This window comes from Streptomyces sp. NPDC057136, assembly GCF_042670885.1.
Classification (GTDB): domain Bacteria; phylum Actinomycetota; class Actinomycetes; order Streptomycetales; family Streptomycetaceae; genus Streptomyces.
The window spans coordinates 1-55,447 of record NZ_JBHUUV010000019.1 but is presented as its reverse complement, the minus strand read 5'-3'; the positions used below and the strand labels follow the sequence as shown (position 1 = coordinate 55,447).

The window sequence follows — 55,447 nt, the reverse complement described above, 5'->3', positions numbered from 1 at the left end:
CCCAGGCGATGGCGACACCGATGACGAGCACCACCATGGTGGCGCCGGTGACGGTGGTCGCGCTGACCGGCGGGTGCCCGTGCTCGTGCTTGGTGACGGGCTCCAGCCAGAGCATGAAGCGGTCGCCGATGGAGAAGAACCCGCCCGCGAACACCGAGCCGAAGGCCAGCAGGATCATGGGGATCGTCATCGACTTCGGGGACTCGTGCGGGTGCGGCTCGTGGCCCTCGGCGTCCGGCTGCCAGCGCTTCTCGCCGAAGAAGGTCATCAGCATCACCCGCGTCATGTAGAACGCGGTGATCGCGGCGCCCAGCAGGGCGACGGAGCCGAGAATCCAGCCCTCGGTGCCGCCCTTGGCGAAGGCGGCCTCGATGATCTTGTCCTTGGAGAAGAAGCCGGACAGTCCGGGGAATCCGATGATGGCGAGATAGCCGAGGCCGAAGGTGACGAAGGTGACCGGCATGTGCTTGCGCAGGCCGCCGTACTTCCGCATGTCGACCTCGTCGTTCATGCCGTGCATGACCGAACCGGCACCGAGGAAGAGCCCGGCCTTGAAGAAGCCGTGCGTCACCAGGTGCATGATCGCGAAAACATAGCCGATGGGGCCGAGGCCCGCGGCAAGGATCATGTAGCCGATCTGCGACATCGTCGACCCGGCGAGGGCCTTCTTGATGTCGTCCTTGGCGCAACCGACGATCGCACCGAACAGGAGCGTGACCGCGCCGACGACGACCACGGCCAGCTGGGCATCGGGAGCGGCGTTGAAGATCGCGCCGGACCTGACGATCAGATAGACACCCGCGGTCACCATGGTGGCGGCGTGGATGAGGGCCGAGACCGGGGTCGGGCCCTCCATCGCGTCACCGAGCCAGGACTGCAGCGGCACCTGGGCCGACTTGCCGCAGGCCGCCAGGAGAAGCATCAGGCCGATCGCCGTCAGCTTGCCCTCGCTCGTCTCTCCGGTCGCCGCGAACACCGGACCGAAGGCGAAGGTGCCGAAGGTGGTGAACATCAGCATGATCGCGATCGACAGACCCATGTCGCCGACGCGGTTGACCAGGAACGCCTTCTTGGCGGCGGTCGCCGCGCTGGGCTTGTGCTGCCAGAAGCCGATGAGGAGGTACGACGCCAGACCGACGCCCTCCCACCCGACGTACAGCAGCAGGTAGTTGTCGGCGAGGACCAGCAGGAGCATCGCCGCGAGGAAGAGGTTCAGATAGCCGAAGAAGCGGCGACGGCGTTCGTCGTGCTCCATGTAGCCGATCGAGTAGATGTGGATCAGGGTGCCCACACCGGTGATCAGCAGCACGAACGTCATCGACAGCTGGTCGAGCTGGAAGGCGACGTCGGCCTGGAAGCCCTCGACCGGAATCCAGCTGTACAGATACTGACGCATCGTCCGCGCCTCGGTCTCGTACCCCAGCATGGCGCTGAAGAGCACGACACCGAGGACGAACGAGGCGGCGGCGAACAAGGTGCCGATCCAGTGGCCGGCCCGGTCGAGCCGACGGCCGCCGCACAGCAGCACCGCCGCTCCGAGCAGAGGCGCCGCGACCAGCAGCGCAATCAGATTCTCCACGATTCCGACCCCTTACAGCTTCATCAGGCTGGCGTCGTCGACCGAAGCCGAGTGGCGGGAGCGGAACAGCGACACGATGATCGCGAGCCCGACCACGACCTCCGCGGCGGCGACGACCATCGTGAAGAAAGCGATGATCTGGCCGTCGAGGTTGCCGTGCATCCGGGAGAACGTGACGAGCGTGAGGTTGCACGCGTTGAGCATCAGCTCCACGCACATGAACACCACGATCGCGTTCCGCCTGATCAGCACCCCGGAGGCGCCGATGGTGAACAAAAGGGCCGCGAGGTAGAGGTAGTTGACCGGGTTCACTTGGCGACCTCCTCTTCGTCGTTGTCACGGCCCAGCCGTGCCCCCGAGCGCTGTTCCAGCGCCTTGAGGTCGGCAAGTGCCTCGTTCGACACGTCACGCATCTGGCCGCGCTGGCGCAGCGTCTGCATGACCGTGAGCTCGGACGGGGTGCCGTCCGGGAGCAGACCCGCGATGTCCACCCCGTTGTGCCGGGCGTAGACACCCGGCGCGGGCAGCGGCGGAAGGTGGCTGCTGCGCACCCGGTCCTCGGACATCTCCCGCTGCGTCTTGGCCCGTTCGGTGCGCTCGCGGTGCGTGAGCACCATCGCGCCGACGGTCGCCGTGATCAGCAGGGCGCCGGTGATCTCGAAGGCGAAGACGTACTTGGTGAAGATGAGGCTGGCGAGCCCCTCGACGTTCCCACCGTGCGCAGCGTTGGCGGCGCCCAGCCCGTTGAAGTTGTTCAGCGAGGCGTTGCCGATGCCGGCGCAGAGCAGGATGCCGAAGCCGAGCCCGCAGCCGACGGCCAGCCAGCGCTGGCCCTTGAGCGTCTCCTTCAGCGAGTCCGCCGCCGTGACACCGACGAGCATGACCACGAAGAGGAACAGCATCATGATCGCGCCGGTGTAGACGACGATCTGGACGACACCGAGGAAGTACGCCCCGTTGGCGAGGTAGAAGACCGCGAGGATGATCATGGTCCCGGCGAGCGACAGCGCGCTGTGCACGGCCTTCTTCATCAGGACGGTGGAGAGTGCGCCGATCACGGCGACCGTGCCGAGAATCCAGAACTGGACGGCCTCGCCGGTCGAGGTGGTGGAGGCCGCAGCGGCCAGGCCGGTCATGCGTCCACCTCCTCGTCCGCGGTTGCCTTCTCGTTCTCGCCCTTGGAGACCGCCTGCTGACGTTCCGTACCCGGCGCGGCCTCGGTCACCAGGCCCCGGTAGTAGTCCTGTTCGTCCATGCCGGGGAAGATCGCGTGCGGACTGTCGACCATGCCTTCCTCCAGCCCGGCGAGCAGCTCGTCCTTGGTGTAGATGAGGCTCTCGCGGGTGGTGTTGGCGAGCTCGAACTCGTTCGTCATCGTCAGCGCCCGCGTGGGGCACGCCTCGATGCACAGTCCGCAGAGAATGCAGCGCGCATAGTTGATCTGGTAGACGCGGCCGTAGCGCTCACCCGGGGAGTAGCGCTCCTCCTCGGTGTTGTCCGCGCCCTCCACGTAGATCGCGTCGGCCGGACAGGCCCAGGCGCACAGCTCGCAGCCGATGCACTTCTCCAGGCCGTCCGGATGACGGTTGAGCTGATGCCGGCCGTGGAAGCGCGGCGCCGTCACCTTCTGCGTCTCCGGATACTGCTCCGTCAGCCGCTTCTTGAACATGGCCTTGAAGGTCACGCCGAAGCCGGCCACAGGATTCTGGAATTTCTCCCCTGAGGGCTCTGATGACTCAGACACCGTCATCCTCCTTTCCGTCACTCGAATTCTCGTCACTGTGAGTATCCGACCCGCCACTGACAACGAGCTCCCGCTCACGTCGCGATCTGCGCCGCGGCACGGGCGGCAGGGTCTGTCCGGGCAGTGGCGGCACCGGGAACCCGCCCGCCATCGGGTCGAACGCCGGCTCCGGTCCGGCCGCCGCGTCCGCCTCCTTGGCCTTGCGGTCGCGGAAGATGTCGACGACGAAGGAGATCAGCAGGATCGCGATCACGGCTCCGGCGACGTACAGGACGATCTTCGAGAAGTCGTAGCCCTCGTTGCGCAGCGCGCGGACGGTGGCTACCAGCATCAGCCAGACCACCGAGACCGGGATCAGGACCTTCCAGCCGAGCTTCATCAGCTGGTCGTAGCGCACGCGGGGCAGTGTGCCGCGCAGCCAGATGAAGAAGAACAGCAGCAGCTGGACCTTGATGACGAACCAGAGCATCGGCCACCAGCCGTGGTTCGCGCCCTCCCAGAAGGTGCTGATCGGGTACGGAGCCCGCCAGCCGCCCAGGAACAGGGTCACGGAGACCGCCGAGACGGTGACCATGTTGACGTACTCGGCGAGCATGAACATCGCGAACTTGATCGACGAGTACTCGGTGTTGAAGCCGCCGACGAGGTCGCCCTCGGACTCCGGCATGTCGAACGGGGCCCGGTTGGTCTCACCGACCATCGTGACGATGTAGATGATGAAGGAGACCGGCAGCAGGATGATGAACCAGCGGTCCTCCTGCGCCTCCACGATCTTCGAGGTCGACATCGACCCGGAGTAGAGGAAGACCGAGGCGAACGCGGCGCCCATGGCGATCTCGTAGCTGATCATCTGGGCGCAGGAACGCAATCCGCCCAGCAGCGGGTACGTCGATCCGGAGGACCAGCCCGCCAGCACGATGCCGTAGATACCGACCGAAGCGACCGCGAGGATGTACAGCATCGCGATCGGCAGGTCGGTCAGCTGCATCGCCGTACGGTGCCCGAAGATCGAGACCTCGTTGTCCGCGGGGCCGAACGGGATCACCGCGATCGCCATGAACGCGGGGATGGCGGCGATGATCGGCGCCAGGACGTAGACGACCTTGTCCGCCCGCTTGACGATGAGGTCTTCCTTCAGCATCAGCTTGATGCCGTCGGCGAGGGACTGGAGCAGGCCCCAGGGGCCGTGCCGGTTGGGTCCGATGCGCAGCTGCATCCAGGCGACGACCTTGCGCTCCCACACGATGGAGAAGAGCACGGTCACCATCAGGAACGCGAAGCAGAAGACCGCCTTGATGGCGACCAGCCACCAGGGGTCGGTGCCGAACATCGAGAGATCCTCGGCGGCGAGCACCGAACCCTGCGGTGCCGCGGCGAGTTGAGCGAGGCCAGTCACGCTCGCACCTCCGGTGAGTCTGCGGGGGCTCCGGCGGCGGGGCCGATCCGGACCAGTCCGCCGGGCTGCGCACCCGTGTCCGCGGGGACGCCCCTCCCGACGGAGTTCAACGGCACCCAGACCACCCGGTCCGGCATGACGGTGACGGCCAGCGGGAATTGGACGGTGCCGGTGGGGCCGGTGACGGCCAGCAGGTCGCCGTCCTTCACTCCGGTCTCCGCCGCGGTGGTCGCCGACAGCCGGGCGACGGCCGCGTGCCGGGTGCCGGCCAGCGCCTCGTCGCCCTCCTGGAGCCGGCCCAGGTCGAGCAGCATCCGGTGGCCCGCGAGGACCGCCTCGCCGTCGCCGGGCCGGGGCAGCGGCTGCGCCGGCTCCCTGGGGTCGTCGGCGTGGGACCCTGCCCAGCCGCCGAGCCGGTCCAGCTCACGGCGGGCCGCCTTCAGATCCGGCAGCGCAAGGCTCGCATCCAGTGCGTCGGCCAGCATGTGCAGCACCCGTGCGTCGCTCGGGGCGAGCGTCCGCGGCATCTGCTCGGGCTTCAGTGCCGCCTCGAACATCCGGGCCCTGCCCTCCCAGTTGAGGAAGGTCCCGGGCTTCTCGGCGACCGCCGCGACGGGGAAGACCACATCGGCCCGCTCGGTGACCTCGCTGGGCCGCAGCTCCAGCGAGACCAGGAAGCCGACCTGGTCCAGTGCCTCCAGGGCGCGGGCCGGGTCCGGCAGGTCCACGGTCCCGACCCCGGCGACGAGCAGCGCGCCCAGTTCGCCGGTGGCCGCGGCCTCGACGATCTGGCCGGTGTCGCGGCCGTATCGGGAGGGGAGTTGGGCGACGCCCCAGACGGACGCCACCTCGTCCCTGGCCCGCGGGTCGGTCGCCGGGCGTCCGCCGGGCAGCAGTGAGGGCAGTGCGCCCGCCTCCACCGCGCCCCGCTCGCCGGCCCGCCGCGGAATCCACACGAGCGTGGCGCCGGTGGCGGCGGCGGTCCGTACGACGGCGCTCAGCGCGCCCGGCACTCCGGCCAGCCGCTCGCCGACGACGATCACCGAGCCTGTGCCGCGCAGCGCCTCGGCCGCGACGGCTCCGTCACCGTCGAGGCCGACGCCGCCCGCGAGCGCGTCGAGCCACTCGGTTTCGGTGCCGGGGGCGGCGGGAAGCAGCGTGCCGCCCGCCTTCGTGAGACCGCGCGTGGCGTGCGTGGCGAGGGCGAAGGTCCGCTGACCGTGCTTCCGGTTGGCCTTGCGCAGCCGGAGGAAGACGCCGGGCGCCTCCTCCTCGGACTCGAAACCGACCAGCAGGACGGCCGGGGCCTTCTCCAGCGAGGTGTACGTGACACCGCTGCCGTCCAGGTCACGGCCGCGCCCGGCCACATGGGCGGCCAGGAAGTCGGCCTCCTCACTGCTGTGGACGCGGGCCCGGAAGTCGATGTCGTTCGTGTCGAGGGCGATCCGCGCGAACTTGCTGTACGCGTACGCGTCCTCGACGGTCAGCCGGCCGCCGGTGAGGACGCCGGTACGGCCCCGGGCGGCGGCGAACCCGCGGGCCGCCGTCTCCAGTGCCTCGGGCCAGCTCGCCGGTTCGAGTACGCCGTCCGCGTTGCGTACGAGCGGCGTGGTGAGCCGGTCGCGCTGCTGGGCGTAACGGAACCCGAAACGGCCCTTGTCGCAGAGCCACTCCTCGTTGACCTCGGGGTCGTTGGACGCCAGGCGCCGCATGACCTTGCCGCGCCGGTGATCCGTACGGGTGGCGCAGCCGCCCGCGCAGTGCTCGCACACCGAGGGCGACGACACCAGATCGAAGGGCCGGGAGCGGAATCGGTACGCCGCCGAGGTCAGCGCTCCGACCGGGCAGATCTGGATGGTGTTGCCGGAGAAGTACGACTCGAAGGGGTCGCCCTGTCCCGTACCGACCTGCTGGAGCGCGCCGCGCTCGAGCAGCTCGATCATCGGGTCGCCCGCCACCTGGTTGGAGAACCGGGTGCAGCGCGCGCAGAGCACGCACCGCTCACGGTCCAGCAGCACCTGGGTGGAGATCGGAACGGGCTTCTCGAACGTGCGCTTCTTCCCGTCGAACCGGGAGTCGGTGCCGCCGTGCGACATCGCCTGGTTCTGCAGGGGGCACTCGCCGCCCTTGTCGCAGACGGGGCAGTCCAGCGGGTGGTTGATGAGCAGCAGCTCCATCACACCCTTCTGGGCCTTCTCCGCGACGGGCGAGGTGAGCTGCGACTTCACGACCATGCCGTCGGTGCACGTGATGGTGCAGGACGCCATCGGCTTGCGCTGGCCCTCGACCTCGACGATGCACTGGCGGCAGGCGCCCACGGGGTCGAGGAGCGGGTGGTCGCAGAAGCGCGGGATCTCGATGCCGAGGAGCTCGGCGGCCCGGATGACGAGGGTGCCCTTGGGCACGCTGATCTCGATGCCGTCGATGGTCAGCGTGACAAGGTCCTCGGGCGGAACCGCCGCCTCGCCGCCCCCGGAGGGCGCACTCGTGGTGACTGTCATGCGTTCACCCCCCGGTGAGCGTTCTTGTCGTCGGCCCAGACGGTCGACTTGGCGGGATCGAAGGGGCAGCCCTTGCCCGTGATGTGCTGCTCGTACTCCTCGCGGAAGTACTTCAGCGAGGAGAAGATCGGCGAGGCGGCGCCGTCGCCGAGGGCGCAGAAGGACTTGCCGTTGATGTTGTCGGCGATGTCGTTGAGCTTGTCCAGGTCCGACATCCGGCCCTTGCCCGCTTCGATGTCGCGGAGCAACTGGACCAGCCAGTAGGTGCCTTCGCGGCAGGGCGTGCACTTGCCGCAGGACTCGTGGGCGTAGAACTCGGTCCAGCGGGTGACGGCCCTGACGACACAGGTGGTCTCGTCGAAGCACTGGAGCGCCTTGGTGCCGAGCATGGAACCGGCGGCGCCGACGCCCTCGTAGTCGAGCGGGACGTCGAGGTGTTCCTCGGTGAACATCGGGGTGGACGAGCCGCCTGGGGTCCAGAACTTCAGGCGGTGACCGGCCCGGATGCCGCCGCTCATGTCGAGGAGCTGGCGCAGGGTGATGCCGAGCGGGGCCTCGTACTGACCGGGGCTGGTGACGTGCCCGCTGAGCGAATACAGCGTGAAGCCCGGGGACTTCTCGCTGCCCATCGACTTGAACCAGTCCTTGCCCCGGTTCAGGATCGCGGGAACCGAGGCGATCGACTCGACGTTGTTCACCACAGTGGGGCAGGCGTACAGACCCGCGACCGCGGGGAAGGGGGGCCGCAGCCGGGGCTGGCCCCGCCGCCCTTCGAGCGAGTCGAGCAGTGCGGTTTCCTCACCACAGATGTACGCGCCGGCGCCGGCGTGCACGGTGAGTTCCAGGTCGAGCCCGGAGCCCAGGATGTTCTTCCCGAGGTATCCGGCCTCGTACGCCTCACGGACCGCCTCGTGCAGACGCCGTAGTACGGGGACGACTTCACCGCGCAGATAGATGAAGGCGTGCGAGGAGCGGATCGCGTAGCAGGCGATCACCATGCCCTCGATGAGGCTGTGCGGGTTGGCGAAGAGGAGAGGGATGTCCTTGCAGGTCCCGGGCTCCGACTCGTCGGCGTTGACGACCAGGTAGTGCGGCTTGCCGTCGCCCTGCGGGATGAACTGCCACTTCATCCCGGTGGGGAAGCCGGCGCCGCCTCGTCCGCGCAGACCGGAGTCCTTGACGTACGCGATGAGGTCGTCGGGCGACATGGCGAGGGCCTTGCGCAGGCCCTCGTATCCGTCGTGACGCCGGTAGGTCTCCAGGGTCCAGGATTCCGGCTGATCCCAGAAGGCGGACAGGACCGGTGCCAGAAGCTTCTCGGGACTGGTCCCGTTCTTGTCGATTTCGGCAGCCAACGTCATCACTCCCCCTCCTCGGCGACAGGACCGGCCGGGTGGTCCGGGTCGGAGGCCGAGGTCTGCTGCGGTGCGTCGTGGGAGCTGAGGTGCTCGCCGCCCTTGTGCGGTGCGTCCCGGGGGAACTCTCCGCGCGGGCCGACCACGCGCGCGTGCGGGGCCTCGCCCTTGGCGAGCCTCAGCCCGATCAGCGAGGCGGGGCCCGCCCCGCCGGTGGCCTCGACGGCGCCGGGGCGCTCGTCGGGGAAGCCGGCCAGGATGCGGGCCGTGTCCTTGTAGGTGCACAGCGGAGCGCCGCGGGTGGGCTCGACGGTCCGGCCCGCGATGAGGTCGTCGACGAGCTGCGTCGCGCTCTCGGGCGTCTGGTTGTCGAAGAACTCCCAGTTCACCATCACGACGGGAGCGAAGTCGCAGGCCGCGTTGCACTCGATGTGTTCGAGCGTGACCTTGCCGTCCTCGGTCGTCTCGTCGTTGCCGACGCCCAGGTGGTCCTTGAGCCGGTCGAAGATGGCGTCGCCGCCCATGACCGCGCACAGGGTGTTGGTGCAGACACCCACCTGGTAGTCGCCGCTCGGCCGGCGCCGGTACATCGTGTAGAAGGTCGCGACCGCGTTCACCTCGGCGGTGGTGAGGTCGAGCACTTCGGCGCAGAAGGCCATGCCCGTACGGGAGACGTACCCCTCCTCGGACTGCACGAGGTGGAGCAGCGGCAGCAGCGCGGAGCGGCTGCCGGGGTAGCGGGCGATCACCTCCTTCGCGTCCGCTTCGAGCCGGGCGCGCACCTCGGCCGGGTAGCCGGGGGCGGGGAGCTGCGGCATCCCCAGACTGACCTCTTGATTGATTCCGGTCACCGGTCGACGCCTCCCATCACGGGGTCGATGGACGCGACGGCGACGATGACGTCGGCGACCTGGCCGCCCTCGCACATCGCTGCCATGGCCTGGAGGTTGGTGAAGGACGGGTCACGGAAGTGGACCCGGTAGGGGCGGGTGCCGCCGTCCGAGACGACATGCACGCCGAGCTCGCCCTTGGGCGACTCGATCGCGGTGTACGTCTGTCCGGCCGGAACCCGGAAGCCCTCGGTCACCAGCTTGAAGTGGTGGATCAGGGCCTCCATGGAGGTGCCCATGATCTTCTTGATGTGGTCGAGCGAGTTGCCGAGTCCGTCGGGCCCGAGCGCGAGCTGCGCGGGCCAGGCGATCTTCTTGTCGGCGACCATGACCGGGCCCGGCGCCAGCCGGTCCAGGCACTGCTCGACGATCCGCAGCGACTGGCGCATCTCTTCCAGGCGGATGAGGAAGCGGCCGTAGGCGTCGCAGGTGTCCGCGGTGGGCACGTCGAACTCGTAGTTCTCGTAGCCGCAGTACGGGTCGGTCTTGCGCAGGTCGTGCGGGAGTCCGGCCGAGCGCAGCATCGGGCCGGTGACGCCGAGCGCCACGCAGCCGGTCAGGTCGAGATAGCCGACGTCCTGCATGCGGGCCTTGAAGATGGGGTTGCCGGTGGCGAGCTTGTCGTACTCCGGCAGGTTCTTCTTCATGGTCTTGATGAACTCGCGCAGCTGGTCGACCGCGCCCGGGGGCAGGTCCGAGGCGAGTCCGCCGGGCCGGACGAACGCGTGGTTCATCCGGAGGCCGGTGATCAGCTCGAAGAGATCGAGAACGAGTTCACGATCCCGGAATCCGTAGATCATGATCGTCGTGGCGCCGAGTTCCATGCCACCGGTGGCGATGGCCACCAGGTGCGAGGAGATCCGGTTGAGCTCCATCAGCAGCACGCGCAGGACGGTGGCCCGGTCGGGGATCTGGTCCTCGATACCGAGGAGCTTCTCCACGCCCAGGCAGTACGCCGTCTCGTTGAAGAACGGCGTCAGATAGTCCATGCGCGTGACGAAGGTGGTGCCCTGGACCCAGTTCCGGAATTCGAGGTTCTTCTCGATGCCGGTGTGGAGGTAGCCGATGCCGCAGCGGGCCTCGGTGACGGTCTCGCCGTCGATCTCCAGGATGAGCCTGAGCACGCCGTGCGTGGACGGGTGCTGGGGTCCCATGTTGACGATGATGCGCTCGTCGTCGGCCTTGAGGGCCGACTCGACGACCTCGTCCCAGTCGCCGCCGGTGACTGTATATACAGTCCCCTCGGTCGTGGCCCTGGGTGTCGCGTGGGGAGTGGTCATCAGGAGTACGACCTCCGCTGGTCCGGAGCCGGGATCTGGGCGCCCTTGTACTCGACGGGGATGCCGCCGAGGGGGTAGTCCTTGCGCTGCGGGAAGCCCTGCCAGTCGTCCGGCATCATGATCCGGGTCAGGGCCGGATGCCCGTCGAAGACGAGCCCGAAGAAGTCGTACGTCTCGCGCTCGTGCCAGTCGTTGGTCGGGTAGACCGCGACGAGGGACGGGACGTGCGGATCACTGTCCGGGGCCGACACCTCCAGGCGGATCAGCCGGCCGTGGGTGAGCGAGCGCAGGTGGTAGACGGCGTGCAGCTCGCGACCCGCGTCTCCGAGGAAGTGGACGCCGCTCACGCCCGTACAGAGCTCGAAGCGCAGGGCCGGGTCGTCGCGCAGGGTCCTGGCGACCTGGACTAGGTGTTCCCGGGCGATGTGGAAGGTGAGTTCGCCCCGGTCGACGACGGTCTTCTCGATGGCGTCGGCGGGAAGCAGGTCCTGTTCCTCCAGGGCCCCTTCGAGCTCGTCGGCCACCTCGTCGAACCAGCCGCCGTACGGGCGGGTGGTGGCTCCCGGGAGAGTCACGGTACGGACGAGGCCGCCGTAGCCGGAGGTGTCGCCGCCGTTGTCGGCGCCGAACATCCCCTTGCGTACGCCGATGACCTCGCCGGAGTCGTCGCGCGGGGCGGGCACCTGACCACTGTTGGTGTTCAGCTCGTCGCTCATCGCAGCAGCCCCTTCATCTCGATGAGGGGGAGTGCCTTGAGGGCCGCCTCCTCCGCCTCGCGGGCGGCCTCCTCCGCGTTGACCCCGAGCTTGGTGCCCTGGATCTTCTGGTGGAGCTTGAGGATGGCGTCGATCAGCATCTCGGGACGCGGCGGGCATCCCGGCAAATAGATATCAACCGGCACAATATGATCAACACCCTGCACAATGGCGTAGTTGTTGAACATTCCGCCCGATGATGCGCAAACCCCCATGGAGATGACCCACTTGGGGTTCGGCATCTGGTCGTAGACCTGCCGCAGGACGGGCGCCATCTTCTGGCTGACCCGTCCCGCGACGATCATCAGATCCGCCTGTCGCGGCGAACCGCGGAAGACCTCCATACCGAAGCGGGCCAGGTCGTAGCGCCCGGCTCCGGTCGTCATCATCTCGATGGCGCAGCAGGCGAGGCCGAAGGTGGCGGGGAAGACGGAGGACTTCCGTACCCAGCCGGCGGCCTCTTCCACCGTTGTCAGCACAAAGCCGCTTGGCAGTTTCTCTTCGAGTCCCATGGTGCCCCTCAGCCCCTCAGTCCCATTCCAGGCCGCCGCGGCGCCATACATACGCGTAGGCGACGAAGACGGTGAGCACGAAGAGCAGCATCTCGACGAGCCCGAAGATCCCCAGGGCGTCGAAGGTGACCGCCCAGGGATAGAGGAAGACGATCTCGATGTCGAAGACGATGAAAAGCATCGCCGTCAGGTAGTACTTGATGGGGAAGCGGCCGCCTCCGGCCGGAGTGGGGGTGGGTTCGATACCGCACTCGTACGCTTCGAGCTTTGCCCGGTTGTAGCGCTTGGGGCCGATAAGCGTGGCCATGACCACGGAAAAGATCGCAAACCCTGCCCCGAGGGCGCCGAGCACGAGGATGGGCGCGTAGGCATTCACGCTCCTCGCTCCTTCCAGTCGTCCTTGACCGTTGGACCGCATCGGGCGACCGGCTCGCCACCTCACCAAGATCGTGCACATGTGAGGCAGTTCACAAGCCCGACTGCCCCGCATCCTATGCCTGCGGTCCTGTGATCTGCGACACGGGGTACTACTACGTCTTTGTGATCTCCGCCACCCGGCGAAGGATCATGAAGCGGGATGAGCAGTGATCTTCATACGCGAAGCAGTCGACTGATCACGAGACGTGACATCTGATGCGGTTACCGCTGGTCAGAGGCGTGCCGCAGTATCAATCGAGTGGTCGCTCAGGCAAATTGGAGATGGACGGCGCGGGGTGGTAAAGGACTCGGCGGCATCCCGCGCTCACCCGGAAGGGGAGCTCCCGGGGTGCGATGTGGACATGTGCATCCATTCACGAACTTCCGGACGCGTGAGCGACGCACACCCGGATGCATCGCGCGGAGGCGCGCGACCCGTTCGGCCGACCCGCGATCCACCCTCCGGCCGAGCCTCGGCCAACCCCCGACGCATCCCAACCTGACTTCCCGTCAGCCCGGACGCGGCGCCCCGGCCCCCGCACCCCCCACCCGCCCGCGCGGTTGCCCGTGATGGCCGACTCACGCTGTGACCTGCATCACTCCACGTAGGCTTCAACTAAAGCGGGCTTGGCCATCGGTGTGAACGGATGGTAAGCGCCGGGCAATCCGGACGTATTACTGAAAGCTGGTGATCACAGCAGGGATGACCCATGCCCGATTTGCCCGTTACGGCGTCAATAAGGGTCTCCAGAAAGCGGATTCACAGGTTCCGGACGTAACTGTGTCGCAACACACCTTTCTTGAAGGGACCCCGGATGCCCTGATAGCGCTAGTTCTCATGTCCCACACCGCTCACATACCCAGCCACCGGAAACCCCGCCAGAGTGCTTCGAAGACGGCACTGCGAGCCGGAGTTGCCGGTGGCGTCCTCAGCACCATCGCGGTCGCCGGTGCCGCCGGTCCGGCTCAGGCCGAGCCGGTGACCCAGACCATCGAGATGCCCACCATCACCTCCGGGCTCTCCCCCGCCGTCGCGGCGTCCGCCGAGGCCACGCAGCAGGTCGCCCTCGACCTGGAGACGCAGGCCCACGAGGACGCCGCAGCAGAGACCGCCGCCAAGAAGGCCAAGAAGGCCAAGGCGGAGGCAGTACGCAAGGCTGAGGCCAAGAAGAAGGCAGAGGCCGCCGCCAAGGCGAGGGCCGAGGCAGCCGAAGAGGCCGCCGAGCGCGCCTCCCGTACCGCCGAGCGCACGACGCTCAGCGCCTCCACGGGCTCCTCCGCGTCCTCCTCCTCGCCCTCGCAGTCCACGTCGAGCGCCACGGGCTCCGCCGCGTCCATCGTGGCCTTCGCCAAGGCGCAGGTCGGCGACGCGTACGTGCCCGGTGGCACCGGCCCCAACTCGTGGGACTGCTCCGGGCTCGTCCAGGCCGCGTACGGCTCGGTGGGCATCGACCTGCCGCGCGTCTCGCAGAGCCAGTCGACGTTCGGCACCCAGGTCTCGCTGAGCAACCTCCAGCCCGGCGACATCCTGTACTGGGGCAGCGCGGGCAGCGCGTACCACGTCGCGATCTACGTGGGCGGCGGCCAGTTCGTCGGCGCGCAGAACTCCAGCACGGGCACCGTGCAGCGCTCGCTGGACTACGACATGCCGACCGGCGCGGTCCGCGTTCTCTGATTCACAAGCGCACCCGCACGCCTGAACACCCAAAGGGCCGCCACTCCCCCGCTCGGGAGTGGCGGCCCTTCCGTGTGCGGTCACCAGCCGCCCGTCTCGCCCGCGTACTCGGCTTCCCGGCCTTTCCGCAGCTCAGCCGGGGTGGGATATCCCAGCATCCCAGAAGCCGTTCCGATCGTTGTCCGCCGTCCTCGCCTCGTGACATACCTGTCGCAGCTCGGAGCCAGAAGGGGAGGCTCCGATCGGCCTCACGCCGGCCAACCGGCGTGGGGACACGCGAAAGTCAGGGGAGAGACAGTGCAGAAGAAGCTCAAGGGACTTACCGTCGCCGCCAGTAGCGTCGCTCTGGCCTTCGGCGGATTCACGGGGGCCGCCAGCGCCGCACCGCAGGGCGACCTGGGCGTACAGGTCTCCTGCTACGACGGAGCGGGCTCCTACTCCAAGGCCGACGGCCGGCACACGACCAGCGTCTTCAAGACGTCGACCCGGTGCGCCGACATCAACATCAAGACGAGCACCAACCGTTACGTCATGGTGTGCTTCAAATTGAGCAGCGGCTCCTTCGACTGCCAGGATTCCTACAAGTACACAACGGGGGGCAGCTGGAAGGTCATCGCAACCGACGTCAGGGACAGCCAGGAGTTCGTCTTCTACTTCCAGACCACCGGCCTGGCCACCGGTTCGTACGCGGCCTGATCCGGTCGGCGCGGGAGAGCTCGCACGCCGGGCCGCGGCAGCACCTCGCCGTGGCCCGGCAGCGGTCCCTCACCTCGCAGGCAGGTCCCGCAGACGGGTGGTCAGTGCACGGCGCCCGGGGAAGGCGACTCGGGGCCCCGCTGCCCCATGCTCACCGCGCTGTCGCACCGCGCGGAGAGCAATAACCGGCCCTCGCCGCCCCCGGTTCCTGACCGGCGGAGAAGGCGGGCACCGCCTGGATAAGCAGCGGCGCCGTGCCCGCCAGCACCGCGAGGGACAGCACGATCAGCAGCACGCGACGGCCACGCCGCGAGTGCCACAGCCCGTACGGCCACGCCCTGCGAACCCCTCGCGCCCGTCCCGGCCCGGCAGGCGCCGAGGCGGCGACCGCAGCTGCCGGAGCCGCCTGTACGACCTGGACTGCCTGAGTTGCCTGAGCCGCATCCGAAGGTGGGCCGGTTACGGCGGTCGGGCCGCGCTCGGCGCGGCAGGCGTCGGCCAACGCCCACAGCTTGTGCAGCTCGCGCAGCTCCTGCGCCGAAGCGCCGCAGACCTTCGCGAGTTCGTGCGCCACCCCGAAACCGACCGGGACCGATGCACCCGCGCAGTAGCGGTGCAGGGTGGAACGGCCGATCCCCGCTCGGCCCGCCAGCCCTTCATAGCTCAGCCCCGAGCGCTCCTTGAGTGCTCTGAGTAACGCCGAGAATCGTTCGTTCCTCACCCGCTGTGTCACTTCGTGTCTCCCGTTCCCCCGTGAGCTCACACCAACGGCAGCGGCGAGCGACGCCGAATCGCGCAGGGCCCCTACGGCACGGACCTGCCCGCTGCTCCACGTCACTGACCATTGCCCAGCAGTGCCGAGCCGGGCCATGCTGTTGCTGCTGACCGCAAATGCTGAGCTCATCGGGGGGAACGAGATGCTCCGCGTCCACTTCAGCGACGCCGACCTGGCCAGAATCCAGGTGGCCGCCGCGCCCGATCCACTCTGGGAAATCGCTGCAAGCCTGCATCGCCTGCAGTCACGCAACGGCCGCTGGGCCCATGCCGAATGGCACCGGGCCGCGCGTGTCCGCATCCGGGCCGCCGGACTCGACCGTGCCGTACGGAACGTACTGTTCCCGCTCTTTCCGAGAGCCGCCTACTTCCCGGACTTCCTGACTCCGTTCCAGTCGTCCGGCGGGCTCGATGCCGGGATCGAAGCGATCCTGGCCACTCCGTCACGCCGGGTCCTGGACGAGGTGGCCATCCTCGACCGTGTCGTCGGGGCCCCCTCCTGGGCACCGCGATTAGCCGACGCCGGAACACGGGCGGAGTTCACGCGCGTGCTCCGGGCCTACTACGAGGCAGCCCTCGCCCCGCACGCGGAGCACATGCAGGCCCGCATCGACGCCGAACGGTCGGCGCGCTGCCGCGGTCTCCTGGACGGGGGCGTCGAGGCAATGCTGGAGGGCCTGAACCCCGGCATTCGCTGGAAGCGCCCCACGCTGCACGTCCGCTACCCCGTGGAGGGCCGGGTTCTGCACCTCAACGGCCGAGGGCTGAAGCTCCTCCCCTCGTACTTCCTGCGGCACAATCCGGTCACCCTCGCCGATCCCGAGCTGCCCCCGGTCCTGTGCTACCCCCTGCTGCACGAACCTGCGGCCCCACCGGCCGACGCCCTGGACGGCGCGCCCCGCTCGCTGACGGCTCTGCTCGGACGGGCCAGGGCCGCCGCGCTCTGCGCGGCCGCCACCGGGGCCACGACCGGTGAGATCGCCCGCGCGGCGGGGGTCTCCGCCTCATCGGCCAGCAGACACGCCACCGCACTGCGCGACGCGGGACTGATCACCAGCAGCCGGCACGCCTCGACCGTCCTGCACACCCTCACCCCGGCGGGCGCGTCCGTGCTCGGCGCGGTGACGCTGCGGGGTGGGGGACCAGGGACGGCCGGTGACGTACCGCTCAGACCGCCGCCCCCTCCAACGCCTTCCCGTCACCGGTCCGTACGCGCATCAGCAGCGCCGAAAGGGTAAGCGCCGCGGCAGTCAAAAAGGCGCTGACCCAGAGCGGTGCGCGGAAGCCGAGGCCCGATCCGAGGGCCAGGCCGCCGAGCCACGGGCCCAGCGCGGCGCCCACGTTGAACGCGGCGGTGGCGAACGAGCCGGCCAGCGTCGGGGCGTCGGGGGCCAGCTGGAGGACCCGGGTGATGAGCGCCGTCCCGGTCGCGAAGGCCAGCGCGCCCTGGAGGAGCACCAGGGCGAGGGCCGCGACCGGGTTGCCCGCCGTGAGCGCGAGGACCGCCCAGCCGAGGGCCAGCGCGGTCGTACCGGCCCCGATGAACGCGGCCGGCCGGGTTCCGGCGATACGGCCCGCGACGGTGACGCCGATGAACGAGCCCACGCCGAAGAGCGCGAGGACAGCGGGCACCCACCCGGTGCCGAACCCGGTGACCTGGGTGACCAGCGGTTCCAGATACGAGAACGCGCAGAAGGTCGCCCCTTGGACGAGCGCCATGACGAGCAGGGTCAGCAGGAGCCGCGGGCGGCTCAGGGAGCGCAGTTCACCGCGCGCGCCCGTCGCCCCGGTGCCGCGGCGGCCCGGCGGAATGGCCTTCGCGAGGGCGACGAGCGCCGGTACCGAGACGAGGGCCACCGCCCAGAACGCCGACCGCCAGCCCCACAGAGAACCGAGCGCCGCCCCGGCGGGCACCCCCACGACGCAGGCGACGGTGACCCCGCCCACCACGACGGCGGTGGCCCGCGCTTTGGCATGCGGCTCGACCAGCCCGATCGCGGTCGTCAGGGCGACGGCCCAGAACCCCGCGTTCGCGAGGGCCCCGACGACCCGGGTCGCGAGCAGCACCCCGTATCCCGGGGTGAGCGCCCCGATCACATGGACGGCGACGAAGACGGAGAGGAAGAGCAACAGGGCGCGGCGCGGCTGCCAGGTGCGGCTGAGCAGCGCGGTGAGCGGCGCCCCGATCACCATCCCGACGGCGAACGCCGAGGTGAGCAGCCCCGCCGCGGGCAGGGCCACCCCCAGGTCGGCGGCGATGCCTGAGACGAGACCGGACAGCATGAACTCGGACGTGCCCTGGGCGAAGACCGCCAGCCCGAGCACGTAGACAGCGAATGGCATGAGAAGGACCCCTTGGACGGAACCGTCGGTTGAACGACCGGTGTACGAGGGGGTGGGCCGCGCCCGCGAAGCCGACGGTGGTCGACAGCAGGCGGCAACGCGGTGGAATGTCCGGGCCGCCCGGGGCGGTCGGACATGACTCGGCCATGCGTACGGACGGCATGGCGAGGAGAAGGAGAAATGCGCGGCCCACACCGCGAGGGTCCGGCCGTGGGCGGGTGCCGTCGCCGAAGCCCGCGACCGCTCGGGTCGCTCGGTTCCGTTCAGTTCGGCAGAGGCCCGGCCACCGGCGGACCGGTGGCTACCGTCTGTCCGACTCGGGGGTGGACATGGGCCGGACGCTATCAGCGCGGTGCCCAGGCCTCCACTGCTTTCGGCCACGGACGGATCAGGCCACTGTCGGAAACCGGGGAGCTTGCGGTTGGCATGAGCAGGCAAACTGGGGCGCATGGCCGACAGTGCTCTCTGGATCGCCTCGCTCACCGCGGGCACCGCAGTCCTCGCGAGCTGGGTGACCAGCCGGGGTACGGCTCAGGCCGCCAGGACCCAGGCGGATGCCGCCGCGAACACGCAGCGGTCCGTCCGCATCCGGGAGACCCGCAGGGCCGCGTACGTGAATCTCATCGAGCAGGCCCACCGGATGGCCGACCTGTACTGGCGGGTGTCGGACATCCACGAGTCCGGGACCCCCGGGACCCGGGCCCCGGAGCTCCGGGAGGTCCGGCTGCGCCTGCGTGAGGAGTACAGCAAGCTGCGCCACGTCGTCTGGGTCGTGGCGCTCGAAGGCCCCGACCACGTAGCGGAGGCGGCGGAGCGGCTGCGGCTCGCGACGCAACCGCCGTTCAGGGCACTTGAGGCGTCGATCGCGGGTGATGCCGAAGCCGTCCGCGCGTTCGATGCCGGCTACGACCCGTTCTGGAAGTCGGTCCTGACCTTCGTCGCCACCGCGAAGACCGCGGTGCACGACATGTGACGGCCGGAGCGCCGCCGTCAGGAGCTCGGGGCCACCTTCGACAGACCGTTGATGATGCGGTCCATCGCGTCGCCGCCCGTCGGGTCGGTCAGGTTGGCCAGCATCTTCAGCGTGAACTTCATCAGGACCGGGTGGGTCAGGCCGCGTTGCGTCGCGATCTTCATGACCTTCGGGTTGCCGATGAGCTTCACGAAGGCGCGGCCCATCGTGTAGTACCCGCCGTAGGTCTCCTTGAGGACCTTCGGGTAGTTGTTCAGGACCAGTTCGCGCTGTGCGGGGGTCGCGCGGGCGTGTGCCTGGACGATGACGTCCGCCGCGATCTGCCCCGACTCCATGGCGTACGCGATGCCTTCGCCGTTGAACGGGTTGATCATGCCGCCCGCGTCACCGACGAGCAGCAGGCCCTTGGTGTAGTGCGGCTGGCGGTTGAACGCCATCGGGAGCGCGGCGCCCCGGATCGGCATCGTCATGTTCTCCGGGGTGTAGCCCCAGTCCTCCGGCATCGACGCGCACCAGGCCTTGAGGACCTCGCGCCAGTCCAGCTCCCTGAAGGCGGAGGACGAGTTGAGGATGCCGAGACCGACGTTGGACGTGCCGTCGCCCATGCCGAAGATCCAGCCGTAGCCGGGGAGCAGGCGGTCCTGCGGGCCGCGCCGGTCCCACAGCTCCAGCCAGGACTCCAGGTAGTCGTCGTCGTGGCGGGGCGAGGTGAAGTACGTACGCACCGCGACGCCCATCGGGCGGTCCTCGCGCCGGTGCAGGCCCATCGCGAGGGAGAGCCGGGTGGAGTTGCCGTCGGCGGCGACGACGAGCGGAGCGTGGAAGGTGACCTCGGTCTTCTCCTCGCCGAGCTTCGCGTTGACGCCCGTGATGCGGCCGGTGCGCTCGTCGAGGATCGGGGCGCCGACGTTGCAGCGCTCGTACAGCCGCGCGCCCGCCTTCTGCGCCTGCCGGGCCAACTGCTCGTCGAAGTCGTCACGCTTACGGACCAGACCGTAGTCCGGGTACGAGGCGAGATCCGGCCAGTCCAGCTGGAGGCGGACGCCACCGCCGATGATGCGCAGGCCCTTGTTGCGGAGCCAGCCGGCCTCTTCGGAGATGTCGATGCCCATGGAGACGAGCTGCTTGGTGGCGCGGGGGGTGAGGCCGTCGCCGCAGACCTTTTCGCGCGGGAAGGCCGTCTTCTCCAGGAGGAGGACGTCCAGTCCGGCCTTGGCCAGGTAGTACGCGGTCGTGGAGCCGGCTGGGCCCGCCCCGACGACGATCACATCCGCGCTGTGTTCGGAGAGGGGCTCGGTCACGGTCGGATCTCCCGAAGACTCGAAATCGCGTGCCGCTCGGCACAGGTCCCGTGCAGTCTATGGGGGCATGCCGGTCAACTTTCCGAAGGGCTCCCCGATGCCGATCGCGCCTGGTCCGACCCCTGCCGTACGTCTGCGTGTCCCGACCGACGAGGACGCGCTCGCCTGGCACCGGGTGTTCGCCGACCCCAAGGTGATGGAGTTCCTGGGCGGCGGGCCGGCGGAGTTCTCGGTGTACGAGGAGCTGACCGCACGCCAGCGCCGGCACGACGCGGAGCTCGGCCACTGTCTGTGGACCGTCCTGGACGACACGGACGAGGTACTCGGCTTCACCGGCGCGCAGCCGTGGCCGCACACCGCCTACGGGCCGGTGGGAGAGATCGAGATCGGCTGGCGGCTGGGGCGGGCGGCCTGGGGCCGCGGTTACGCGACCGCCGCCGCCCAAACCGCGCTGGAGCGGGTACGGGCGGCGGGGGTGACGGACGTCGTCGCGATCGTCGACTCGCGCAACGCGCGCTCGCTCGCGGTCGCCCGGCGGCTCGGTATGCGGCAGGCCGAGACCTTCACGACTCCGGTTCCGGGGCAGGAGTCGTACTGCTTCCGGCTGGAGCTGTGAGGGGCCCGGGAGCCGAGCTGCGCATAAGGCCGCGGGTCAGCGGCGTACGCCCCGGTGCAGTGCCACCACTCCGCCGGTGAGGTTGCGCCAGGCGACGTCGGACCAGCCGGCCTTCTGGAGCAGGCGCGCGAGGCCCGCCTGGTCGGGCCAGGCGCGGATCGACTCGGCGAGGTAGACGTACGCGTCGGGGTTGGACGACACCGCGCGGGCGACCGGCGGCAGGGCGCGCATCAGGTACTCGGTGTAGACCGTGCGGAACGGCGCCCACGTCGGCTGGGAGAACTCGCAGATCACCACGCGTCCGCCGGGCTTGGTCACCCGGTACAGCTCGCGCAGCGCCTGCTCGGTCGCCTGGACGTTGCGCAGCCCGAAGGAGATCGTCACCGCGTCGAAGGTCTCGTCGCGGAAGGGCAGCTTCGTCGCGTCGCCCGCGGTGAAGGGCAGCCAGGAGTTGCGCTTCTTGCCCTCCCGGAGCATGCCGATCGAGAAGTCGCACGGCACAACGTACGCACCGGTCGCGGCGAACGGCAGCGAGGACGTCGCCGTGCCCGCGGCGAGGTCGAGGATCTTCTCGGCCGGCCGCGCGTGCACCGCCTTCGCGACTTCCTTGCGCCACAGCCGGGCCTGGCCGAGCGAGAGCACATCGTTGGTGATGTCGTACTTGGCCGCCACGTCGTCGAACATCGAGGCGACTTCGTGCGGCTGCTTTTCCAGGGATGCTCGGGTCACCCGTCCATTCAAGCAGCCCGGCCCCTCCCGTTCCGCAGCGGCCGGGCGGCTTCAACCTTTTGGGTCCGCCGGCACTCAGTGCTGGGGTGAGACCACCGGACAAGGGAGAGGGGCGCAGATGTCCGTCATACATACCGGCTTCGAGGAATTCGCCCGGGCGAACCAGCGCCGTCTGTACCGAACGGCGTATCTGCTCTGCGGGGACGTGGAAGGTGCCCGCGATCTGACCCAGACGACGCTGGCGAATCTTCCAGCACTGGCGGCGGGCGAGCGCCGCCGACCACCCCGGAGGCGTACGCGCGCACGGTCCTGACCCGTACGTATCTCGCGGAGCGCCGGCGCCGTCTGCGCGATTACCTCGCCCACACCCATGTGGACGCGCCGTCCGCCGCCGTCGGTCCCGAACCGACGGTGACGCTGCTGGCCGCGCTCGCCGAACTCCCGCCCCGCGCACGGGCGATGGTCGTGAGCGAGCCTCGCCCCGGCCCGTACGTCAGGAGGCGCGGAACACCAGGCGGCCGCCGAGGACCGTGGCGACGCAACTGCCCGCGCCCACTTCGGCGAGCTGCTCCGCGTCCCGGACCGCGAAGACCGCCAGGTCGGCGGGGGCGCCGACGGCCGCTGTCCCGGCGAACGCGTCCGCCACCTCCCGTACCCCGGCGAGCGGGTCCAGGGAGACGGGGACGTCCACGCTCCCCGTACGCGGGGCATGGAGGCGCAGACCCGAGCGGACGACCACGGTGCGCACGGCGGGGCGGGTGAAGGTTCCGGCGACGGCGGTCGTGCCGTGGCGCAGCATCCGTTGCAGCCCGCGCCGTGCGCCGGCACCCCAGCGGGCGTCGTCCATGCCGAGTGCGGTGACCGCGTCCCCGGTGAGCGGTTCGGTGCCGAGGGCGTCCGCCTCACGGGGGTCGGGGTGGTACGCCGTCTCCAGCAGGGCCGTGGCGGTGACGTTGACCAGGCCCGGGGTGATCAGGCCGGACCAGCGCCGCACCCGGGCCTGTGGGCGGGCGGCGGTCAGCTCCGCGTACGGGCCGACGGCAACGACCACGCCGCCGTCCACGGCCACGGCGTCCGCCCCTTCCGGGGCGCCGAGTACCGCGTCGGCGGAGTGAATCGTCAGCACGGAAGCTCGGGCCTTTCGTTTGGATCAGGCCGGATCAGGGAGCGGGGTCTGGTGCGTGCAGCTGCAAGGCGGAGGATTGAGGCATGGCGAATGGGGCCTCCCCTGCAAACGAGAGGCCCTAGTTGGTGCTGAGGAGCTTCAGCTCCGGGTGGGCCGTGCCGCCCACGATGGCGGTGGACGAGATGTGCGAGACGACGCGCTCGTCGACCGGGTCGTTCGCCGGGTCGTCGTGCACGACGAGGTGCTCGTACGTCGTGGCGCGCTGGGCGGGGACCCGGTCCGCCTTGCGGATCAGGTCGATGATCTCCATGCGGTTGGAGCGGTGCCTGGCACCGGCGGAGGAGACGACGTTCTCCTCCAGCATGATCGAGCCGAGGTCGTCCGCGCCGTAGTGCAGGGAGAGCTGGCCGACCTCCTTGCCGGTGGTCAGCCAGGAGCCCTGGATGTGGGCGACGTTGTCGAGGAAGAGCCGGGCGATGGCGATCATCCGCAGGTACTCGAAGAGCGTGGCCTGCGTCTGGCCCTTCAGCTTGTTGTTCTCCGGCTGGTACGTGTACGGGATGAACGCGCGGAAGCCGCCCGTGCGGTCCTGTACGTCGCGGATCATGCTCAGGTGCTCGATGCGCTCGGCGTTGGTCTCGCCGGTGCCCATCAGCATGGTGGAGGTGGACTCGACACCGAGGCCGTGCGCGATCTCCATGATCTCCAGCCAGCGCTCGCCGGACTCCTTGAGCGGGGCGATCGCGGTGCGCGGCCGGGCGGGCAGCAGTTCGGCACCCGCGCCCGCGAAGGAGTCGAGGCCGGCGGCGTGGATGCGCCGGATGGCCTCCTCGGCCGACACCTTGGAGATCCGGGCCATGTGCTCGATCTCGGAGGCACCGAGGGAGTGGATGACCAGCTGCGGGTACGCCTTCTTGATCGCGGAGAAATGCGTCTCGTAGTACTCGACGCCGAAGTCCGGGTGGTGGCCGCCCTGGAACATGATCTGGGTGCCGCCCAGCTCGACGGTCTCCGCGCAGCGGCGCAGGATGTCGTCGAGGTCGCGGGTCCAGCCCTTGTCCGTGTCCTTCGGCGCCGCGTAGAACGCGCAGAACTTGCACGCGGTGACACACACGTTGGTGTAGTTGATGTTGCGCTCGATGATGTACGTGGCGATGTGCTCCGTACCCGCGTAACGGCGGCGGCGTACGGCGTCGGCCGCAGCTCCCAGCGCGTGCAGCGGTGCCGACCGGTAGAGGTCGAGCGCCTCCTCCGGGGAGATCCGCCCACCCTCGGCGGCGCGGTCGAGGACGGTCTGAAGGTCGGCCTTCTCGGTCACCGGGCTGTCACCTTTCGGTGGTTTTACAACGAATCCACGGACCGATCCAGCCTACGCCAGCCCTTGTCGGACTCAGTCGGCGGACCGGGTGAGCGTGCCGTGCGGCTTACCGGCGCCCTCCTCGTACGACTGGTAGACGAGAGTGCCCTCCGGCGTCAGGGTGAAGGTGAGGTCGGCGGCGTCGCCCGTGCACAGGCCCGTGCTGCTCGCCTTGTCCGGATCGAGGCGCTCGCGGATCTTCACCACCCGCTCGGTGGCGGAGGAGAGTTCGCCGATGCTGTGGCAGGTGACCGTGGTGCCGAGAACGGTGAGCGACACCTTCATCCGGGCCACGTCCGATCCCTTCCTCCCCTGGGTGAACACCGCGGTCAGCGTGCCGTGCGGGGCGCCGCTCCGTTCGGTCACCGGCCCCTTCCAGGTGCCGGTGAACGCCTTCGGGAGCGCGCCGACCTGACCGGCCGTCGCCCCGGGCGAGGGCTTCCCCGAGCGGCTGGGCGAGGGCGGTGTCGCCGCGTTCTCGTGCTTCTTCGTGTCGTCGCTGTCCGGCAGCAGGCCGGACAGCACCCCGCTGCCCACGGTCACGGCGGCGAGCGCGCCCGCCACGGCCAGCGCCACGGTACAGCTCACCCGGCGGCCACGGCGGGCACCGGGCCGCGAGTCGGCGTTGACGGTGACGGAGAACCGGGGGTCGGGCGTGCGCGGTGCGGGCACACCGCTGCCGCCGGGACCGCCCGGGCCGCCCGGGCCGCCGGTCGACGGTGGGACGGTCGGGCGGGGCGGAGCCGATGCGATCGGCGGCCCGAACACACCCAGCACCGGACTCCCCAGCGACGCGTTGCTGAACGGCACAGGACCGGAATGCCCCGGGTCGTCCTGCGGTTCCAGGTCCAGCAGCGCCACGGCCGCCCGGCTGACCTCACGCACCAGCGGGTTCGGCAGCCAGCCCGAGGCCACCATCGCGGCTGCGCCACCGGGCGCGAGCAGCCGGGCCAGGTCCACCGGATCGGGCCGGCCCGCGGGGTCCTTCGTCAGACACCCGGCCACCACCTCACGCAGCTCGCCCTCCAGATCACCCAGCTCCGGTTCCTCGTGCACCACCTTGTAGAGGAGTACGGCGGAGGAGTCACCGGGGAAGGGGGCGTTGCCCGTCGCCGCGTACGCGAGGACCGCGCCGAGCGAGAAGACATCGGCCGCACCCGAGATGTCCAGGCCGCGGATCTGCTCGGGCGCCATATAGCCCGGCGAGCCGACCGAGACCCCGGTGGAGGTGAGCGAGACGGTGGCGCCGGTGGCCCGGGCGATACCGAAGTCGATCAGCCGGGGGCCGTCGAGGGCGAGCAGCACATTGGACGGTTTCACGTCCCGGTGGATGAGGCCCTCGGCATGGACGGCGGCCAGCGCCTCGGCGAGACCGGCGCCCAGGGTGCGCACGGCGTACTCGGGCAGGGGTCCGTGCGTGGTGACGGCCTGCGAGAGCGGGGGACCCGCCACATACCCGGTCGCGACCCACGGCACGGCGGCGTCCGGGTCGGCGTCCAGGACCGGGGCCGTCCACTGCGCACCGACCCGCCGGGCCGCCTCGACCTCGCGGCGGAAGCGGGCGCGGAACTGCTCGTCGAGCGCGAAGTGCGGATGCACGACCTTGACGGCGACGGTACGTCCGCCCGCGCTGCGCCCCAGATAGACCCGGCCCATCCCGCCCGCACCGAGCCTGCCGAGGAGCCGGTAGGCGCCGATGGTGTGCGGTTCGCCGGCTTCCAGCGGCTGCATATGGACTCCCCCTGTGGACCGTCCCGACCTGCGACCCGAAGCCTAGGCGCATGGGTCACCCGGTCACAGGGAAACGTTCTGCCGATTTCACCCCTATAGGGAACGAACGGCGGTTTTCGCCACCGCGAAAGGCGTGAATGTGTCGTTGATCCGGTCGATACCGGGGCGCGAAGGGGACTCCTGCCGGACGCCGCCCCCTATTCGACATCCCGGTACACCGGACGGACCCGTATCTCTTTCGTTCCATTCACCGGAAGGGAATGCCCCGGCCCTCCCCCGACGGTAAGGCGATAAACATCCGGAGCGTCCGGGATTCCCCCATTCCCGGCCGGTCCATTACCCCCGTACCGTCCCGTCGTACGGGCGCCCGCACGGTCAGCCGCCGAGCAGCTCGACCCTCACGTCGGCGGGGAAGCCGGTCGTCTCGCCGGTCCGCCGGGCGAACTCCCGCACACCCTTCAACTGGTCCGGGCCGAAGCGGAAGTCCAGCGTCGTGAAGTACCGCTCCAGGAGCTCCGCGTCGAAGCTCTCCCAGCGCGCCGCCTGCTCCGCCACCTTGGTGACCTCCTCCAGGGAGACGTCCCGCGAGGCCAGGAACGCCTCGTGGACCTTGGTCACGTACTCGGGGTGCGCGGCCAGATAGTCCTTGCGGGCCGCCCAGACGGCGAAGACGAACGGCAGCCCCGTCCACTCCTTCCACATCTGCCCGAGGTCGTGAACCTGCAGGCCGAGGCGCGGGGCGTCGTGCAGATTGGCGCGGAGCGCGGCGTCACCGATGAGGACGGCGGCGTCCGCCTCCTGCATCATTAGGCCGAGGTCGGGCGGGCAGGTGTAGTAGTCGGGCTCGACCCCGTACCGCTCGGAGAGCAGCAGCTGCGCCAGGCGTACGGAGGTGCGCGAGGTCGAACCGAGCGCCACCCGGGCCCGGTCGAGCTGTTCCAGCGGGAGCTGGGACACGATCACGCACGACATGACGGGGCCGTCGCAGCCGACCGCGATGTCGGGGAAGGCGACCAGGTCGTCGGCGTTGCGCAGGAACTCGACCAGCGTGACGGGGCCGATGTCGAGGTCGCCCCTGATCAGTTGCTCGCTGAGTCTCTCCGGGGTGTCCTTCGAGAGCTCCAGGTCGAGCAGGGTCCCGGTCCGTGCCAGTCCCCAGTACAGGGGGAGGCAGTTGAGGAACTGGATGTGGCCGACGCGCGGCCGGCTGCGACGGTCGTCGCCTTCGACGGGAGAGACGGTTGAATTGTCCACATCGTGAGGCTAGACCCGTACCCGCCGACCGGCATCAGCGGGGCATCCCGGGCACTCCCCCGAGCCGTCCGCAGCCCTCTCCCGGAGCCCCTCTCCGTCAGCCCGTCGGGGCCTCTAATCAAACATTCGGATGAAGTGATCTTTGCCCCTACCGCTCCCCGCAGAGTGCGTGCTAGGCTCGCCGCAAGTTGCAGTTTGGTTTCCCTTGCAGTACAGAGCCTGCGGAGCATGTAACCCGCAGGCTTTTGTAGTTTTCAGACTTGTTTGCAGGTTCTGGAGCAGGGCAACCCTTTGGCCCAAGGAGGGCTTATGGCTACCGGAACCGTCAAGTGGTTCAACGCTGAAAAGGGCTTCGGCTTCATCGCCCAGGACGGCGGCGGCCCGGATGTCTTCGTTCACTACTCCGCGATCAACGCGTCCGGGTTCCGCTCCCTCGAGGAGAACCAGGTCGTGAACTTCGACGTCACTCAGGGACCCAAGGGTCCGCAGGCTGAGAACGTCACCCCGGCCTAGTTGCCCGGGTCGGTCGATCGCGGCCGGTAAAGCAGTACCCAAGGAGCCCCGCTCCTCCGCCTCGGCGGGGAACGGGGCTCCTGCCTTTTTTCCTGTACGGGGGCCAGGGCGACGCCGTGGTGATCTTCCAGCCGGGCCGCCGGCTGGTGGAGCTGACGGCCCTGCGGGAGCAGTTGCTCGACCCGAAGCGACACGGCTGAACGGCCCTGACGGTCCGCCTTGACCTTGACACCGTGTGAGGCCGTGCACTGGGAGACATCATGTTCACCATCGGAGACTTCGCCAGGTACGGGCGGGTGTCGGCCCGGATGCTGCGCCATTACGACGCCATCGGGCTCCTGCGCCCCGACCGCACCGACCCCGCCACCGGGTACCGCTTCTACGGCGCCGCCCAGCTCGCCCGCCTCAACCGGGTCATCGCTCTCAAGGATCTCGGCTTCACGCTCCAGCAGGTGCGGGCCATCCTCGACGAGCAGGTCGGCCCGGAGGAGCTGCGCGGGATGCTGCGCCTGCGGCGCGCTGAGCTGGAGGCAGCGGTGGCCGAGGCGACGGCCCGGCTGGCACAGGTCGAGGCGAGGCTCCGGTCGATCGAGAGCGAGGGACACATGTCCGGAGACGATGTCGTCATCAAGCACGTGCCGGCGGTACGGGTGGCGGAGCTGACCGGGACCGCGGCGAGCTACCGGCCGCAGGCCATCACCCCGGTGATCGGCCCGCTGTACGACCGGCTGTTCCCGCTGCTTGCGGCGGCCGGGATCAGCCCGACGGGGCCGGGTGTCGCACGGTACGAGGACGACCCGGCGGGCGAGGGTGCGATCACCGTGCACGCGGGGGTGACTGTCTCCGCACCGGCAGGACCGGTCGGTGACACCGGCGTCACGGTGGTCGAGCTGCCCGCGTTCGAGGCGGCGACCATCGTCCACCGCGGCGCGATGGACGGGGTCCTCACCACCGAGCAGACGCTGGCCCGCTGGCTGGACACCAACGGGTACCGCTCGCTGGGTTACACCCGGGAGATCAACCTGGAGTGCCCGGCGGACCGGGACGCATGGGTGACGGAACTCCAGGAACCGGTGAGGAGGGCCTGACGGTGGGTGCGGGGGCCGCCCGTACATCCGCGGCCCCCGCACTCTCTCCTCACGCCCGCGCCCCCCTCTCCTCACGCCCCCGCCCACAGCCCTTCGTCGGTCAGCCCCAGCAGGTCGATCGCGTTGCGGCGCACGATCCGGTCCACGACGTCCGCGTCCAGGTGCCCCATCTGCGACTCCCCCACCTCGCGCGAGCGGGGCCAGGTCGAGTCGGAGTGCGGGTAGTCCGTCTCGTACAGGACATTGCCGACGCCGATCGCGTCGAGGTTCTTCAGCCCGAAGGGGTCGTCGAAGAAGCAGCCGAAGACATGCTCCGTGAACAGCTCGGACGGCGGCCTGTGCACCTTGTCGGCGACGCCGCCCCAGGCCCGGTTCTCCTCCCAGACCACGTCGGCGCGTTCCAGGATGTACGGAATCCAGCCGATCTGGCCCTCCGCGTACATGATCCTGAGGTTGGGGAAGCGCTCGAACTTGCCGCTCATCAGCCAGTCGACCATCGAGAAACAGCAGTTGGCGAAGGTGATGGTGGACCCGACGGCGGGCGGGGCGTCGGCCGAGGTGGACGGCATCCTCGACGAGGAGCCGATGTGCATGGCGATCACCGTCCCCGTCTCGTCGCAGGCCCGCAGGAACGGGTCCCACTCGTCCGTGTGGATGGACGGCAGCCCGAGATGCGGAGGTATCTCGGAGAACGCCACCGCGCGCACGCCGCGCGCGGCATTGCGCCGCACCTCCTCCGCCGCGAGCCGGGCGTCCCAGAGCGGCACGAGGGTGAGCGGGATGAGCCGGCCCCGCGCGTCGGGGCCGCACCACTCCTCGACCATCCAGTCGTTGTACGCGCGCACGCCCAGCAGCCCCAGTTCACGGTCCTTCGCTTCGGTGAAGGTCTGGCCGCAGAAGCGTGGAAATGTGGGGAAGCAGAGCGCCGACTGGACGTGGTTGACGTCCATGTCGGCCAGCCGCTCGGGCACCGAGAACGAGCCCGGACGCATCTGTTCGTACGTGATGACTTCGAGCTTGATCTCGTCGCGGTCGTAGCCGACGGCGGTGTCCAGCCGGGTGAGCGGGCGGCGCAGATCCTCGTACACCCACCAGTCGCCGATCGGCCCGTCGTCGCCCTTCTCCCCCATGACGGGCGCGAACTTGCCGCCCAGGAAGGTCATTTCCCTGAGCGGCGCCCGGACGATCCGCGGACCGGAGTCCGCGTACTTGGACGGGAGCCGGTCCCGCCAGACATGAGGGGGCTCCACCGTGTGGTCGTCCACCGAGATGATCTTCGGGAAGGTCTCCATGTCTTCCACGGTAGCGCTGATCTGACGAACCGTCAGCTATCCGTACGGGCCTCCGGTTCCGAATCGTTGTCGAGGGCTTGTGCAGAGCGTCACCCAGTGCTGACGACTCGGCCCAAAACAAGGCAGACTGTTGACCGCGATACCAGCAGTAAGGAGCGATCCGGATGCACGCCGCACATCAACACACGGGCGGGCATACCGAACAGGCGCGATCGGGCAGAACCGGCGGGCGAGCAGGACAGGGGGCATCAATGGACCGTGATCACGGGCCACGCGTGCGCGTTCCGGAGCAGCGTGCGCCGCAGGACGGGGATTCCGGCAGTGTGCTGCGTTTCGCCGTGCTCGGACCCGTACGCGCCTGGCGCGGCGGGGAGGCGTTGCCCTCCGGTTCGCCCCAGCAGCGGGCCCTCCTGACGGCACTGCTCCTGCGCGACGGCCGGACGGCCACCGCGGCGGAACTCATCGACGCGTTCTGGGGCGAGGACCCGCCCTCCCAGGCGCTCGCCACCATCCGGACGTACGCCTCCAGGCTCCGCAAGATCCTCGGCCAGGACACCCTGGTCAGCGAGTCCGGCGGGTACGCGATCCGGATCGGCCGCGACGCCCTCGACGTCACGTTCGCCCAGGATCTGGCCGCCGAGGCGGAGAAGGCGCGGGTGGCCGGGGACCGGCACCGGGCCCGTGCGCTGATCAACAAGCTCCTGGGCCTGTGGGACGGCGAGGCGCTCGCCTCCGTGCCCGGCCCGTATGCGGAGAACCAGCGCACCCGCCTGGAGGAGTGGCGCCTCCAGCTCACCGAGACGCGGCTCGACCTGGACCTGGAGGTCGGCTGCCATGCGGAGGCCGTCTCCGAGCTGACCGCACTCACGGCCGCGCATCCGCTGCGCGAACGCCTGCGTGAACTGCTGATGGTCGCCCTGTACCGCAGCGGCCGGCAGGCCGAGGCGCTCGCGGTGTACGCGGACACCCGCCGCCTCCTCGCCGAGGAGCTGGGTGTCGACCCGCGCCCCGAGCTGGCCCAGCTCCAGCAGCGCATCCTCACGGCCGACCAGGAGCTGGCCCGCCCCGCCGACGAACCGGCCCCGGCGCCCGCCGCGGTCCGTCCAGCCCAACTCCCGGCCACGGTCCCGGACTTCACGGGCCGCGCCTCCTTCGTACGGGAGTTGGGCGACCGGCTCGCCACCGCCGAAGCGTCCGTCATGGCCGTGTCCGCACTGGCCGGCATCGGGGGCGTCGGCAAGACGACCCTCGCCGTGCACGTCGCCCACGAGGCCCGCCCGCACTTCCCGGACGGTCAGCTGTACGTGGACCTCCAGGGCGCCGGTGCGCGGGCCGCCGAGCCGGAGACTGTCCTCGGCGCGTTCCTGCGCGCGCTGGGCACCCCGGACTCCTCGATCCCGGACTCCCTCGACGAACGGGCCGCGCTCTACCGGTCCACCCTGGACGGCCGCCGCATCCTGGTCCTCCTGGACAACGCCCACGACGCGGCCCAGATCCGCCCCCTGCTCCCGGGCACGGCGGGCTGCGCGGCCCTGGTCACCAGCCGCGTCCGCATGGTCGACCTGGCGGGCGCGCACCTGGTGGACCTGGACGTCATGTCCCCGGAAGAGGCCCTGCAGCTCTTCACCCGCATCGTCGGCGACGAACGCGTCAACTCGGAGCGCGAGGCGGCCCTCGACGTGGTCGCCGCCTGCGGCTTCCTCCCCCTGGCCATCCGCATCGCCGCCTCCCGCCTGGCCGCCCGCCGCACCTGGACGGTCTCGGTCCTCGCCGCCAAGCTCGCCGACGAGCGCCGCCGCCTGGACGAACTCCAGGCGGGCGACCTCGCGGTGAAGGCGACCTTCGAACTCGGCTACGGCCAGCTGGAACCGGCGCAGGCACGCGCGTTCCGCCTGCTGGGCCTGGCGGACGGCCCGGACATCTCCCTGGCAGCGGCAGCGGCCCTGCTGAACCTGGAGGTGCACGCGGCGGAGGACCTGCTGGAGTCCCTGGTCGACACCAGCCTGGTCGAGTCGGCGGCCCCTGGCCGCTACCGCTACCACGATCTGGTCCGGCTCTACGCGCGTGCATGCGCGGAGCGGGATGAGCAGCCGCCGGTGGAGCGGGAGTTGGCACTGTCGCGGCTGCTGGACTTCTATCTGGCGACGGCGGCGGGGGTGTACGCGCTGGAGCGGCCCGGGGACCGGCTGGTGGATCACCTGGAATCGACGGAGCACGAGGGTCTGTCGTTCGCGGACCGGCACTCGGCACTGGACTGGCTCTACACGGAGGCGACCAATCTGCTCGCGTGCGTGTGCCAGGCGTCACAACCTGCCACCCTGCGCCGGGCCGTCGATCTCCTGTATGCCGCTCTCGACCTGGGCGAGTCGGGCGCCAACTCCAAGCAGTACGAAGCAGCGGCGCTCACGGTCCGTGAAGCGTCAAGGCAATGCGGCGACCCACGGGCAGAGGGCCGAGCCGTCATGTCCCTGGCCAACGTGCACCAGCTGGCCGGGCGGTTCGACCACGCCGATCGCGAGGCTCAGGCGGCCCTGCGGCTGGCAGGCATCGTCGACGATCCCCTGCCCGCCTGCTGGGCCTCCAACGCTCGGGGCATCATCGCTCTCTACCAGAACCGCCACGCTGATGGAGAAGGCTTTCTGACGCAGGCCATCGAGGCGTTTCGGAGCGACGGAAACCGGCCGGGCGAGGCAAGCGCACTGTGCAATCTGTCGCGCATCCATCTCGCCACCGGGCGAACGAAGAGCGCGATCACTCTGGCTCGGTCGGGTATCGAGATCTACGACTCGCTCGGCCACGCGCTGCGCGGCGCGAACGGCCGGTACGCCCTGGGCCTCGCCCTTACTCAGAGCATGAAGCTCTCAGCCGCGACGGACCAGCTGAACGAAGCTCTGGAGGTCTTCCGTGACAGCCGTCAGCGGCTGTGGGAAGGAATGACACTGTTCCGTCTGGCCGAGGTCGAGATCGCTTCCAGTCGCCCTGCCCAGGCCGCTCAGTACTCCGAGTTGGCGCTCACCGTTCTCCGTGGCATCGGTGGTGACTGGCGGCGCGGCAACGTCCTGACCGTTCTCGGCCGGGCACTTGACGGAATAGGGCAGACCGGACGCGCCCAGGTGTGCTGGCGGGAAGCGCTCGGCATCTACGAGGAGCTCGGATCTCCGGAAGCGCACGACGTCCGGTCCCTGCTGACTCCCGCCTCGGCCGCCTGACAAACGGCGCGTTCATCGTTCGTTTATCCCGCCCCGCCATTCTCATACCTGTCGGTCCGTCGCGTCGGGGGGCAGACGGGGGGACAGGCGGCCACACCACTAAGGTGAGCGGCCCCAAGAGGCCCGTCCGGCAGTCCACGGGGGAACAGCCGGACGGGCCTCGCCAATCCATCGCTTACCGCACCAGAGACGGAGTTGACCACCATGGCCGACGCAGCGAAGCAGGACCCGATTCTCAAGCCGGCAGACCAGCACGCCACGGGTGAGCCGGGGACTCCGATCACCACGCAGGACCAGCACGCGACTGGCGAAGAACTGACCACTCTGGACCAGCACGCCACGTCGGAGCCGCTCAAGCCGGCGCTGTAGAGACCTAACCCGCACGGGGGAGCGGCCGCGGCGGCGCGGAGGGGGAGCCGTCGCGGCCGCTGCATGTCTGCGCACGGTTCACGCACCCGCCGGCCCGCCGGCCATGAGCGCCTACCCCCTCCCCCGCAGCTCCCCCTTCAGCACCTTGCCGCTCGCGTTTCTCGGGAGTTCGGCCATGAACTCCACCGTCCTCGGGACCTTGTAGTTCGCCATCTCGCGTCTCGACCAGGCGATCAGGTCGTCCGCCGTGAGCGTCGTGTCCGGGCGGCGGACCGCGTATGCCTTGCCGACCTCGCCCAGTCTCGGGTCCGGGACTCCGATCACCGCCACGTCCGCCACATCCGGGTGCAGGCCCAGGAGTTGTTCGATCTCGGCCGGGTACGCGTTGAAGCCTCCGACGATGAACATGTCCTTGATCCGGTCCGTGATACGGAGGTTGCCGGCGTCGTCCAGGACGCCGATGTCGCCCGTGCGGAGCCAGCCGTCCGGGGTCATCGTGGCGGCCGTCGTGTCCGGGTCCTCGAAGTAGCCCGTCATGACGTTGAAGCCGCGGACCAGGACCTCGCCGGGAGTGCCCGGGGCCGCCAGGACGCGGACCTCCGTGCCGGGGATCGCGCGGCCGGAGGTGGAGGCGATGACGTCCGCCGGGTCGCCGGTGCGGCACATCGTGACGATGCCGCTCGCCTCGGAGAGGCCGTATGCGGTGAGGACCGTTGCTATGCCGAGCTCGCTGCGCAGGCGTTCGACCAGTTGGAGGGGGACCACCGCCGCGCCCGTGACGACCAGGCGGAGGGCCGAGAGGTCGTGGGCGGTGCGGGACGGGTGGTCCAGGAGGGACTGGTGGAGGGTGGGCGGGCCCGGGAGCACCGAGATGCGTTCTGCGGCGATGTTCGCCAGGACCGTCTCCACGTTGAAGACCGGCTGCGGGACCATCGTCGCGCCCCGCATGAGGCAGGCGATGATCCCCGCCTTGTAGCCGAAGGTGTGGAAGAACGGGTTCACGATGAGGTAGCGGTCGCCCTCGCGGAGACCGGCCAGCTCGCTCCAGATCGCGTAGCACCGCAGCGTCTGGGTGTGGGTGATGACCGCACCCTTGGGGCGGCCCGTCGTGCCCGAGGTGTAGATGATGTCCGAGGGGGTGGTGGGCGTGATCGCGGCCGCCCGTTCCCGTACCGCCTCCGGTGATATCCCCTCCCCGGCGGCCAGGAAGTCCTTCCAGGTCAGGTAGTCGTCGGGGGCGCTGTCCGCCAGCACCACCACCCGTTCCAGGACCGGCAACCTGACCTCGGAGCGGCGCAGGGACGCCACGTACGACGTGCCCAGGAACGTGCCGGTGACGAACAGCAGCTTCGCCCGGCTCCGTTGCAGGATGTACGCCGCCTCCGTGCCCTTGAAGCGGGTGTTGAGCGGGACGAGCACCGCGCCCGCCGTGACCGCCCCGAGCGCGGAGACGATCCAGTCCAGGGTGTTCGGCGCCCAGATCGCGACCCGGTCGCCCGGCTCCACGCCGGAGGCCATGCACGCGGCGGCGGCCCGTTCGACGCGTTCGCCGAGTTCCGTGTAAGAGATTCGGGCGCGGCCCTCGACGACCGCCTCGCGGTCCCCGTACCGTTCGGCCGCCGCCCGTACCAGCTCCGGGACGGTGGACCATTCCTCGTCGCCGCGCATCGTCTGTCCTCCCCGCCGAACCGCACAGTAGCTGACTATCCGTCAGATTAGCTGTAGCCTCTGGCGCTGTCAGCAGTCATGACGGTCCCGGAGGTGGCGGTGGCGACGCTCAAAGACGTGACAGCGATAGCCGGTATAGGGCAGACGGCCTTCGCGAAACAACTCCCCGAGAGCGAGAAGGTGTTGGCCTGCCGGGCCATCGTCGCTGCCCTCGACGACGCCGGGATCGCGGCATCGGAGGTCGACGCCTTCGCCTCGTACACGATGGAGGAGACCGACGAGGTCGAGATCGCCAAGGCCATCGGCGCCGGTGATGTCACCTTCTTCAGCAAGGTGGGGTACGGGGGTGGCGGCTCCTGCGCGACGATCGCGCACCTCGCGGCTGCCGTCGCCACCGGTCAGGCGAGTGTGGGGGTCGCCTGGCGGTCCCGGAAGCGCGGCTCGGGGCCCCGGCCCTGGAAGAACACCGCCGTCCAGCTGCCGACCCCCGCCCAGTGGACCCGGCCGTACGGGCTGCTGCGGCCCTCGGACGAGATCGGGATGCTGGCGCGGCGCTATATGCACGAGTACGGGGCCACCCGCGACCATCTCTTCAACGTCGCCCTCGCCTGCCGCAACCGCGCCAACCAGAACCCGGACGCGGTGATGTACGAACGGCCGCTGACCCGCGACATGTATATGACCTCCCGCTGGATCAGTGAGCCGCTCTGTCTCTTCGACAACTGTCTGGAGACGGACGGGGCACTCGCCTGCGTCATCGTCTCCGCCGAACGCGCCCGCGACTGCCGGCAGAAGCCCGTCTACATCCACTCCGTCGCCCAGGGACTCCCCGCCCAGCACCACGGGATGGTCAACTACTGGAACGACGACCCGCTCACCGGACCCGCCTGGACTGCGGCCCGACAGCTGTGGAAACAGGCCGACTTCGGGCCCGGTGACGTCGATGTCGCCCAGATCTACGACGCGTTCACCCCGCTCATCCCGCTCTCCCTGGAGGGCTACGGCTTCTGCGGGCGCGGCGAGGGCGCCGCGTTCACGGAGGGCGGCGCGCTGGAGAGCGGCGGGCGGCTGCCCATCAACACGGGCGGCGGCGGGCTCAGCGAGGCGTACGTGCACGGCTTCAACCTCATCAACGAGGGCGTGAAGCAACTGCGCGGCGTCTCCACCGCCCAGGTCCCCGACGCCGCGACCTGCCTGGTCACCGCCGGGGAAGGCGTCCCCACCTCCGCCGTCCTGCTGAGGAGCTGACATGTCCGACAGTCTGCTGTCGCCCGTCGTCGACGAGGACGGGGCGCCGTTCTGGGAGTTCGCGGCCCGCGGCGAACTCCGGGTCCAGACGTGCGCCGCCCCCGACTGCGGCGAGCTCCGCTTCCCGCCCCGGCCGTGCTGCCCGCGCTGCCAGTCCTTCGACAGCGAGTGGCGGCCGATGAGCGGGCGCGGCCGGATCTGGTCGTACGTGGTCCCGCATCCGCCCCTGCTGCCCGCGTACGCCGAACAGGCCCCGTACAACGCCGTCGTCGTCGAACTGGCCGAGGCCCCGAGAATCCGGCTGGTCGGGAATGTGGTGAGCGGGCCGGATGCGGCGCTGAACTCGGTCGATCCGGGGAGGTTGCGGATCGGTGCGGCGGTGAAGGCGGTCTTCTGCCCGGCCGGCCCCGATACCACCGATGCCTCCGACTCCCCCGGCGTGACCGTGGTCCGCTGGCTGCTGGAGCGGTGAGCGGCGGTGCTGCGTACGGAGACGGATCACGGGACCGGGGTCGCGCTCGTCACCCTCGACCGGCCGGAGAAACTCAACGCGATCGACCTCGCGACGGCGGCCGAACTTGCGGCGCTCTGGCGGGAGTTCCGCTACGACGAGGGCGTACGGGCCGTCGTCCTCACCGGGGCGGGCGGGCGCGCCTTCTGTACGGGGCTCGACCGGGGGGTGGCGGTTCCGCAGCCCCCTTCCCCGTACGCGATCGACGATCCCCTGATCGCGATCGGGCCCAAGGCGAACGATCTGTGGAAGCCCGTGATCGTGGCGGTGGAGGGGATGGCCTGCGGCGGGGCGTTCTATCTGCTGGGCGAGGCGGAATTCGTCATCGCGTCCGAGGAGGCGACGTTCTTCGACCCGCACACGACGTACGGCATGGTCAGCGCGTACGAGGCGATCTCGATGGCGCAGCGGATGCCGTTCGGCGAGGTCGCCCGGATGTCGCTGATGGGCACAGCCGAACGGGTCACGGCCCGGCGCGCGTACGAGACCGGACTGGTCAGCGAGGTCACACCGGTCGGCGGGGCGGTGGACGCGGCGCTGCGGGCGGCGGCCGTCATCGCCTCGTACCCGACGGCCGCGGTCCAGGGCACGGTACGGGCGGTGTGGTCGGCGAAGGAGGCGGCGCGGACGCAGGCGCTGGCCCACGCCCCGCAGCTGATCGCGCTCGGGAATCTGGCGCCGGAGCGGCAGACCGAGCTGTTCGAGAAGCGGGACGCGAGTGGGGCCGGGCGCGGGACGTATCGCTTGCGGTGAGGGAGAGGGGTCCGGGTCAGTAGCGCGGTTCCGCCGTGACGCGGCACGTCTTCACCTTGGACACCTTGCGCGGACTGTCCATGCGGACGGTGAGGCTCTTGACGTCGCCGTACGCCAGTTCCGCGGTGGTCTCGCCCGTGTCGACGGTGTTGCCGAGCGCGTCCAGGAAGGTCACCTCGACGTCGTACGTCTTCGCCGTGCCGGACGCCGTGGACCGGAGCTGGATGACGGACGAGGTGACGGCCTTGCGCTTGCCCTTGCGGGCCTGGGCGCAGCGGATGACCCGTACCTCGGGGGCGTCCGAGGCCGTGGAGACCGGGGTCGGCGTGCCGTAGTCGGTGCCGCCGGACGAACTGCTCGACGAGTCGTAGTCGTTGTCGTCGTAGTCGTAGTCGTGGTTGTTCTTCTTGGAGCTGGAGCAGCCACCGCCGCTCGAGCCGCTGCTCTTGCCGCTGCGGCTCTTGCCGCCACTGCCCTTGCCTCCGCTGCTGGAGGTCGAGAATCCGGTGAGCGCGAGCACCACCACGACCAGTACCGCCGCGAACCTCATACGTCGCCGCATCATCGATGCAGCCCCCCTTGCGTTGTTGACACGTCCTTCGGCGCCGAGCGGACCGCGCGACACCGTAGCGCACAGCATTCCGGCCAGGTCCGGCAGGCCGGTCATGACCCTGTCACGGTCTTGTCATCGTCTGCGCGCCGGACAGGCCCCAGGCGGGGTGATCGGCTCCGGTCGCGGGCGGGTTCGGCCGGGCGTAGCGTCGGATTCCGGGGAGGTGCGTACGCCGGTAGGCGTGCGCCGCGCGCATCGCAAGCTCGCAGGAGGCTGCCGGTGATCCGCAACGTCCTCGGCTCCGTCGTCGCCCTCGTGGGGGCGGCGGCCGCTGTCGTGAGTCCCTTCCGTAACTGGTACGAGGGCCGGCTCGGGCGCGACTACCGAATCCAGGACCTCTTCGAGGGCATTACCGCCACGGAGTCCGCGGTACTGCTTTCGATCCTGTTGCCGTTCCTCTTCGCCGCGGTGGTGGCCCTGGCCGGAGTGCTGCTCCGGTCGCGGCTCGTGGTGGCGTTCGCGGGTGTGGTGGTGCTGGGCTTCACCGTGCTGTGGATGGTCCGTCAGGGGCAGGCGGCAAACGGCCTGACGGTGGGCGGGGACGGTTCCGGACTTCAGACGGGGGTGGCGATCGCGGGGTCCGGTGGGCTGTTGCTGCTACTGGGTGCGGCGCTGATGTCGGGGCGGCGGGGTGGGGCGCGGCACCGTCGTACGGAACCCTTTACGGCGCCGGGGTCGGAGCATCCGGATACGTGGCCGCCCACGCAGGAGCCGGGGCCGGCCGCGCAGACGTCTCCGTGGCCGGAGCGGGAGGTGGACCCGTACGTGGGCCCGAGCCCTCGCGAGGACCAGGAAACCCGCTCGTACCCGACGCAGGACGAGGGCCCCGACCAACGCCCACCCCGTTGACGTTTGTCCTGAATCGCCGGACGGGCTGGGGTGCTGGACGGATTGCGTCACGCCATCCAAGCCCGCCCGGCGATTGAGGACAGAGCGGTGACCGGCGCACCCGGTCGTCCCCTACGCCCGCGCCCGATTCCCCGTGCCCGTCCCCTTCAGCGCGTCCAGCGCGTACACGCAGCGGTCCTTGCTGCACGCGTACACCACGCCCGCCTGCGCCACCGGCGACCCCGTGATCTCGCCGCCCGTGGCGAGCTTCCAGCGGAGCTGGCCGCCCGCCGCATCCAGCGTGTAGAGCACGTGGTCCGCGGAGCCGAAGTGCACGCGTCCGTCCGCGACCACCGGCGCGCCCACCACGTCGCCGCCCGCCGCGAACCGCCACTTCGGCGTGCCCGTCACCGCGTCCAGCGTGTACAGCGCGCTGCCACTGCCGACGTGGACGTTCCCGTCCGCCACCAGCACCGGCTCGATGGACTGGCGGGCCTCCGTGGCGATCCGCCAGCGGTCCTTGCCGTTCGCGGCGTCGAGTGCGTACACCGTGCCGAGGTAGTCGGCGAGGTACACCCCGCCCCCGGTGACCGCGGGCCCCGGGGCGAACGCGGGCGGGGACAGGAAGACGGCCGGCGACTCGAAGTGCCAGCGCACATGGCCGGAGACGGAGTCCACGGCCAGCACCCGGGTCCCCGCGGAGACGTACACGCAGCCGTCCGGCGCCGGGGCCACCCGTACCGGCACACCGCCGCAGGAGGCCGCGTCACCGATCGGGTACGACCAGCGCTCACCACCGGTACGGGCGTCGACGGCCCGCAACCGGGAGTCCTGCCACAGGTACACCGTGCCGTCATGTATCGCGGGCCCGGCCTCCGGTGTCTCGAAGTCCGTCTGGACGCCCGAGGTCTCCCACAGCTTCTCGCCGCTGGACGCCTCCCACGCCTGGACGCCGCCGCCCCGCGTCCCGGTCAGGACGGTGCCGCGGTCGGCCTTCAGGGAGTAGACCCAGGCATCCGTCTGCAACCGCCACCGTTCGGCACCGGTCGCCGCGTCGAGCGCGTACAGGGACGGGCCGTCCGAGCCGTGGATCCGGCCGCCGTCGACCGCCATCGCCCAGGCCACGTCCCGGGTCTTGAACTGGCGTCTCCCGTTGCCCACATCCAGCGCGTGGACCTCGAACGACGTCACGTACAGCAGGTCCCCGGCGACGACCGGCGTGCCCCACACGTCGTTCGACATGCGAAAACGCCAGGGCCGCCAGCGGTCCGGCGCGGCGGGCGCCGCATCCGGCGCGGGCGCGGGGGCGGGCACCGGGGCGGTCGGCGGGGTAACGCCGTTCACGCCCGCGGGCGGACGCACCCAGCCGGTGGCCGGATCGGCGTGAGCGGCCGCGGCGCCACGGATCTCGCCGGGCCGCAGCCCGGGACCGATCGGCACCTTCGCACCGGCCAGCCGTACGGGTCCGCCGTCGGGCGACGGGGACACGGCGGGGCCCGGTCCGGGCGACGGGGAACGGAGATCGGCGCCGCTGCGCCAGGCCGTGTCCCAGTCCGCGCCGTGCGGCCGCTGCGGCCGCTGCGGCGGATTCGGCGGCTGCGGGGGCGCGGCCACCGGCGCGGCGTGCGCCGGAGCACGCGCGGGAACCGGGGTCGGAGCGGCGACCGTGCGGCCGCCGCCGCGCCGCTGCTCGATCATCGCGGTGGCCAGGTGCGGCAGCCATGCCGACGCCGTACCGCTGTCGTCGCTGCCGGAGGCGAAGAGGTGCGGAGCGAGCTGGGCCTGCAGATCGGCCGGGCTGGGCCGCCGCGTGGCGTCCATCTGCATACAGGACTCGATCAGCGGCCGCAGATCGTCGGGCAGGCCCTCCGTGTCGGGGCCCTCCCGGAGCAGCATGAACACCGTCTCGACGGGGTTGGCCCCGTGGAACGGCGCATGCCCGGTCGCCGCGAACACCAGCGTCGAGCCGAGCGAGAACACATCGCTGGCCCCGGTCACGCTCCGCGAGTCCCGCGCCTGCTCGGGAGACATGTAGGCGGGAGTGCCGACCGCCACATTCGTCATGGTCAGCCGGGTGTTGGAGACACCGGACGCGATCCCGAAGTCGATCACGCGCGGACCGTCCTCGACGACCAGCACGTTGGACGGCTTCAGGTCGCGGTGGACGAGCCCCGCGCCGTGGATGGACTGGAGTGCCTCGGCGATCCCGGCCGCCAGCCACCGCACCGCCTGGGTCGGCATCGGCCCGCACTCATTCACTATCTCCTCGAGCGAGGGGGCGGGTACGTAGGCGGTGGCCAGCCACGGCACCGCCGCTCGCGGGTCTGCGTCCACCACGGCGGCCGTGTAGAAACCGCTCACCGCGCGGGCCGCCTCCACCTCACGCGTGAACCGGACCCGGAACAACTGGTCCTCGGCGAGCTCCGTACGTACCGTCTTGATCGCCACCCGCCGGCCCGACGCCGAGCGCGCGAGATAGACCAGCCCCATGCCGCCGGCCCCGAGTCGTCCCAGCACCTCGAACGGGCCGATCCGCCTCGGGTCGTGCTGCGTCAGCTGCTCCACTTGCCTGCCACCTCCCCGTACGGGCCTCAAGAACAGAAGCCCGCGAAATCCCGCCATGTGCAGCGTCTCACCACTGGGCACCACCTGGCGGTGCGCACCCCCGATTCTTCCTGTCGGAGGCCCCCGTTGCGAACCCGGGGGCGGATCGGGGTGTCTTATGGCACTTCATCCGGTACCGGGACACCCCGGATGCGGGCGGGGACAGTCACCGGGTGCCGCGTCAGGGCAGGAGCTCGGTCGGCTGGAGTACGGCGAAGGCGGCGCCCTGGTCGTCCTGGACGACCGCCATCCGCCCGTACGGGATGTCGAACGGCGGCGCGGTGACCCGGCCGCCCAGGTGGACGACGGTCTCGGCGGCCCGGTCGCAGTCGGCGACCGCGAAGTAGGTGAGGAAGTAACTGGGCATCTCGGCGGGGAAGGCGTCCGTGATGACACTGCGCCCGCCGATCGCCGTATCGGGCCCCGGCTCGGTGCCCGCGGGCGACCACATCCGGTAGTCGATGCCCGACTCGGCCGTTCCGGTCCCGCCCTCGGCGGACTCGCCCAGATCCGTCGGCTTGAAGCCGAAGACCTGCTCGTAGAAGGCGTCCACGGCTTCCGGCCGCCGGGTGTAGACCTCGGTCCAGCAGAAGGCACCCGGCTCGTTCTGCTTCTCGAAGCCCGCCCGGTCGCCTGCCTGCCACAGTCCGAAGACCGCGCCACCGGGGTCGGCGGCCTGGGCCAGCACCCCGGCCCGGCCCGCCCGCACGGGGTCGGTGATCACCTGGCCGCCCGCTTCCCTGATGAGGGCCACGGTGGCGGTGATGTCGTCGGTGGAGAAGTAGACGCCCCAGGCGGTCGGCATCCGGCCGTCCCGTTTGGCGGCGAGCGCGGCGACGAGCCTGCCGTCGTTGAAGGCGTCGGCGAAGGGCAGGCCGTCGCCCGCGCGGAAGGTCCAGCCGAAGAGCCCACCGTAGAAGCGCTTGCCCGCTTCGAGGTCGGAGAGCTGCACATCCACCCAGCACGGCACGGAGTGCGCGAATGCGGCCATGGGCCCGGATCCTTCCGTAGCGGTGTCGCCCGAGTAGTGATGCCCGTCACAGTCAACGTAACGGCGGGTGCGGCGCAGCGCGCCCCGACGCACCCATATAGAACATTCGCCCTAATCGTGAAGGCCCTGCGCCCGGCGTGGACAAAGTTGTCCACCGAAGTTGTCCACAGGCTGTTGATAACACTTTCGCCGACACGATGCCGACACTCATGCCGCGCGCGCAGCGGGCGGTGACCCCCGTCGCCGCTCGTGGCCGAAAACCCACCACACACCCACCACACACCCCGCCGGTCCTGCGGCGTTCCCCATTTGCAGTCGGCCGAATCGCGCTCCGATCACCCCTCGGTAAGCTGACGGCATGACAGGACAAGTACGCACCGTCGACGGCCGCGTGGCCGGTCGACGCGGTCAGGCGACGCGGCAGAAGCTGCTCGACTGCCTCAGCGAGATGCTCAGCTCCTCGCCGTACCGGGACGTCAAAGTCATCGACGTCGCCCGGAAGGCGGGGACTTCACCCGCGACCTTCTACCAGTACTTCCCCGACGTCGAGGGCGCCGTCCTCGAAATCGCCGAGGAAATGGCCAAGGAGGGTGCCGGGCTGACCCAACTGGTCGCCGGCCGCTCCTGGGTCGGCAAGGCCGGCTGGCAGACCTCCGAGGAACTGGTCGAGGGATTCCTCGACTTCTGGCGCCGTCACGACGCCATCCTCCGGGTGGTCGACCTCGGCGCGGCCGAAGGCGACAAGCGGTTCTACAAGATCCGCATGAAGATCCTGAACTCGGTCACCAACTCCCTTACGGAGTCGGTGAAGGAGCTTCAGGCCAAGGGCAAGGTCGACAAGGACGTCAGTCCGGCGGCGATGGCGGGTTCCCTGGTCGCGATGCTGGCCGCGGTGGCCTCGCACCAGAAGGGCTTCACCACCTGGGGCGTCAAGCAGGCCGAGCTCCGGCCCAATCTGGCCCTGTTGGTGCACCTGGGTATCACCGGCAAGAAGCCGACGAAGTAGGCGCGGCGCCGGACCTACCTCACACGCTGGGCGCTCAGCCGCAACCCGGGCACCCACGTCGTCCTGTCTCACCGACGGCGGACCACAGCAGTGCCTGTGGTCCGCCGTCGGCGCCTGCGGCCTCGGACGGCGAACAGGCCCTCAGTCCCGGCGCTCCAGCCGGAACAGCCGGATCTCCCGCTCGATCCTCGCCTGGTACGTCGCATACGGCGGCCAGAACCTCAGCGCCGCCTCCCAGACCTCGGCCCGCTCCGCCCCCTGGAGCAGTCGCGCGCGCACCGGGACGTCCCGGCCCTTCCAGCTGACGTCGGCGTCCGGGCAGCCGAGCAGATTGGCGGTCCAGGCCGGATGCCCCGTACGGCCGAAGTTGCTGCCGACCAGAATCCAGCTCTCCGGCGGCCCCTTCTGCGGCATGCAGGCCAGGGGGACTGTCCTCAGCTGCCCGCTTTTCGCACCCCGCACGGTGAGGACGAGGCCCGGCAGCATCTGTGCGCTGAGCATCACCCTGCCCCGGGTGAGCCGGTGCACCGTACGGTCCATGACAGGGATGACATGCGGGGCGATCCTCGCGAAGGCGCGGGTCGAGGAGATCTTCTGGACCAGCCGGACGCCGGGCGCCATCAGACGGCCACCTCGGCCCCGGCGCCACCGGTCAGGAACAGCCCGGCCTGGTGCGCCGCGCGGTCGCGCAGCCGGTGGACGGGGCCGAAGAGCAGTTCGTCGGCCGTGGCCCGCTTGAAGTAGAGGTGCGCCTCGTGTTCCCACGTGAACCCGATGCCGCCGTGCAGCTGAATGGCCTCGGCGGCGGTGACCCGCAGCGCCTCCAGCGCCTGCGCGAGCGCCAGACCGGCGGCCGTCGGGTCCCAGGCCGCGTAGTACGCGGCCGAGCGGGCCGCCTGCACCCGTACGTACGCGTCCGCGAGGCGGTGCTTCACCGCCTGGAAAGAGCCGATCGCCCGGCCGAACTGCTCCCGGGCCTTCACATACTCGACGGTGCGTTCCAGCGCGCTCGCCGCTGCCCCGGCCGCTTCCGCCGCGAGCACCGCGGCGGCCGTGCGCCCGGCCGCCGCCAGGGCTGCGGCTGTCTCGACGGCGCTGTCCACGCCCAGGAGTTCGGCCTCGGTGTCGCGCAGTTCGATACGCCCGAGCGGCCGTGTCTCGTCCATCGAGGTCTGCCTGGTGCGGACGAGCCCGGCCGCCGTCTCCGTACGCACGAGGAAGAGGAGCGTACGGCTGCGCGGGAAGCCGCCCGTGTGCGCGGCGACCACGAGCAGTCCCGCACTGTGGCCGTCGAGGACCTGTGCCGCCTCGCCGTACAGCCGCCAGCCCTCCTCGCCACCGGCCGGCCTCGCCTGTACGCCACCGGCCCGACCACCGCCCGCCCAGTCGCCGGTGCCGCCTGCGTCACCCGTGTCGTCGCCCGTGAGACCGAGGGCCGTGGAGAGGCCGGTGCCGGGGACGGCGAGGGTGGCGGTCAGTTCCCCCGCCGCGAGAGCCGGCAGCAGGGCGGTGCGCTGGGCCTCGGTGCCGAGTGCGGTGATCAGGGGGGCGGCGAGGGCAGCGGTGGCGAGCAGCGGCGAGGGCAGCAGGGCCCGGCCCGTCTCCTCGCAGGCGAGGGCGAGCTCGGCGGTGCCGCAGCCGACACCGCCGTACGCCTCGGGGATCGCGAGCCCCGGCAGCCCGAGGTCGCGGGCGAGCTGCCGCCACAGGGCGGCGTCGTACCCCTCGGCGGTCCGTACGGCGGCCCTGACCTCGTCGGGTCCACAGCGTTTAGCCAGCAGTTCGCGCAGCGTGCGGCGGATCTCGTCCTGTTCCGCGGTGAAGGCGGCGTCCATCATCGGGCTCCTTCCCCTCGGTCAGGGACCTGCGCCCCGACCTGACGGGCCGTCATGCTAGGCGTGAAGGTCCGAAAAACCCAGAGCCCCGCACGCGCACCGCTCGCGCAACCCTCTTGCTGCTCCCACCATCTGATGTACCGTCAGATTCATGCCTTCCTCCCTCTCCACCACCCCGCGCCGGGTCGCCGCAGTCGGTATAGCGCTGGCGGACTGCGGACGCGTCGACGAGGCCACCCCGTACGCCCTGCACGCCCAGGCCGCCCGCCGGGCGCTCACCGACTCGGGCCTCGACCGGTCCGTCATCGACGGTTTCGCCTCCGCGGGGCTCGGGATGCTCGCGCCCGTCGAGGTCGCCGAGTACCTCGGCCTCACCCCCACCTGGGTGGACTCCACGGCGGTCGGCGGCGCGACCTGGGAGGTCATGGCGGCCCACGCGGCGGACGCCATCGCCGCCGGTCACGCCAATGCCGTCCTGCTGGTGTACGGATCGACGGCCCGGGCCGACATCAGGGCAGGGCGCAGGACGTCCAATCTGTCGTTCGGGGCACGTGGCCCGCTCCAGTTCGAGGTGCCGTACGGGCACTCGCTGATCGCCAAGTACGCGATGGCCGCACGCCGCCATATGCACGAGTACGGGACGACACCGGAGCAGCTGGCCGAGGTGGCGGTCCAGGCGCGGGCGAACGCGGCGGCCAATCCGGACGCGATGTTCCGGGACCCGATCACGGTGGACGAGGTCCTGTCGGGGCCGTTGATCGCGGACCCGTTCACCAAACTGCACTGCTGCATCCGCAGCGACGGCGGATGCGCGGTCCTGCTGGCCGCCGAGGAGTACGTACCGGACACGGCGAAGGACCCGGTGTGGATTCTCGGGACCGGTGAGTACGCCTCGCACTCCACGATGTCCGAGTGGGAGGACTTCACGGTCTCCCCCGCGGCGGTCTCGGGCCGGCTGGCGTTCGAGCGGGCCGGGGTGCGTCCCGCCGACATCGACCTCGCCGAGATCTACGACGCGTTCACCTACATGACGCTCGTGACGCTGGAGGATCTGGGTTTCTGTGCGAAGGGCGAGGGCGGAGCGTTCATGGAGAAGGGCCGCACGGGTCTGACGGGAGAGCTCCCTGTGAACACGGACGGCGGCGGCCTTTCGGCCTGCCATCCGGGGATGCGGGGCCTGTTCCTGCTGGTGGAGGCGGTACGGCAACTGCGGGGCGAGGCGGGCGAACGCCAGGTGCACCGCCCGGGCGGCCGGCTGCCGGAACTGGCGGTGGCCTCGGGAACGGGCGGCTGGTTCTGCTCCTCGGGGACGGTGGTGCTGGGGCGGGGGTGAGCGGACACCCCCCGACCCCTTTGCGATGGAATGGCCGCATGCCCGATTCGCACAGCACCTTCCTGGACCTGCTCCACGCCCAGCGCGTGTGGGACATCGACCTCCCCTCCTTCGACCCGGCCACCGCGCCCGGCGATCCCGTCACCCTCTTCCACACCTGGTTCACGGAGGCAGTGGCCGCCGGGCAGCCGGAGCCGCACACCATGTCCCTCGCCACCGTCGACGAGGAGGACCGCCCCGACGTCCGGACGCTGATGCTGCACGACGTGGACGAGCGCGGCTGGCACTTCGCCTCGCACGCCACCAGCGCGAAGGGCCACCAGCTCGCCGCCCGCCCACAGGCCGCGCTCGGCTTCTACTGGCCGGCGCAGGGGCGGCAGGTACGCGTACGGGGGCCGGTCACCGCGGCGAGTCCGGCGGAGAGCCTGGCCGATCTCCACGCCCGCTCGACGGGTGCGCTGGCATCGGCGCTGGTGGGACGGCAGAGCGAGGTCCTGGAGACACGGGACGCGCTGGTCCGGGCCTCCGAGTCCGCCTGGGAGCGGGCCTCGTCCACGCCGGACGCGGAGGTGCGGAGCTGGACCCGGTACGTGGTCGAGCCGCAGGAGGCCGAGTTCTTCCAGGGCGACGCGCGGCGCCAGCACGTACGGCTGCGCTACCGCCTGGACGGGCATCTGGGCGGCGGGTCATGGGTACGGGAGCTCCTCTGGCCCTGAGCCCCCCGACGACTCAGGCGGATTTATTCGATTTCAACAAGAAAGGGGCATTATGGGAGACAGATGGGCCGTAGGGAGGCACCCATGGCACGAGCCCGTTCCCGTTACGCCCCGGACCGCGGTCTGACGACGCGCATGGTGACGACGATGTTCTTCATCGGCCTGCTGTACGTGGTCTTCGTCGGCGTGCTCCTGGCGGTCCTGCGCGGCTCCTGGCCCCTCATCCTGATCATCACGGGCGGCCTCTTCGTCGCCCAGTTCTGGTTCAGCGACCGCATCGCGGCGTACGGGATGGGGGCCCGGGAAGTCACCCCCGAGGAGGCACCCGAGCTGCACGGCGCCATCGACCGGATCTGCGCCCTGGCCGATATGCCGAAACCCCGGGTGGCGATCGCACAGAGCGACGTGCCGAACGCCTTCGCCACCGGCCGCAACGAGAAGACGGCCCTGGTCTGCGCCACGACCGGGCTCCTGCGCAGACTCGAACCGGAGGAGCTGGAGGGCGTCCTCGCCCACGAGATGTCGCACGTCGCGCACCGGGATGTCGCGGTGATGACGATCGCCTCGTTCCTGGGCGTCCTCGCGGGTGTCATCACCCGGATCGCACTCTGGGGCGGCTTCGCGCGCAACAGCCGCGGCAACGACCCTGCGGGCATCGTCGTCCTGCTGATCCCGTTGATCAGCGCGGTCGTCTACGCACTGAGCTTCCTGCTGACCTGGCTGCTCTCCCGCTACCGCGAACTCTCCGCCGACCGCACCGCCGCCCTGCTCACGGGCCGCCCCTCGGCACTCGCCTCGGCCCTGACGAAGATCAGCGGACAGATGGCCCGGATACCGACGGAGGACCTGCGGAAGGCGGAGCCGTACAACGCCTTCTACTTCGTACCCGCGTTCGCCTCCAAGGAGAGCTTCGGGCGGCTGATCTCCTCGCACCCGACGCTCGAACAGCGCCTCGACCAGCTCGCCCGTATCTCCGCCGACCTGTCCCGGCCGTAAGGAACGTCCATGGGCTTCCTCGACACCATCCTGGGCCGCAGCAAGCCGGTCCGCCCCGACCTCGACCAGCTCTTCGCCGTCCCCTCCGCCGCGCTGACCCTCCAGGCGGCCGCGGGCTTCACCCTCACCGGCCTCGGCTCGGTCTGCTTCGCAGGCGTGGAGGGTGGCGGCTTCGCCCGCCTCCAGGAGGACGTACGGGAACTGCTCGACGCGGACACCGGCCGGGGCGGAATCCCGGTGGAGTTCAGCCGGGACGCGTACGGCTACACGTGGCTGCTCGCCCGTCAGCCGCCCGACGACACGGCGGCCCTGGTCAACGACCTGCACGCGGTCAACACCCTGCTCCAGGACGGCGGCTTCGGCCCGCACCTGCTGTGCTCACTGATCGGCTTCCACCACCCGGACGGACGCGGGCTCGCCCTGGTCTACCTCTTCAAACGCGGCACCTTCTACCCCTTCGCACCACTGCCCGGCACCACCGAGAAACGCGACAACCAACTGGAACTGCAGGCGAGAGCGGTCCTGGGCGACGACCTGAAAGTGGAAAAGGACCTGGCCCGCTGGTTCCCGGTGTGGGGCGCACCGGGGCTGTGATGTGAACCGGGGCTGTGACCGGCGCGCATCAGCCCTCCGGGCCGAAGACCGGGATCGATTCCCTGCCCTCCTCGTGGCGGAAAGTCACCATGAGCGGCATGCCGATCGTCAGGGCCGACGCATCGCAGTCCACGAGTTCCGTCATCATCCGCGGGCCCTCGGCGAGGTCGACCACCGCCGCCGTGTACGGGACCCGGGAGCCGAACGGGGGCAGGTCGTTGCGGTGGACGACGGACCAGGTGTAGAGCGTCGCGTGGCCGCTCGCGCGCTCCCAGGTGACATCCTCGCTCCAGCAGCGGGGGCAGAACTCGCGCGGGTAGTGGTGGGCCCGGGTGCAGGCGCCGCAGCGGCGCAGCAGCAGGCGGCCCTGCGCCGCGGCATCCCAGTAGGGGCGGGTGAAGGCGTCCGGCTCCGGGAGGTCGTAGCGCGCTGCCGCCGCCTGAGGAGTCAAAGGAACAGTCCGATCGCCTCGTCGAGCGACCAGGTCTGCCAGGACATCGCGAACAGCGCGACGAGCGAGATCAGCGCCATCATCGCGTTCTGCCCCTGCTCGGCCCAGTCGTGGATCATCAGCACCAGATAGAGGATGTTCAGGAGCAGTCCTCCGACCAGCGCGACCGGCGTGAGGAACCCGGCGATCAGCCCGAGCCCCAGAGCGAGTTCGGCGTAGACGACGACGTACGCCATGAGCCTGGGGCGGGGTTCGACCACGCGCCGGAAGCCGGCACGGACCACCGGCCAGCGGTGCTTTCCGGCGACGTCCGCCGCCCAGGCGATGCCCGTGCCGCGCTCGAACCAGCCCTTCCTGTCCTTGTGGCGCCAGCTCTCCAGCCACCACAGGCCGAGCCCTATGCGCAGGACGGCGAGCCACTCGGCCCCACCGAGCACGATCGTCTGCATCGGGACTCCTCCCGGTCACTGGAACGTGATCTGACGGTACGTCAGTTCACCCGATCGGGGCCGCCGTGCGCAAGAGGTGCGCGGGACGAACGCGAGACGCACGCAAGACGTACGCACCCGTGATCAATTCGCAACCGATTCCAACCTTGACCGAGACCCATCAAGTGATCGCACGATTACGCTCCATAATCATGTCCGAAAGCACACCCGCCCCCAGCAGCCCCCTTTCCACCCGTATCGACCGCACCGACGGCCGGCCCGTCTATGTCGTCGGCGGTGGTCCGGGCGGTCTCGCCGTCGCGGCGGCCCTGCGCGAACAGGGCGTTCGGGCCGTCGTACTGGAGAAGTCCGAGAGCGTCGGGGCCTCCTGGCGCCGCCACTACGACCGGCTTCGTCTGCACACCACCCGACGCTGGTCCGCGCTGCCGGGCCTGGCGATGCCCCGCCGGTTCGGGCGCTGGGTGTCCCGCGCGGACGTGGTGCGCTACCTGGAGAAGTACGCCGAGCACCACGCGCTCGAAGTGGTCACCGGCGTCGAGGTCTCCCGTATCGAACGGGCCGTCGACGGCAGCGGCTGGCAGCTGACCGCGAGCGGCGGCCGGGTCCTGACCGGGCGGGCCGTCGTCGTCGCCACCGGCTACAACCACACGCCGCGCGTCCCGGACTGGTCCGGGCGCGACACGTTCACCGGCGAGCTGCTGCACGCATCGGAGTACCGCAACCCCACCCCGTACGCCGGTCAGGACGTCCTCGTCGTCGGGATCGGTAACACGGGGGCGGAGATCGCCGTGGACCTGGTGGAGGGCGGCGCTTCCCGGGTGCGGATCGCGGTACGCACCGTTCCGCACATCGTCCGCCGTTCCACCGCGGGCTGGCCCGCGCAGGCGACCGGCGTCCTCGTACGGCGGCTGCCGGTACGGCTCGTGGACCGGGCGGGCGGGGTCATGGCGAAACTCGCCGTCCCGGACCTGTCCGCCCAGGGCCTGCCCCGCCCCGCCACGGGCCTGTACTCCCGCGTCAAGGAGGGTGCGATCCCGGTCCAGGACGTGGGCCTGATCGACGCGGTGAAATCGGGCCGGGTGGTGCCGGTGGCGGCCGTGGAGTCCCTCGACGGGGACGCGGTGGTCCTGGCCGACGGCACCCGGATCACCCCGGACACGGTGATCGCCGCGACCGGGTACCGGCGGGACCTGGAGCAACTGGTCGGCCACCTCGGCGTCCTGGACGAGCGCGGCCGGCCGGTGGTGCACGGGGGGCGTACGCCCAAGGACGCGCCGGGCCTTTACTTCACCGGGTTCACCAACCCGATCAGCGGCATGTTCCGCGAAATGGCCCTGGACGCCCGGAAGATAGCCAAGAGCGTGGCCGGCTCGGGCTGACGGCAGGGAGCCGCGGGACGCCGGGTGCGGGCCTCGTCTACGCCCACGTCCCCTTCGCCGCGACGCGTCGCGCCCACGCGGCCAGGTCCGCCGGTTCGCGGCCGAGGACCTGCTGGACTCCGTCGCCCAGGGCCGCCGAATGACCCGCCCGGTGCACGGCGAACATCCCGCCCAGGAGGTCCGCCATGGCCTCCGGCCAGCCCTGGCCCAGGAGTTCGGTGCGGTACGCGTCCGGGGTCAGCTCCTCGTATCGGATCGGGCGTCCCGCCGCCCGGGCAATCGTCTCCGTGGCCTGGGCGAACGTCAGCGCGCGGGGGCCCGTGAGCTCGTAGGTCCGGCCCTCGTGACCGTCGCCGGTGAGGACTGCCGCCGCGACCTCGGCCACGTCGTCGGCGTCGACGAACGGCTCGGGCATCGCACCGATGGGCAGGGCCAGGAGGCCCGCCTTCAGCGGCGCGTGCCACAGGTCCTCGTCGAAGTTCTGGAAGAAATTGCTCGGCCTGATGATCGTCCACTCGGCGCCGGACCCCCGTACCGCCGCCTCGCCCGCCAGCATGCCCTGCCCGAAATCGTCCCCGGCCGCCTCGACACCGTGCCCGGACAGCGCCACGAAGCGGCGTACGCCCGCGCGCACGGCCTCCGCGACGAACTCCCCGACAGGGGCCGGGTCCTCGGGCGCCACCAGGTAGACGGCCAAGGCGCCGCTCAGCGCGGGCTCCCAGGTCGCCGGGACCGTCCAGTCGAAGGTCACCTCGCCGGAGCGCGAAGCCGCCCGCACCCGGGCCGTACCGGTGTCGCGCAGGTGCCGGACGACCCGGCGGCCGGTCTTGCCCGTGGCGCCCAGGACGATGATGTCGGAGGAGGTGGTTCGCGTGCTCTGCGGTGCCTTCGTGGCCTTCGTTGTCATGGGGCAAGTCCATCGCGTGACGGGACCCGGAGCCATGGCCGTCCGTCCGCGGTGCATAGGAGATCGTCCGTAACGCCCGGGCGTCTGCCTATCGTTGCGGCATGGATGTGTTCGATGAACTGTTGGGCGGCGTCCGGGGCAGAGGCGCGGTGTTCGGCCGTTCGGTGCTGTGGCCGCCGTGGTCGCTGCGGTTTACGGACGGGGCGTATCTGACCCTGTGCGTACCGCTGCGGGGTGCCGGGTGGATCGTCCCGGAGGGTGGCGCGCCGCTGCGAGTGGGGCTCGGTGAGGCCGCGATCGTACGAGGGCCTGCGCCGTTCGTCTTCACCGACGACCCGGAGCCGGGCTCGGGGGACAGGACGGGGGCTGCGGTACAGGACGTGCGCTGGTTGACCGCTACGGGCGGCGAGCAGGCTCCCGCCGATGAGATCACCGGCCCCACCGTGCTGCTGGCGGCCGCCTACGACGTACAGGCCGAAGCTCCGCAACGGCTGCTGCGCGTCCTGCCACCGGCGCTCGTCGTACCGGACGGCGACGACTGCGCGCCGATGCGGGACTACCTGGAGGCACAGATCACCGGGTCGCGGCCGGGCCGGCAGATCGTGCTCGACCGGCTGCTCGACTGGCTGCTGGTGTGCACGCTGCGCGACTGGTTCGACCGGCCGGAGGCCGAACCGCCCAAGTGGTACCAGGCGCTCGGAGACGAGGTGGCGGGGCCCGCGCTGCGTGCCATGCACGAGGACCCGGCGCACCCGTGGACGACCGCGGAGCTGGCGAGCCGGGCCGGAGTGTCGCGCACGACCCTGGCCAAGCGGTTCACGGAGCTGGTCGGGGAGGGCCCGGTGGCGTATCTGACGGAGTGGCGGATGACGCTCGCCGCGGATCTGCTGGCCCGCCCCGAGCTGACGGTGGCGTCCGTGGCGCGGCGCGTGGGGTACGCGGACGCTTTCGGCTTCAGCGCTGCGTTCAAGCGGCTGCGGGGCGAGAGCCCCAGCGCGTACCGCCGGGCCGTGCCCGAAGCCCGCCGGGAGCACGAGGCGCCGGCGGGCTGAGCAGCGGGGGCGTCCCGTCAGACCCGCCAGGCGCCCCCCGCCGCCGCGTCCTGCACGAAGTCGGAGAAGTCGCGGGGCGCGCGGCCGAGTGCGCGCCGGACCCCGTCGGCCACCGTGGCCTCCCGACCCGTCCGGACCGGCTCCAGCGCGGCGGTCCAGAGCGCCGCCTCGTCCTCGGGCACTCCCTGGGCGACCAGGCCCGACCGGAATTCGTCCTCGCCCGTCGGGACATAGGTGGCCCGGCTCCCGGTCACCTTCGCGATCTCGGCGAGCACCTCGTCGACGGTGAGCGCCCGGGGGCCGGACAGTTCGTACACCTCGCCCGCGTGGCCGTCCCCGGTCAGTGCGGCGACGGCCACCGCCGCGATGTCCTCGGCGTCGACGAACGCGGCGGCGCCGTCCGCGGTGGGCAGCGCGAGTTCACCGGCGTTCACGTCGTCCAGGAAGACGCCCTCGCTGAAGTTCTGGGCGAACCAGCCGGGCCGCAGGATCGTCCAGGCCACACCCGCGGCCCGTACCGCGGCCTCCGCCTCCGTGTGCGGCCCGTTGCCGTCGTAGGAGGCCCCGAAGTATCCGGGCACGTCCACGCCGCGGGCGGAGAGCAGCACCAGCCGCCGCACCCCGCTCGCCACGGCCTCCTCCACCAGGGCGGGCGTCGGGGAGGGCGAGGTGTCCAGCGGGACGATGTAGGCGGCGCTCGCCCCGGCGAGGGCGGGCCGCCACGTGGACCGGTCCGCCCAGTCGAACGGGGTCTCCCCGGACCGCGAGGCCACCCGCGTCTCCACCCCCTGTGCACGGAGCCGGGCCACGACGCGGCGCCCGGTCTTGCCGGTGCCGCCGATCACCACTACGGATTCGTTTGCGCTTGCCATCTGTGTCATACCGAAAGCCTGTTCCGGAATGCCACCCGGCGGCCATGTCCCAGCATCCGGGATGGATGTCCGGACGTCCGGCGGTACGGGAGCCGGCGCCTGCACGCCCTTGACAGAAGAGGCCCGGATCCAGTGGATCCGGGCCTCTTCGTGCAGTAGCGGGGACAGGATTTGAACCTGCGACCTCTGGGTTATGAGCCCAGCGAGCTACCGAGCTGCTCCACCCCGCGTCGGTGGACATCACCATACGTCAGCCGCAACGGCTCCAGGACCACGACCCTCGCAAAGTGCGGGCCGTCGCACGGCCGGTGGCAGCGCCTCACCGACCCCCTGTTCAGCGACAACTTCCGGCCGAAGCAGTCTGTTCGGTGAGCGAAGCAGTCTGCAATAAATGCAGGCCAGACGGTAGTTCGCGGTTGTACCACCGCAAATTGTCCACATGATGGATGCCCCCCGGAAGACACCCGCGCCCGCCGCGAGCTGCCCAAACGACCATTCGGTTGATCCGGGACGAGTAGGCAGGGCTGGAAAGAGCTGATCGACATGCACTCACTGTCCGCATGGGCAAGACTCCCGACCGTAATCGCCCCCCAAGCGAAGGAGTTTCACAGATGCGTTACATGCTTGGCAGAATTGCCATAGCTGCCACGGGAACTGTGCTTGTCGCGACCGGCACGACGGCCATGGGCATTGCGCAGGCCAAGCCTGCTCAGCCGACCGGCCTGTACGCCCCGTCGGCGCTCGTGCTGACGATCAGCAAGGGCGATACGCCCGCCACGGCCACCGTCGAGCGAGCCGTGACCTTGAGCTGCGCACCCCGCCCCAGTGGCACTCACCCCTCACCCGCGGCCGCGTGCGCGGAACTGCACTCCGTCGAAGGCGAGTTCACCCAGCTGACGAAGCCGTCGCCACAGCGGACCTGCACGCGCCAGTGGGACCCTGTCGCGATCACCGCCAGCGGCGCCTGGCAGGGGCGGAACGTTTCCTGGTCGACCGCCTTCGGCAACCCGTGCGAGATGCAGGGAAGCCTGGCCGAGGGTGCGGTCTTCGCCTTCTGATCGAGCCCTGCGCGGATCCGGTCGCGCGTCGCGGGGGGGGGGGGGCCCCCCCCCCCGCGCGGCCGGGCGCCCCCGGGGGGGGGAAGAAAAAGAACGCGGCGGCCGCCG

Annotated in this window: 52 protein-coding genes, 1 tRNA gene and 1 pseudogene (1 of these 54 cut by a window edge); 22 read left to right on the top strand and 32 right to left on the bottom strand. The window is 70.4% G+C overall.

The features are described 5' to 3' along the window. The 12 genes in view from nuoL to ACFT7S_RS22435 are tightly spaced (at most 29 nt apart) and all read right to left on the bottom strand, a layout consistent with a single transcriptional unit that may run on beyond the window. Window positions 1-1,579, bottom strand: the 5' portion of a protein-coding gene (gene nuoL, locus ACFT7S_RS22490; RefSeq protein ID WP_382734638.1) for an NADH-quinone oxidoreductase subunit L. 317 nt of this gene lie to the left of the window's left edge; the window shows 1,579 of its 1,896 coding nt (coding positions 1-1,579); it begins with the start codon at window positions 1,577-1,579; its stop codon lies off the left edge, out of view. Window positions 1,580-1,591: 12 nt separating this feature from the next. After that, a complete protein-coding gene (gene nuoK, locus ACFT7S_RS22485) occupies window positions 1,592-1,891 on the bottom strand; it encodes an NADH-quinone oxidoreductase subunit NuoK (RefSeq protein WP_382734636.1) in 300 nt (99 codons plus the stop codon). Beyond that, complete coding sequence (locus ACFT7S_RS22480; RefSeq protein WP_382734634.1) at window positions 1,888-2,715, bottom strand: NADH-quinone oxidoreductase subunit J; 828 nt, start codon at window positions 2,713-2,715, stop codon at window positions 1,888-1,890. Before ACFT7S_RS22480 ends, nuoK begins: the two co-directional genes overlap by 4 nt. Then, entirely contained in the window at window positions 2,712-3,329 is a 618-nt protein-coding gene (gene nuoI / locus ACFT7S_RS22475; protein WP_382734632.1) for an NADH-quinone oxidoreductase subunit NuoI, read from the bottom strand. The genes ACFT7S_RS22480 and nuoI overlap by 4 nt, the downstream gene beginning before the upstream one ends. Continuing rightward, on the bottom strand, window positions 3,316-4,719 hold the full coding sequence (nuoH, locus tag ACFT7S_RS22470) for an NADH-quinone oxidoreductase subunit NuoH (RefSeq protein WP_382734630.1): 1,404 nt from the start codon (window positions 4,717-4,719) through the stop codon (window positions 3,316-3,318). The genes nuoI and nuoH overlap by 14 nt, the downstream gene beginning before the upstream one ends. Continuing rightward, window positions 4,716-7,220, bottom strand: coding sequence for an NADH-quinone oxidoreductase subunit G (locus ACFT7S_RS22465; protein WP_382734628.1), 2,505 nt, complete (start codon window positions 7,218-7,220; stop codon window positions 4,716-4,718). The genes nuoH and ACFT7S_RS22465 overlap by 4 nt, the downstream gene beginning before the upstream one ends. Next, window positions 7,217-8,581, bottom strand: coding sequence for an NADH-quinone oxidoreductase subunit NuoF (nuoF, locus tag ACFT7S_RS22460; RefSeq protein ID WP_382734626.1), 1,365 nt, complete (start codon window positions 8,579-8,581; stop codon window positions 7,217-7,219). Before nuoF ends, ACFT7S_RS22465 begins: the two co-directional genes overlap by 4 nt. Then, window positions 8,581-9,393, bottom strand: coding sequence for an NADH-quinone oxidoreductase subunit NuoE (gene nuoE, locus ACFT7S_RS22455; protein ID WP_382734771.1), 813 nt, complete (start codon window positions 9,391-9,393; stop codon window positions 8,581-8,583). Before nuoE ends, nuoF begins: the two co-directional genes overlap by 1 nt. Window positions 9,394-9,422: 29 nt before the next feature. Continuing rightward, a complete protein-coding gene (locus tag ACFT7S_RS22450; RefSeq protein ID WP_382734624.1) occupies window positions 9,423-10,745 on the bottom strand; it encodes an NADH-quinone oxidoreductase subunit D in 1,323 nt (440 codons plus the stop codon). Then, window positions 10,745-11,461 (bottom strand): NADH-quinone oxidoreductase subunit C, encoded by a 717-nt coding sequence (locus ACFT7S_RS22445; RefSeq protein ID WP_382734622.1) that lies wholly within the window; start codon window positions 11,459-11,461, stop codon window positions 10,745-10,747. Before ACFT7S_RS22445 ends, ACFT7S_RS22450 begins: the two co-directional genes overlap by 1 nt. Continuing rightward, window positions 11,458-12,012: an NADH-quinone oxidoreductase subunit B family protein gene (locus tag ACFT7S_RS22440; RefSeq protein WP_185299164.1), complete on the bottom strand. Its 555-nt coding sequence runs from the start codon at window positions 12,010-12,012 to the stop codon at window positions 11,458-11,460. Before ACFT7S_RS22440 ends, ACFT7S_RS22445 begins: the two co-directional genes overlap by 4 nt. 16 nt (window positions 12,013-12,028) lie before the next feature. After that, a complete protein-coding gene (locus tag ACFT7S_RS22435) occupies window positions 12,029-12,388 on the bottom strand; it encodes an NADH-quinone oxidoreductase subunit A (RefSeq protein ID WP_003992243.1) in 360 nt (119 codons plus the stop codon). A gap of 879 nt (window positions 12,389-13,267) precedes the next feature. On the opposite strand from ACFT7S_RS22435, the gene ACFT7S_RS22430 reads away from it, so the two are divergent. Both ACFT7S_RS22430 and ACFT7S_RS22425 read left to right on the top strand, forming a co-directional pair. Beyond that, window positions 13,268-14,104, top strand: a complete 837-nt coding sequence (locus tag ACFT7S_RS22430) for a C40 family peptidase (protein WP_382734619.1) — start codon at window positions 13,268-13,270, stop codon at window positions 14,102-14,104. Between the two features lie 297 nt (window positions 14,105-14,401). After that, the gene (locus ACFT7S_RS22425) at window positions 14,402-14,800 is read left to right on the top strand and encodes a hypothetical protein (protein WP_382734617.1); all 399 of its coding nucleotides are present in this window, start codon (window positions 14,402-14,404) and stop codon (window positions 14,798-14,800) included. A 151-nt stretch (window positions 14,801-14,951) separates the two neighbouring features. On the opposite strand, the gene ACFT7S_RS22420 is transcribed toward ACFT7S_RS22425, so the two are convergent. Further along, window positions 14,952-15,521: a helix-turn-helix domain-containing protein gene (locus tag ACFT7S_RS22420; protein ID WP_382734615.1), complete on the bottom strand. Its 570-nt coding sequence runs from the start codon at window positions 15,519-15,521 to the stop codon at window positions 14,952-14,954. A 196-nt stretch (window positions 15,522-15,717) separates the two neighbouring features. Here ACFT7S_RS22420 and ACFT7S_RS22415 point away from each other — a divergent pair, with 196 nt between their 5' ends. After that, the gene (locus ACFT7S_RS22415) at window positions 15,718-16,812 is read left to right on the top strand and encodes an ArsR family transcriptional regulator (protein ID WP_382734769.1); all 1,095 of its coding nucleotides are present in this window, start codon (window positions 15,718-15,720) and stop codon (window positions 16,810-16,812) included. On the opposite strand, the gene ACFT7S_RS22410 is transcribed toward ACFT7S_RS22415, so the two are convergent. Continuing rightward, window positions 16,742-17,917 carry a Cmx/CmrA family chloramphenicol efflux MFS transporter gene (locus ACFT7S_RS22410; RefSeq protein WP_382734613.1) on the bottom strand — a complete coding sequence of 392 codons (1,176 nt, stop codon included), beginning with the start codon at window positions 17,915-17,917 and terminating at the stop codon, window positions 16,742-16,744. The two genes, ACFT7S_RS22415 and ACFT7S_RS22410, sit on opposite strands and share 71 nt — an antisense overlap. A 448-nt stretch (window positions 17,918-18,365) precedes the next feature. Between ACFT7S_RS22410 and ACFT7S_RS22405 the strand changes: the two genes are divergently transcribed. Next, on the top strand, window positions 18,366-18,890 hold the full coding sequence (locus ACFT7S_RS22405; RefSeq protein WP_382734612.1) for a hypothetical protein: 525 nt from the start codon (window positions 18,366-18,368) through the stop codon (window positions 18,888-18,890). Between the two features lie 17 nt (window positions 18,891-18,907). Here ACFT7S_RS22405 and ACFT7S_RS22400 read toward each other — a convergent pair whose 3' ends face one another. Continuing rightward, window positions 18,908-20,191 carry a geranylgeranyl reductase family protein gene (locus ACFT7S_RS22400; protein ID WP_382734610.1) on the bottom strand — a complete coding sequence of 428 codons (1,284 nt, stop codon included), beginning with the start codon at window positions 20,189-20,191 and terminating at the stop codon, window positions 18,908-18,910. Window positions 20,192-20,288: 97 nt separating this feature from the next. Between ACFT7S_RS22400 and ACFT7S_RS22395 the strand changes: the two genes are divergently transcribed. Next, window positions 20,289-20,807, top strand: a complete 519-nt coding sequence (locus ACFT7S_RS22395) for a GNAT family N-acetyltransferase (RefSeq protein WP_382734608.1) — start codon at window positions 20,289-20,291, stop codon at window positions 20,805-20,807. Between the two features lie 36 nt (window positions 20,808-20,843). Here the strand turns inward: ACFT7S_RS22395 and ACFT7S_RS22390 are convergent, their stop codons facing one another. Further along, window positions 20,844-21,536: a demethylmenaquinone methyltransferase gene (locus ACFT7S_RS22390; protein WP_382734606.1), complete on the bottom strand. Its 693-nt coding sequence runs from the start codon at window positions 21,534-21,536 to the stop codon at window positions 20,844-20,846. Between the two features lie 118 nt (window positions 21,537-21,654). Here ACFT7S_RS22390 and ACFT7S_RS22385 point away from each other — a divergent pair. Next, window positions 21,655-22,004, top strand: a pseudogene (locus tag ACFT7S_RS22385) (sigma factor); the annotation flags it as partial. 25 nt (window positions 22,005-22,029) lie between these two features. Here the strand turns inward: ACFT7S_RS22385 and ACFT7S_RS22380 are convergent. The 4 genes from ACFT7S_RS22380 to ACFT7S_RS22365 all read right to left on the bottom strand — a co-directional run bounded on the left by ACFT7S_RS22380 (window position 22,030) and on the right by ACFT7S_RS22365 (window position 27,004). Beyond that, on the bottom strand, window positions 22,030-22,662 hold the full coding sequence (locus tag ACFT7S_RS22380) for a hypothetical protein (protein WP_382734604.1): 633 nt from the start codon (window positions 22,660-22,662) through the stop codon (window positions 22,030-22,032). A gap of 118 nt (window positions 22,663-22,780) precedes the next feature. Continuing rightward, the gene (mqnC, locus tag ACFT7S_RS22375; RefSeq protein ID WP_382734602.1) at window positions 22,781-23,980 is read right to left on the bottom strand and encodes a cyclic dehypoxanthinyl futalosine synthase; all 1,200 of its coding nucleotides are present in this window, start codon (window positions 23,978-23,980) and stop codon (window positions 22,781-22,783) included. Window positions 23,981-24,052: 72 nt separating this feature from the next. Continuing rightward, on the bottom strand, window positions 24,053-25,750 hold the full coding sequence (locus ACFT7S_RS22370) for a serine/threonine-protein kinase (protein WP_382734600.1): 1,698 nt from the start codon (window positions 25,748-25,750) through the stop codon (window positions 24,053-24,055). 375 nt (window positions 25,751-26,125) lie between these two features. Further along, window positions 26,126-27,004: a menaquinone biosynthetic enzyme MqnA/MqnD family protein gene (locus tag ACFT7S_RS22365; protein ID WP_382734598.1), complete on the bottom strand. Its 879-nt coding sequence runs from the start codon at window positions 27,002-27,004 to the stop codon at window positions 26,126-26,128. 309 nt (window positions 27,005-27,313) lie between these two features. On the opposite strand from ACFT7S_RS22365, the gene ACFT7S_RS22360 reads away from it, so the two are divergent. Beyond that, window positions 27,314-27,517, top strand: a complete 204-nt coding sequence (locus ACFT7S_RS22360) for a cold-shock protein (protein ID WP_003967102.1) — start codon at window positions 27,314-27,316, stop codon at window positions 27,515-27,517. 260 nt (window positions 27,518-27,777) lie between these two features. After that, window positions 27,778-28,605, top strand: coding sequence for a MerR family transcriptional regulator (locus tag ACFT7S_RS22355; protein WP_382734597.1), 828 nt, complete (start codon window positions 27,778-27,780; stop codon window positions 28,603-28,605). A gap of 71 nt (window positions 28,606-28,676) precedes the next feature. Here the strand turns inward: ACFT7S_RS22355 and ACFT7S_RS22350 are convergent, their stop codons facing one another. Then, complete coding sequence (locus ACFT7S_RS22350; protein ID WP_382734595.1) at window positions 28,677-29,897, bottom strand: amidohydrolase family protein; 1,221 nt, start codon at window positions 29,895-29,897, stop codon at window positions 28,677-28,679. 251 nt (window positions 29,898-30,148) lie between these two features. On the opposite strand from ACFT7S_RS22350, the gene ACFT7S_RS22345 reads away from it, so the two are divergent. Beyond that, window positions 30,149-33,106 carry a BTAD domain-containing putative transcriptional regulator gene (locus tag ACFT7S_RS22345; RefSeq protein ID WP_382734593.1) on the top strand — a complete coding sequence of 986 codons (2,958 nt, stop codon included), beginning with the start codon at window positions 30,149-30,151 and terminating at the stop codon, window positions 33,104-33,106. A gap of 204 nt (window positions 33,107-33,310) precedes the next feature. Then, entirely contained in the window at window positions 33,311-33,475 is a 165-nt protein-coding gene (locus ACFT7S_RS22340; RefSeq protein WP_382734591.1) for a hypothetical protein, read from the top strand. Window positions 33,476-33,586: 111 nt separating this feature from the next. Here the strand turns inward: ACFT7S_RS22340 and ACFT7S_RS22335 are convergent, their stop codons facing one another. After that, entirely contained in the window at window positions 33,587-35,143 is a 1,557-nt protein-coding gene (locus ACFT7S_RS22335; protein ID WP_382734589.1) for a FadD3 family acyl-CoA ligase, read from the bottom strand. Between the two features lie 99 nt (window positions 35,144-35,242). Here ACFT7S_RS22335 and ACFT7S_RS22330 point away from each other — a divergent pair, with 99 nt between their 5' ends. The 3 genes from ACFT7S_RS22330 to ACFT7S_RS22320 are packed head-to-tail and all read left to right on the top strand — an operon-like array spanning window position 35,243 to window position 37,655. After that, entirely contained in the window at window positions 35,243-36,391 is a 1,149-nt protein-coding gene (locus tag ACFT7S_RS22330) for a lipid-transfer protein (protein WP_382734767.1), read from the top strand. Window position 36,392: 1 nt separating this feature from the next. Continuing rightward, complete coding sequence (locus ACFT7S_RS22325; protein ID WP_382734587.1) at window positions 36,393-36,863, top strand: Zn-ribbon domain-containing OB-fold protein; 471 nt, start codon at window positions 36,393-36,395, stop codon at window positions 36,861-36,863. A gap of 6 nt (window positions 36,864-36,869) precedes the next feature. Continuing rightward, on the top strand, window positions 36,870-37,655 hold the full coding sequence (locus ACFT7S_RS22320; RefSeq protein WP_382734585.1) for an enoyl-CoA hydratase/isomerase family protein: 786 nt from the start codon (window positions 36,870-36,872) through the stop codon (window positions 37,653-37,655). A gap of 16 nt (window positions 37,656-37,671) precedes the next feature. On the opposite strand, the gene ACFT7S_RS22315 is transcribed toward ACFT7S_RS22320, so the two are convergent. Further along, window positions 37,672-38,220, bottom strand: coding sequence for a hypothetical protein (locus ACFT7S_RS22315; RefSeq protein WP_382734583.1), 549 nt, complete (start codon window positions 38,218-38,220; stop codon window positions 37,672-37,674). Between the two features lie 267 nt (window positions 38,221-38,487). On the opposite strand from ACFT7S_RS22315, the gene ACFT7S_RS22310 reads away from it, so the two are divergent. Continuing rightward, complete coding sequence (locus ACFT7S_RS22310; protein WP_382734581.1) at window positions 38,488-39,117, top strand: hypothetical protein; 630 nt, start codon at window positions 38,488-38,490, stop codon at window positions 39,115-39,117. A 111-nt stretch (window positions 39,118-39,228) separates the two neighbouring features. On the opposite strand, the gene ACFT7S_RS22305 is transcribed toward ACFT7S_RS22310, so the two are convergent. Both ACFT7S_RS22305 and ACFT7S_RS22300 read right to left on the bottom strand, forming a co-directional pair. Next, window positions 39,229-41,718 (bottom strand): PQQ-binding-like beta-propeller repeat protein, encoded by a 2,490-nt coding sequence (locus ACFT7S_RS22305; protein WP_382734579.1) that lies wholly within the window; start codon window positions 41,716-41,718, stop codon window positions 39,229-39,231. A 163-nt stretch (window positions 41,719-41,881) separates the two neighbouring features. Continuing rightward, window positions 41,882-42,691, bottom strand: a complete 810-nt coding sequence (locus tag ACFT7S_RS22300; RefSeq protein WP_382734577.1) for a VOC family protein — start codon at window positions 42,689-42,691, stop codon at window positions 41,882-41,884. Between the two features lie 358 nt (window positions 42,692-43,049). Here ACFT7S_RS22300 and ACFT7S_RS22295 point away from each other — a divergent pair, with 358 nt between their 5' ends. After that, the gene (locus tag ACFT7S_RS22295; RefSeq protein ID WP_382734575.1) at window positions 43,050-43,697 is read left to right on the top strand and encodes a TetR family transcriptional regulator; all 648 of its coding nucleotides are present in this window, start codon (window positions 43,050-43,052) and stop codon (window positions 43,695-43,697) included. A gap of 141 nt (window positions 43,698-43,838) precedes the next feature. On the opposite strand, the gene ACFT7S_RS22290 is transcribed toward ACFT7S_RS22295, so the two are convergent. Together ACFT7S_RS22290 and ACFT7S_RS22285 are read right to left on the bottom strand one after the other, a co-directional pair. Beyond that, the gene (locus ACFT7S_RS22290) at window positions 43,839-44,318 is read right to left on the bottom strand and encodes a nitroreductase family deazaflavin-dependent oxidoreductase (protein WP_382734573.1); all 480 of its coding nucleotides are present in this window, start codon (window positions 44,316-44,318) and stop codon (window positions 43,839-43,841) included. Continuing rightward, on the bottom strand, window positions 44,318-45,532 hold the full coding sequence (locus ACFT7S_RS22285; protein ID WP_382734765.1) for an acyl-CoA dehydrogenase family protein: 1,215 nt from the start codon (window positions 45,530-45,532) through the stop codon (window positions 44,318-44,320). The genes ACFT7S_RS22290 and ACFT7S_RS22285 overlap by 1 nt, the downstream gene beginning before the upstream one ends. Window positions 45,533-45,683: 151 nt before the next feature. Here ACFT7S_RS22285 and ACFT7S_RS22280 point away from each other — a divergent pair, with 151 nt between their 5' ends. From ACFT7S_RS22280 to ACFT7S_RS22265, 4 genes are all read left to right on the top strand, one after another. Further along, window positions 45,684-46,865, top strand: a complete 1,182-nt coding sequence (locus ACFT7S_RS22280) for an acetyl-CoA acetyltransferase (protein ID WP_382734571.1) — start codon at window positions 45,684-45,686, stop codon at window positions 46,863-46,865. A gap of 38 nt (window positions 46,866-46,903) precedes the next feature. Beyond that, entirely contained in the window at window positions 46,904-47,581 is a 678-nt protein-coding gene (locus ACFT7S_RS22275) for a pyridoxal 5'-phosphate synthase (RefSeq protein WP_382734569.1), read from the top strand. A gap of 84 nt (window positions 47,582-47,665) precedes the next feature. Continuing rightward, the gene (gene htpX / locus ACFT7S_RS22270; protein WP_382734567.1) at window positions 47,666-48,577 is read left to right on the top strand and encodes a zinc metalloprotease HtpX; all 912 of its coding nucleotides are present in this window, start codon (window positions 47,666-47,668) and stop codon (window positions 48,575-48,577) included. A 9-nt stretch (window positions 48,578-48,586) separates the two neighbouring features. Next, a complete protein-coding gene (locus ACFT7S_RS22265) occupies window positions 48,587-49,171 on the top strand; it encodes a hypothetical protein (RefSeq protein WP_382734565.1) in 585 nt (194 codons plus the stop codon). Between the two features lie 28 nt (window positions 49,172-49,199). Here the strand turns inward: ACFT7S_RS22265 and ACFT7S_RS22260 are convergent, their stop codons facing one another. Together ACFT7S_RS22260 and ACFT7S_RS22255 are read right to left on the bottom strand one after the other, a co-directional pair. Next, window positions 49,200-49,622, bottom strand: a complete 423-nt coding sequence (locus tag ACFT7S_RS22260; RefSeq protein WP_382734563.1) for a Zn-ribbon domain-containing OB-fold protein — start codon at window positions 49,620-49,622, stop codon at window positions 49,200-49,202. After that, window positions 49,619-50,071, bottom strand: coding sequence for a DoxX family protein (locus tag ACFT7S_RS22255; RefSeq protein ID WP_382734561.1), 453 nt, complete (start codon window positions 50,069-50,071; stop codon window positions 49,619-49,621). Before ACFT7S_RS22255 ends, ACFT7S_RS22260 begins: the two co-directional genes overlap by 4 nt. Window positions 50,072-50,262: 191 nt before the next feature. Between ACFT7S_RS22255 and ACFT7S_RS22250 the strand changes: the two genes are divergently transcribed. Next, complete coding sequence (locus tag ACFT7S_RS22250) at window positions 50,263-51,450, top strand: flavin-containing monooxygenase (protein WP_382734559.1); 1,188 nt, start codon at window positions 50,263-50,265, stop codon at window positions 51,448-51,450. A gap of 37 nt (window positions 51,451-51,487) precedes the next feature. On the opposite strand, the gene ACFT7S_RS22245 is transcribed toward ACFT7S_RS22250, so the two are convergent. Beyond that, window positions 51,488-52,357 carry an NAD(P)H-binding protein gene (locus ACFT7S_RS22245; protein WP_382734557.1) on the bottom strand — a complete coding sequence of 290 codons (870 nt, stop codon included), beginning with the start codon at window positions 52,355-52,357 and terminating at the stop codon, window positions 51,488-51,490. 101 nt (window positions 52,358-52,458) lie between these two features. Between ACFT7S_RS22245 and ACFT7S_RS22240 the strand changes: the two genes are divergently transcribed. Next, window positions 52,459-53,409, top strand: coding sequence for an AraC family transcriptional regulator (locus ACFT7S_RS22240; protein WP_382734555.1), 951 nt, complete (start codon window positions 52,459-52,461; stop codon window positions 53,407-53,409). 17 nt (window positions 53,410-53,426) lie between these two features. Here ACFT7S_RS22240 and ACFT7S_RS22235 read toward each other — a convergent pair whose 3' ends face one another. Next, window positions 53,427-54,290, bottom strand: a complete 864-nt coding sequence (locus ACFT7S_RS22235; protein WP_382734553.1) for an NAD(P)H-binding protein — start codon at window positions 54,288-54,290, stop codon at window positions 53,427-53,429. A gap of 147 nt (window positions 54,291-54,437) precedes the next feature. After that, a tRNA-Met gene (locus ACFT7S_RS22230) sits at window positions 54,438-54,511 on the bottom strand. Between the two features lie 381 nt (window positions 54,512-54,892). On the opposite strand from ACFT7S_RS22230, the gene ACFT7S_RS22225 reads away from it, so the two are divergent. Further along, window positions 54,893-55,339, top strand: coding sequence for a subtilase-type protease inhibitor (locus tag ACFT7S_RS22225; protein ID WP_382734551.1), 447 nt, complete (start codon window positions 54,893-54,895; stop codon window positions 55,337-55,339). The last annotated feature ends 108 nt before the right edge of the window (window positions 55,340-55,447 follow it).

Excerpts from the sequence above, each read along its gene's own strand:
- ACFT7S_RS22465 (WP_382734628.1), bottom strand. The coding sequence starts at position 7,220 with ATGACAGTCACCACGAGTGCGCCCTCCGGGGGCGGCGAGGCGGCGGTT.
- ACFT7S_RS22360 (WP_003967102.1), top strand. The coding sequence starts at position 27,314 with ATGGCTACCGGAACCGTCAAGTGGTTCAACGCTGAAAAGGGCTTCGGC.
- ACFT7S_RS22335 (WP_382734589.1), bottom strand. The coding sequence starts at position 35,143 with ATGCGCGGCGACGAGGAATGGTCCACCGTCCCGGAGCTGGTACGGGCG.
- ACFT7S_RS22275 (WP_382734569.1), top strand. The coding sequence starts at position 46,904 with ATGCCCGATTCGCACAGCACCTTCCTGGACCTGCTCCACGCCCAGCGC.
- ACFT7S_RS22265 (WP_382734565.1), top strand. The coding sequence starts at position 48,587 with ATGGGCTTCCTCGACACCATCCTGGGCCGCAGCAAGCCGGTCCGCCCC.
- nuoF (WP_382734626.1), bottom strand. The coding sequence starts at position 8,581 with ATGACGTTGGCTGCCGAAATCGACAAGAACGGGACCAGTCCCGAGAAG.
- ACFT7S_RS22250 (WP_382734559.1), top strand. The coding sequence starts at position 50,263 with ATGTCCGAAAGCACACCCGCCCCCAGCAGCCCCCTTTCCACCCGTATC.
- ACFT7S_RS22300 (WP_382734577.1), bottom strand. The coding sequence starts at position 42,691 with ATGGCCGCATTCGCGCACTCCGTGCCGTGCTGGGTGGATGTGCAGCTC.
- ACFT7S_RS22345 (WP_382734593.1), top strand. The coding sequence starts at position 30,149 with ATGGACCGTGATCACGGGCCACGCGTGCGCGTTCCGGAGCAGCGTGCG.
- ACFT7S_RS22285 (WP_382734765.1), bottom strand. The coding sequence starts at position 45,532 with ATGGACGCCGCCTTCACCGCGGAACAGGACGAGATCCGCCGCACGCTG.
- htpX (WP_382734567.1), top strand. The coding sequence starts at position 47,666 with ATGGCACGAGCCCGTTCCCGTTACGCCCCGGACCGCGGTCTGACGACG.
- ACFT7S_RS22305 (WP_382734579.1), bottom strand. The coding sequence starts at position 41,718 with ATGGCGGGATTTCGCGGGCTTCTGTTCTTGAGGCCCGTACGGGGAGGT.
- ACFT7S_RS22255 (WP_382734561.1), bottom strand. The coding sequence starts at position 50,071 with ATGCAGACGATCGTGCTCGGTGGGGCCGAGTGGCTCGCCGTCCTGCGC.
- ACFT7S_RS22325 (WP_382734587.1), top strand. The coding sequence starts at position 36,393 with ATGTCCGACAGTCTGCTGTCGCCCGTCGTCGACGAGGACGGGGCGCCG.
- ACFT7S_RS22430 (WP_382734619.1), top strand. The coding sequence starts at position 13,268 with ATGTCCCACACCGCTCACATACCCAGCCACCGGAAACCCCGCCAGAGT.
- ACFT7S_RS22240 (WP_382734555.1), top strand. The coding sequence starts at position 52,459 with ATGGATGTGTTCGATGAACTGTTGGGCGGCGTCCGGGGCAGAGGCGCG.
- ACFT7S_RS22225 (WP_382734551.1), top strand. The coding sequence starts at position 54,893 with ATGCGTTACATGCTTGGCAGAATTGCCATAGCTGCCACGGGAACTGTG.
- ACFT7S_RS22370 (WP_382734600.1), bottom strand. The coding sequence starts at position 25,750 with ATGCAGCCGCTGGAAGCCGGCGAACCGCACACCATCGGCGCCTACCGG.
- ACFT7S_RS22395 (WP_382734608.1), top strand. The coding sequence starts at position 20,289 with ATGCCGATCGCGCCTGGTCCGACCCCTGCCGTACGTCTGCGTGTCCCG.
- ACFT7S_RS22290 (WP_382734573.1), bottom strand. The coding sequence starts at position 44,318 with ATGGCGCCCGGCGTCCGGCTGGTCCAGAAGATCTCCTCGACCCGCGCC.
- ACFT7S_RS22340 (WP_382734591.1), top strand. The coding sequence starts at position 33,311 with ATGGCCGACGCAGCGAAGCAGGACCCGATTCTCAAGCCGGCAGACCAG.
- ACFT7S_RS22450 (WP_382734624.1), bottom strand. The coding sequence starts at position 10,745 with ATGACCACTCCCCACGCGACACCCAGGGCCACGACCGAGGGGACTGTA.
- ACFT7S_RS22350 (WP_382734595.1), bottom strand. The coding sequence starts at position 29,897 with ATGGAGACCTTCCCGAAGATCATCTCGGTGGACGACCACACGGTGGAG.
- ACFT7S_RS22410 (WP_382734613.1), bottom strand. The coding sequence starts at position 17,917 with ATGCCATTCGCTGTCTACGTGCTCGGGCTGGCGGTCTTCGCCCAGGGC.
- ACFT7S_RS22245 (WP_382734557.1), bottom strand. The coding sequence starts at position 52,357 with ATGACAACGAAGGCCACGAAGGCACCGCAGAGCACGCGAACCACCTCC.
- ACFT7S_RS22440 (WP_185299164.1), bottom strand. The coding sequence starts at position 12,012 with ATGGGACTCGAAGAGAAACTGCCAAGCGGCTTTGTGCTGACAACGGTG.
- nuoI (WP_382734632.1), bottom strand. The coding sequence starts at position 3,329 with ATGACGGTGTCTGAGTCATCAGAGCCCTCAGGGGAGAAATTCCAGAAT.
- ACFT7S_RS22280 (WP_382734571.1), top strand. The coding sequence starts at position 45,684 with ATGCCTTCCTCCCTCTCCACCACCCCGCGCCGGGTCGCCGCAGTCGGT.
- nuoE (WP_382734771.1), bottom strand. The coding sequence starts at position 9,393 with ATGCCGCAGCTCCCCGCCCCCGGCTACCCGGCCGAGGTGCGCGCCCGG.
- ACFT7S_RS22405 (WP_382734612.1), top strand. The coding sequence starts at position 18,366 with ATGGCCGACAGTGCTCTCTGGATCGCCTCGCTCACCGCGGGCACCGCA.
- ACFT7S_RS22355 (WP_382734597.1), top strand. The coding sequence starts at position 27,778 with ATGTTCACCATCGGAGACTTCGCCAGGTACGGGCGGGTGTCGGCCCGG.
- ACFT7S_RS22235 (WP_382734553.1), bottom strand. The coding sequence starts at position 54,290 with ATGACACAGATGGCAAGCGCAAACGAATCCGTAGTGGTGATCGGCGGC.
- ACFT7S_RS22445 (WP_382734622.1), bottom strand. The coding sequence starts at position 11,461 with ATGAGCGACGAGCTGAACACCAACAGTGGTCAGGTGCCCGCCCCGCGC.
- ACFT7S_RS22315 (WP_382734583.1), bottom strand. The coding sequence starts at position 38,220 with ATGATGCGGCGACGTATGAGGTTCGCGGCGGTACTGGTCGTGGTGGTG.
- ACFT7S_RS22295 (WP_382734575.1), top strand. The coding sequence starts at position 43,050 with ATGACAGGACAAGTACGCACCGTCGACGGCCGCGTGGCCGGTCGACGC.
- ACFT7S_RS22480 (WP_382734634.1), bottom strand. The coding sequence starts at position 2,715 with ATGACCGGCCTGGCCGCTGCGGCCTCCACCACCTCGACCGGCGAGGCC.
- ACFT7S_RS22415 (WP_382734769.1), top strand. The coding sequence starts at position 15,718 with ATGCTCCGCGTCCACTTCAGCGACGCCGACCTGGCCAGAATCCAGGTG.